Below are 54,208 nucleotides of genomic sequence, written 5' to 3' on the forward strand. Positions count from 1 at the left end.
TCGCTCCGATCGCCATGGAAACCGGTCTGCGCTTCGCTATCCGCGAAGGTGGCCGTACCGTCGGCTCCGGCGTGGTTGCTACCATCCTGGCCTAAGTCTTTTGCGTGACCAGTCTGGCTGCTGAATCATCGGTGGTCAGGCTTCACCAACCTCGCGGCAACCGGCCTTTGGTCGAGCCGCTCGTTCTTTGAAGGAATCGTCATGCAAAAGCAAAAGATCCGCATCCGCCTGAAGGCATTTGATTACAAGCTGATCGACCAATCGGCCGCGGAAATCGTTGAAACCGCCAAGCGCACCGGCGCGATCGTCAAGGGCCCCGTGCCCCTGCCGACCCGTATGCAGCGTTTCGACATTCTGCGTTCGCCGCACGTCAACAAGACCTCGCGCGACCAGTTCGAAATCCGTACCCACCAGCGTCTGATGGACATCGTTGACCCGACCGACAAGACGGTTGATGCCCTGATGAAGCTGGACCTGCCGGCCGGCGTGGACGTCGAAATCAAGTTGCAGTAAACGCAACACGATGAGGCCCTCGCACCGATTTCGTCGTTGAAAGAGTTCTCATCCGCTGACTGCTCGAAAGAGCCATAAGCGACAAGGGTAGCCGAAAGGTTGCCCTTTTTTCTTGCAGTCTCGGCTTGCGCTTGCGTAAAAGCCCTGGTGCACGCTATACTCGCAAGCTTTCCCGCGTTGGTCTATTCCAGTGCGGGATTTTTCGCATCGGTAAGAAGCTGAGGAGTCGGGTGCAGGCCTGGGTTCGAGGTGGAATTTCCGGTGTCGAGGTCGCCCCGGCCAATCGTTGTCGGGTGTTTGTAAATGGCTTCCAGGGAAATCCTGTGGGGCTGGAGAAAACCATGAGTCTAAGCAATCGTCTCGGATTGCTGGGTCGCAAGGTGGGCATGATGCGCATCTTCACGGACGACGGCGATGCCGTGCCTGTGACGGTGCTCGATGTGTCCGACAACCGCGTGTCCCAGATCAAGACCGTAGAAAACGACGGCTACACCGCCATTCAGGTGGTGTTCGGTTCGCGCAAAGCATCGCGCGTGACCAAGCCGGAAGCCGGCCACCTCGCCAAGGCAGGTGTTGAAGCCGGTCGTGTGATGAGCGAATTCCGCGTTGCCGCTGAAGTCGCCGCCGAATACAAGCTGGGCGCGCAAGTGCCGGTCTCGCTGTTTGCAGCGGGTCAGCTGGTGGATGTGCAGGGCACCTCCATCGGTAAGGGCTTCGAGGGCACCATCAAGCGTCATAACTTCGCGTCGCAGCGTGCGTCCCACGGTAACAGTCGTTCGCACAATGTGCCTGGTTCCATCTCGATGGCCCAGGATCCCGGTCGTGTGTTTCCTGGCAAGAAGATGTCGGGTCACCTGGGTGACGTGACTGTGAGCGTGCAGAACCTGGACATCGTGCGCGTTGACGAAGCTCGTCAGCTGCTGCTGGTTCGCGGTGCTGTTCCGGGCGCCAAGAACGGCCACGTGGTCGTGCGTCCCGCAGTCAAGGTCAAGGTCAAGAAGGGAGCCAACTGATGCAGCTCGAGCTCCTGAATGAGCAAGGTCAGGCCACTGCCAAGGTGGACGCTCCTGATACGCTGTTTGCTCGCGATTACAACGAAGCCCTGGTGCACCAGGTGGTCGTGGCCTTCCAGGCCAACGCCCGCCAAGGCACTCGCGCCCAGAAGGATCGCGAACAAGTCAAGCACTCGACCAAGAAGCCTTTCCGTCAAAAGGGAACGGGTCGTGCACGTGCCGGTATGACGTCTTCGCCGCTGTGGCGCGGGGGCGGTCGGATTTTCCCGAACATGCCGGATGAGAACTTCACGCACAAGCTGAACAAGAAGATGTATCGCGCCGGTATGGCCGCCATCTTGTCGCAGCTGGCTCGCGAAGGCCGCCTGGCCGTGGTGGATTCCATCTCTTTGGAAGCCCCCAAGACCAAGCTGCTGGCTGCCAAGTTCAAAGCCATGGGTCTGGAGTCGGTGATGTTGATCGCCGACCAAGTGGACGACAACCTGGCGCTGGCATCGCGCAATCTGGCCAATGTGCTGGTTTGCGAGCCGCGCTACGCTGATCCGCTGTCGCTGGTCTTCTACAAGAAGGTGCTGGTGACCAAGGCCGCAATGGAGCAACTCCAGGAGATGCTGGCATGAGCGCCCCTAAATATTCAGAAGGCCGTCTGGCCTCGGTGCTGTTGGCGCCTATCGTGTCCGAAAAGGCCACGGCAGTTGCCGAAAAGCACAACCAAGTGTTGTTCAAGGTCTTGCGCGACGCCACCAAGCCCGAAATCAAGGCCGCTGTTGAACTGATGTTCAAGGTCGAGGTTGAGGCTGTGAACGTTGTTCAGGTCAAGGGCAAGGTCAAGCGCTTTGGTCGTTCCTTCGGTCGTCGCGATCACGTCAAGAAGGCGTACGTGTCGCTGAAGGCGGGCCAAGAGCTCAACTTCTCCGGGGAGGCTGCGTAATGGCCGTCGTTAAAGTCAAGCCAACGTCACCCGGCCGTCGTGCCGTTGTGAAGGTGGTGCACTCGCATCTGCACAAGGGCGCGCCCCATGCAGCTTTGCTTGAGCCGCAAATCCAGAATTCTGGCCGTAACAACAACGGTCACATCACGATTCGCCACAAGGGCGGTGGTCACAAGCACCACTACCGTGTGGTCGACTTCAAGCGCAACAAGGACGGCATTCCCGCCAAGGTTGAGCGCATCGAGTACGACCCCAACCGTACGGCCCACATCGCTCTGGTGTGCTATGCCGACGGCGAGCGTCGCTACATCATCGCTCCGCGTGGTCTGGAAGTCGGTTCGACGATCTTGAGCGGTGCGGAAGCCCCGATCAAGGCCGGCAACACCTTGCCCATCCGCAACATTCCCGTGGGTTCGACGATCCATTGCGTGGAAATGCTGCCGGGTAAGGGTGCTCAGATCGCTCGTTCCGCTGGTGTGTCCGTGGTGCTGATGGCTCGTGAAGGCGTTTACGCTCAGCTGCGTCTGCGCTCGGGCGAAGTCCGTCGCATCCACATCGATTGCCGCGCCACGATTGGCGAAGTGTCGAACGAAGAGCATCAGCTGCGCCAGTACGGCAAGGCCGGTGCCATCCGTTGGAAGGGTATCCGCCCGACCGTTCGTGGTACCGCCATGAACCCGGTGGATCACCCGCACGGTGGTGGTGAAGGTCGTACCGGCGAGGGCCAGGCGCCTGTGTCGCCGTGGAACACCCTCACGAAGGGCTTCCGCACTCGTAACAACAAGCGCACGCAGACGTTCATCGTTTCGCGTCGCAAGAAGTAAAGGGTAGGCCATGACTCGTTCATTGAAGAAGGGCCCGTTCATTGACCATCACCTCTTGGCCAAGGTCGAGAAGGCAGTGGCCAACAAGGACAAAAAGCCTATCAAGACTTGGTCGCGTCGCTCGACGATCCTGCCCGAATTCATCGGCCTGACGATCGCGGTGCACAACGGCAAGCAACACGTGCCAGTTTATGTGTCGGACCAGATGGTCGGCCACAAGCTGGGTGAATTCGCACTGACCCGTACCTTCAAAGGCCATCCGGCCGACAAGAAGGCTGGGAAGAAGTAAGGATGCCAACGATGGAAACCAAAGCAATCGTTCGCGGTGTCCGCCTGTCGTGTGACAAGGGCCGCCTGGTGGCGGACCTGATCCGCGGCAAGAAGGTGGACCACGCGCTGAACATCCTGGAATTCACCCAGAAGAAGGCTGCCGTCATCATCAAGAAGGCGCTGGAAAGCGCCATCGCCAACGCCGAGCACAACGACGGCGCTGATATTGATGAACTGAAGGTCACCACTATTTATGTGGAACAAGGTGCCACGCTGAAGCGCTTCTCTGCCCGTGCTAAAGGCCGTGGCAACCGCATCAGCAAGCCCACGTGCCACATCTTCGTGTCGGTCGGCAACTGAAGGCTGAAGGAAGACTATGGGACAGAAAATCCATCCGACTGGCTTTCGCCTGCCAGTCACCCGTAACTGGGCTTCGCGTTGGTACGCGTCGAACAAGAACTTCGCCACCATGCTGGCCGAAGATCTGCAGGTTCGCGACTACCTGAAGACCAAGCTGAAGAATGCCGCCGTTTCGCGCATTCTGATCGAGCGTCCTGCCAAGAACGCTCGTATCACCATCTTCTCGGCACGTCCGGGCGTGGTGATCGGCAAGAAGGGCGAAGACATCGAAAACCTGAAGGCCGAGCTGACCAAGCGTCTGGGCGTGCCGGTGGCCGTGAACATCGAAGAAGTGCGTAAGCCCGAAATCGATGCTCAGCTGATCGCCGACTCGATCACCCAGCAGCTGGAAAAGCGCATCATGTTCCGTCGCGCCATGAAGCGTGCGATGCAGAACGCCATGCGCCTGGGTGCTCAGGGCATCAAGATCATGTCTTCGGGTCGTCTGAACGGTATCGAAATCGCTCGCTGCGAGTGGTACCGCGAAGGCCGTGTGCCCCTGCACACCCTGAAGGCTGACATCGACTACGGCTTCTCTGAAGCCAGCACGACCTACGGCATCATCGGTGTCAAGGTCTGGGTCTATCGCGGTGACCGTCTTGCCAATGGCGAGGCTCCCGTGATCAAGAGCGAAGCTGGTGAAGACGATCGTCGTCCGCGTCGCAACACCCGTCCTGGCGCACCGAGCGGCCGTGGCCGTCCCGGTGGTGATCGTGGCCCGCGTGGTGAAGGTGGCGACAAGCCGGCCTCCGCCGGTGACGCAGCTCAGCCCGCGCCCAAGCGAGTGGTCCGCAAGGCCGCTCCCGCTGGCGGCGAGGCCAAAGGAGAATAAACATGCTGCAACCAGCTCGTCGCAAATATCGCAAGGAGCAAAAGGGTCGTAACACGGGTGTTGCTACCCGTGGTGCTGCGGTGTCTTTTGGCGAATTCGGCCTGAAGGCAACCGAGCGCGGCCGTTTGACGGCTCGTCAGATCGAAGCTGCACGTCGTGCAATCTCGCGCCACATCAAGCGCGGTGGTCGTATCTTCATCCGCATCTTCCCGGACAAGCCGATCTCCCAAAAGCCCGCCGAAGTCCGTATGGGTAACGGCAAGGGCAACCCAGAGTACTACGTCGCTGAGATTCAGCCTGGCAAGGTGCTCTACGAGATCAACGGTGTGCCGGAAGCCCTGGCTCGCGAAGCGTTCACTCTGGCTGCTGCAAAGCTGCCGCTGAGCTGCACCTTCGTGACGCGCCAGGTCGGCACCTGAAGCGGAGAACACCATGAAAGCATCTGAACTGCGTGGCAAGGATGTCGCTGCCTTGGAAAAGGAAGTGACCGATCTGCTCAAGGCCCATTTCGGCCTGCGCATGCAAAAAGCCACTCAACAGTTGAGCAATCACACTGTTCTGGGCAACACGCGCCGTGACATCGCTCGCGTCAAGACCATCTTGAACGAGAAGAAGAAGGGAGCCGCGAAATGACGCAAGCTCAAGAAAAGAACACACGTACCTTGATCGGTCGTGTGGTCAGCGACAAGCGCGCCAAGACGGTGACCGTGCTGATCGAGCGTCGTGCCAAGCACGAGCTCTACGGCAAGATCGTGGCCCGTTCCCGCAAGTACCACGCCCATGACGAAAAGGGCGAGTACAAGATGGGTGATGTGGTCGAGATCGCCGAAGGCCGTCCTCTGTCCAAGACCAAGAGCTGGGTTGTGACCCGCCTGGTCGAGAAGGCTGAAGTCGTCTGATAAGCCTTTGAAGACGTTGGCTTTGTACGGTCTTGTACCGTACTCAGCATGAAACGGTCGGAACGCTGGAATACTGGCGTCCGGCCGTTTTTTTTACCTCCAAGAAACCGCAGCACGCTTCCGGGCTGTGGGCGCAAACCCAAGGATTCTTTATGTTGAAAGTTGGCGATCAGCTGCCTGGCGGCACGCTGTATGAATTCATCGAAGTCGAGGGCAATGGCTGCTCGCTGGGCCCGAATGCGGTCGATATCGCTGCCGCGGTGGCAGGCAAGAAGATCGCTGTTTTTGCCCTGCCTGGCGCCTTCACGCCGACTTGTTCGGCGCAGCACGTGCCCGGCTACAAGGCCCAGGCCGAAGCCTTGGCCGCGGCGGGCGTGGACGAGATCTGGTGTGTCTCCGTCAACGACGCATTCGTGATGGGCGCCTGGGCCCGCGAGCAGCAAACCGCCGGCAAGATCCGCATGCTGGCCGATGGTAGTGCCGAATTCACCAAGGCCACCGGCCTGACGCTGGACCTGGGTTCGCGTGGCATGGGTCTGCGCTCGCAGCGCTACTCGATGCTGCTGGTGAATGGCCAGGTCAAAACGTTGAATATCGAGGCTCCGGCCAAGTTCGAAGTCAGCGATGCGGCCACCATGCTGCAGCAAGCGCAAACCAATTGATGGCGTGAAGGCCTGGGGGCTTCGTGCATTGCCGCGGCGCCCCAAATACTTCAGCGAAAGTGCTTGACGCACGAGGTGCGTTCAGTGCACAATCTAAAGCTTCGCCGAACGCAACGCGCATCAAGTGGTGCGCCGTGGCCTCGGATCCGCCCTCAACTGCTGAGTGCAAGACCCTCACGGAAGTGAATTCTGGTCTTGTGTTTGGTCAACGGGCCCAAGACTGACCGATGACTTTGATGCGCTGATGTGCGTTGGATGATTTGGGAAAAGTTGGGGATAACATGATTCAAATGCAATCGCGACTCGACGTCGCGGACAACACTGGCGCCAAGTCCGTCATGTGTATCAAGGTGCTTGGTGGTTCCAAGCGTCGGTACGCAGGCATTGGCGACATCATCAAGGTCAGCATCAAAGAGGCTGCTCCTCGTGCCCGAGTGAAAAAGGGCGAGGTTTACAGCGCTGTGGTCGTTCGTACCGCCAAGGGTGTTCGTCGTCAAGACGGCTCGCTGGTGAAGTTCGACGGCAACGCCGCCGTGCTGCTGAATGCCAAGCTGGAGCCCATCGGTACCCGTATCTTCGGCCCCGTGACGCGTGAACTGCGTACCGAGCGCTTCATGAAGATCGTGTCGCTGGCGCCAGAGGTTCTCTGAGCTCGGTCACAGTCAAAGGTAAGCCATGAACAAGATTCGTACAGGCGACCAAGTCATTGTTTTGACCGGTCGCGACAAGGGCAAGCGCGGCGCCGTTGCGCAGCGCATTGATGCCGATCACATCGTTGTAGAAGGTGTGAATGTCGTCAAGAAGCACGTCAAGCCGAACCCCATGAAGGGTACGACTGGCGGCGTCGTCGACAAGACAATGCCTATTCATCAATCCAACGTGGCGATTTTTAACGCTGCATCCGGCAAGGCCGATCGCGTGGGCATCAAGCTCGCCGCCGATGGCAAGAAGGTGCGCGTCTACAAGTCGACCGGCGAAGAGATCAAGGCTTAAGGGGTTCGACATGGCTCGTTTGCAAGCGTTTTATCGCGAAAAAGTTGTGCCAAGCCTCACTGAGAAGTTTGGTTACACGTCGGTCATGGAAGTGCCTCGCATCACCAAGATCACTCTGAATATGGGTGTCAGCGAAGCAGTTGCCGACAAGAAGGTCATGGATCACGCCGTCGGCGATCTGACCAAGATTGCAGGTCAGAAGCCTGTTGTGACGAAGTCGAAGAAGGCGATTGCCGGCTTCAAGATTCGTGACGGCGTGCCCATCGGCTGCATGGTGACTCTGCGCGGTGTGCAGATGTACGAATTCCTGGATCGCTTTGTCACCATCGCCCTGCCGCGTGTGCGTGACTTCCGTGGTATCTCGGGTCGTTCGTTTGACGGCCGTGGTAACTACAACATTGGCGTCAAAGAACAGATCATCTTCCCTGAGATCGACTACGACAAGGTGGATGCGCTGCGTGGGCTGAACATCAGCATCACCACTTCCGCCAAGACGGATGACGAGTGCAAGGCCTTGCTGGCTGCATTCAAGTTTCCGTTCAAGAACTGAGGTGACCCGTGGCAAAAACATCACTGAAGCAACGTGAGCTCAAGCGCGACGCGCTGGTAGCCAAGTATGCAAAGAAGTATGCGGAACTGAAGGGCATCGCTAACGATGCCAAGAAGACTGACGAAGAGCGTTATGTTGCTCGTCTGGAGCTGCAAAAGCTGCCCCGCAATGCCTACCCGACCCGTCTGCGCAATCGTTGCGCATTGACTGGACGTCCTCGCGGTACCTTCCGCAAGTTCGGTTTGGGCCGTAACAAGATTCGCGAGCTGGCCTTCAAGGGCGACATCCCCGGTGTCGTCAAGGCCAGCTGGTAACGGCGAAGATTAGGAGATATCGCAAATGAGCATGAGTGATCCTATCGCCGACATGCTGACCCGTATTCGCAACGCCCAGAGCGTTGAGAAGGTCAGCGTCGTGATGCCGTCCTCGAAGTTGAAAGTGGCGATCGCCAAGGTCCTGAAGGACGAAGGCTATATCGACAGTTTCGCGGTGCGTGGCGAAGCCGCCCGCCCTGAGCTGGAGATTTCGCTGAAGTATTACGGCGGTAAGCCGGTGATCGAGCGCATTGAGCGCGTGAGCCGTCCCGGCCTGCGCATTTACAAGGGCCGCCACGACATTCCTCAGGTCATGAATGGCCTGGGTGTGGCGATTGTCACCACGCCGCAAGGTGTGATGACGGACCGCAAAGCACGTCAAGCCGGCATCGGCGGCGAAGTGCTCTGCTACGTCGCCTAAGCGCAAGGAGATATACAGATGTCCCGCGTTGGAAAAATGCCGGTCGCCATCCCGCAAGGTGTGGACGTTACCGTTACCGCTGAGCAAATCAGCGTCAAGGGCTCGCTCGGCACGCTGGTGCGTCCGATCAACAGCCTGGTGTCGATCAAGAACGAAGGCGGCAAGCTGAGCTTCGCTCCTAACGACGAGTCGGCAGCTGCCGGCGCCATGAGCGGCACCACCCGCGCTCTGGTTGCCAATATGGTCAGCGGCGTCAGCAAGGGTTTCGAGCGCAAGCTGAACCTGGTTGGTGTGGGCTTCCGTGCCCAGGCTCAAGGTCAGAAGCTCAATCTGCAGATCGGTTTCTCTCACCCCGTGGTGAAAGACATGCCGGCTGGCATCAAGGTTGAGTGCCCGACCCAGACCGAAATTCTGATCAAGGGCGCGGACGCCCAAGTGGTCGGCCAGGTTGCTGCCGAAGTGCGCGCCTTCCGTCCGCCCGAGCCTTATAAGGGCAAGGGCATCCGCTATTCCGACGAGAAGGTCTCTCTCAAAGAGACCAAGAAGAAGTAAGGAGCAGCGCAATGTTGACCAAAAAAGAACAGCGCATCCGTCGCTCGCGTCAGACCCGTGCTCGCATCGCCATCCAGCGCGTTGTGCGTTTGACGGTGTTCCGCTCCAACCTGCACATTTACGCCTCCGTCATTTCCGACGATGGCACCCGTGTGCTGGCCAGCGCTTCGACGGCCGAGAAGGCCGTCCGCGCCCAACTCGGTGGTTCGGGCAAGGGCGGCAACGTCGCTGCCGCTACCCTGATTGGCAAGCTGATCGCCGAGAAGGCCAAGGCTGTTGGCGTGGAAAAGGTTGCATTCGACCGCGCAGGCTTTGCTTACCACGGCCGTATCAAGGCCTTGGCCGAAGCAGCCCGTGAAGCCGGCCTGCAGTTCTGACGCAAAAAGGAATTCGAAATGGCAAAGTTTCAACCCCGCGTTCAGACCGAAGGCAATGACGACGGCCTGAAGGAAAAGATGATCGCGATCAACCGCGTCACCAAAGTTGTGAAGGGCGGCCGTACGCTGTCTTTCGCAGCTCTGACGGTGGTCGGTGATGGCGCTGGTCGTATCGGCATGGGCAAGGGCAAGGCGAAGGAAGTTCCCGTCGCCGTGCAAAAGGCGATGGAATCCGCTCGCCGTAATATGTTCAAGGTCGATCTGCGCAACGGTTCGATTCACCACAATGTGGTGGGCGAGCACGGCGCGTCCCGCGTGATGATGGTGCCCGCTTCGTCTGGTACCGGCGTCATCGCCGGTGGCCCGATGCGTGCGGTCTTCGAAGTGATGGGCGTGACCGACATCGTGACCAAGAGCCACGGTTCGACCAACCCGTACAACATGGTTCGTGCCACCCTGGATGCGCTGAAGCGTTCCACGACGGCGACGGAAGTCGCAGCCAAGCGCGGCAAGTCGGTCGAAGAAATTCTCGGCTGAATCGGCTGTACTGGAGAGACACATGTCTGACAAGAAAACTGTAACTGTCAAGCTGGTTCGCAGCCCCATCGGCACCCGTGCTTCGCACCGTGCCACCGTGGTTGGCCTTGGCTTGCGCAAGCTGAACAGCACCAGCGTGTTGGAAGACACGCCTGCGGTTCGCGGCATGATCAATAAGATCGCCTACCTCGTGCAGGTGCTCTAAGCGCCGTCACGAACTGAGGACAAGAAGATGCAACTCAATACCATTCAACCCGCAGCTGGCGCCAAGCATGCTAAGCGCCGCGTGGGCCGTGGCATCGGCTCCGGTCTGGGCAAGACCTGCGGCCGCGGTCACAAGGGTCAAAAGTCGCGTGCTGGCGGCTACCACAAGGTGGGCTTCGAAGGCGGTCAAATGCCTCTGCAGCGCCGTCTGCCCAAGCGCGGCTTCAAGTCGACCACGCTGAAGTTCAACGCCGAGATCAATCTCGACGACCTGCAAGCATTGGTGGCCGATGAGATCGACCTGCTGACGCTGAAGGCCGTGGGTCTGGTGCCTGAGCTGGCCCGCAATGCCAAGGTCATTCTGTCTGGCGCCATCAGCCGCAAGGTCACGCTGAAGGGCGTGTCCGCGACGGCCGGCGCCAAGGCTGCGATCGAAGCCGCTGGCGGCTCCATCATCTAAGTAGAACGGAACGGGGCACAGTGGCTACCAACGCAAACCAACTGGCCAAGAGCGGCAAGTTCGGCGACTTGCGTCGCCGCCTTGTGTTTCTTCTGCTGGCGCTCGTCGTTTACCGCATCGGGGCGCATATCCCCGTGCCCGGTATCGATCCTGGCCAGCTGAAGCAGTTCTTCAAGGGTCAGGAAGGTGGCATCCTGTCCCTGTTCAATATGTTTTCGGGCGGTGCGCTGTCGCGCTTTACCGTCTTCGCGCTGGGCATCACGCCCTATATCTCGGCTTCCATCGTCATTCAGTTGATGACGTATGTGGTGCCGGCTTTGGAAGCGCTGAAGAAGGAAGGCGAAGCAGGGCGTCGCAAGATTACGCAGTACACGCGCTACGGCACTTTGGGCCTGGCAATTTTCCAATCGCTGAGCATCGCTCTGGCGCTGGAAAGCTCGGCTGGTCTGGTGATCAGCCCCGGATTTGGATTCCGCCTTACCGCAGTCTCCAGTCTGGTTGCCGGCACGATGTTCCTGATGTGGCTGGGTGAGCAGATTACCGAGCGTGGCTTGGGCAACGGGATTTCGATCCTGATCTTTGGCGGCATCGCCGCAGGTTTGCCGGGCGCGATTGGTGGTTTGTTGGGCCTGGTGCAGACCGGCGCCATGGGTCCTGTGTCTTCGCTGTTCATTGTGGCTGTTGTGGTCGCGGTGACGTATCTGGTGGTGTTTGTCGAGCGCGGTCAGCGCAAGATCTTGGTGAATTACGCCAAGCGCCAGGTGGGGAACAAGGTCTACGGTGGTCAGAGCTCGCACCTGCCGCTGAAGCTGAACATGTCGGGCGTGATCCCGCCGATCTTCGCATCGTCGATCATCCTGCTGCCAACCACCATGGTGAGTTGGTTCGCAACCGGTGACAGCATGCGTTGGTTGAAGAACATCGCAGATATGTTGCATCCAGGCCAGCCCATTTATGTGCTCCTGTACGCTTCTGCCATCGTGTTCTTCTGCTTCTTCTACACGGCTCTGGTGTTCAACAGCCGCGAGACTGCAGACAACCTGAAGAAGAGTGGCGCGTTCATTCCAGGCATTCGCCCGGGTGAGCAAACTGCGAAGCATATTGACAAGATCCTGTCCCGTTTGACTCTGGCCGGCGCCATCTACATTACCGGTGTGTGCTTGTTGCCTGAGTTCTTGACCTTGAAGTACAACGTGCCTTTCTATTTCGGTGGCACCTCCTTGCTGATCATTGTTGTGGTCACCATGGACTTCTGGGCTCAAGTGCAGTCTTACGTGATGAGTCAGCAGTACGAATCTCTGCTGAAGAAGTCGAATTTCAAGGCCAGCTGAAAAGCTGAGTCAACGTTTAACCAAAATCCATCAGAACAGAAACGAAGGCATGGCGAAAGACGACGTCATTCAGATGCAAGGCGAGATTCTTGAGAATCTTCCTAATGCTACGTTTCGTGTGAAGCTGGAGAACGGGCATGTCGTTCTCGGCCACATCTCGGGCAAGATGCGTATGCATTACATCCGTATCCTGCCCGGTGACAAGGTCACCGTAGAACTAACCCCGTACGATTTGAGTCGTGCTCGCATCGTGTTCCGGGCGAAGTGAGCTTATCTTTTCCCCGGTTATGCGCTGTGAGCGCTTTTGAGTAGGTCAAGGAGCAGACCATGAAAGTTTCGGCATCCGTCAAGCAGATGTGCCGCAATTGCAAGATCATCCGTCGCAAGGGCGTGGTGCGTGTGATCTGTACCGATCCGCGCCACAAACAGCGTCAAGGCTGATTGCTGCACGACACGAGCGAATTAGAGGACGCAAATGGCACGTATTGCTGGTATTAATATTCCGCCGCAAAAGCACACTGAGATCGGTCTGACCTCGATCTACGGCATTGGCCGTACGACCGCCCAGAAGATCTGCACGACTTGCGGTATCCCGTTCGACAAGAAGGTCAAGGACCTCACCGACGCTGATCTGGAAAAGATCCGTGACGAAGTGGGCCGCATGACCATCGAAGGCGATCTGCGCCGCGAGATGTCGATCAACATCAAGCGCTTGATGGACCTCGGTTGCTACCGCGGCTTCCGTCATCGCCGCGGTCTGCCGATGCGCGGTCAGCGCACCCGCACGAACGCTCGCACTCGTAAGGGCCCGCGCAAGTCGGCCGCTACGGGCAAGAAGTGATCTGCGCTAAGCATTGAAAGAAGGTCAAGATGGCAAAAGCACCCAATAACTCGGCTGCGCAGCGCGTTCGCAAGAAGGTTCGCAAGAACGTCGCCGACGGCATTGCACACGTTCACGCGTCGTTCAATAACACGATCATCACGATCACCGATCGCCAAGGCGGCGCTCTGTCCTGGGCTTCCAGCGGCGGACAAGGCTTCAAGGGCTCGCGCAAGTCGACGCCTTTTGCTGCGCAGGTCGCTGCTGAAGTGGCCGGCCGTGCCGCTCAAGATCAGGGTATCAAGAACCTGGACGTCAAGATCAAGGGCCCCGGCCCGGGTCGTGAGTCCTCGGTCCGCGCCCTGGGCGCACTGGGCATCCGGATCAACTCGATCTCCGATGTGACGCCCGTGCCGCACAACGGCTGCCGTCCGCAAAAGCGTCGTCGTATCTAAGGGCCTTGTCCCTTTGATGCGAAAGATGCGATAATCGCTGTTTTTCCCGCGCCGGCGGGCACGCAAGTGCCGCGCCGGCCGTTTCGTTGAAGCTTTGTTGCTCTGTTTGAGCTGTGATCAGTTTTTTGGGGTCACGGATCCGCAGATCGCTGAGTTTTTAAGACCACCGTCCGAGCCGATAAAAACACAGGCCGGACTCGCGTATTTCTTGCCAGCTTTTCAAGGCCAGGCGGGAGTGCGTCAGATTGAACAAGGACACGCAAAGTGGCACGTTATCTCGGCCCCAAGGCCAAACTTTCCCGCCGTGAAGGCACCGATCTGTTCCTGAAGAGCGCTCGTCGCCCGATCAGCGACAAGGCCAAGTTCGACTCCAAGCCCGGCCAGCACGGCCGCACCTCGGGTCAGCGCACCTCCGACTTCGGTCTGCAACTGCGTGAAAAGCAGAAGGTCAAGCGCATGTACGGCGTGTTGGAGCGTCAGTTCCGTCGCTACTTCGCTGAAGCCGAGCGCCGCAAGGGCTCGACCGGCAGCAACTTGCTGTCGCTGCTGGAATCGCGTCTGGACAACGTCGTCTATCGCATGGGCTTCGGTTCGACCCGTGCTGAAGCACGCCAGCTCGTGTCGCACAAGGGCATCACCGTGAACGGTGAAGTCGTCAACATCGCTTCTTACTCGGTCAAGGCCGGCGACACCGTTGCCGTTCGTGAAAAGGCCAAGAAGCAGCTGCGCGTCACCGAAGCACTGAAGCTGGCCGAGTCTATCGGCCTGCCGGCTTGGGTTGCAGTTGACGCCACCAAGCTGGAAGGTGTGTTCAAGAAGGCACCCGACCGTGATGAGTTCGGTGCTGAGATCAACGAATCGCTGATCGTTGAGTTGTACTCGCGTTAATCGTTTCGCTGTTGCCGGCGGCGCCCAAAAACGAAAGTTCAAGGGCTCTGTCGGCGTTCCCTCGTCTGGGCTAGGCCACCCTGCGGCTCTGCCCGGTTGGTCCCTCAGCCTTATCGGTGTAACGAACCGAGGGTATTGAAAGAAAGACCTCATGCAAACCAATCTGCTCAAACCCAAATCCATCAATGTGGAGCCCCTCGGCGGTCATCGCGCGAAGGTAACGCTGGAACCGTTCGAACGCGGCTATGGTCACACGCTGGGCAATGCCCTGCGCCGTGTGCTGCTGTCTTCGATGGTGGGTTATGCGCCGACGGAAGTGACCATTGCCGGCGTCTTGCACGAGTACTCGGCCATCGATGGCGTGCAAGAAGACGTGGTTCACATCATGTTGAATCTCAAGGGCGTGGTGTTCCGTCTGCACAATCGTGAAGAAGTGACCCTGGTCCTGCGCAAGGAAGGTGAAGGCCCGGTGACGGCTGCCGACATCCAGACGCCGCATGACGTCGAGATCATCAACCCCGAGCACGTCATCGCCCATCTGTCGCAAGGCGGCAAGCTGGACATGCAGATCAAGGTTGAAAAGGGCCGTGGCTATGTGCCCGGCACGATGCGCCGCTACGGCGATGAGCCGACCAAGTCGATTGGCCGCATCGTTCTGGACGCCTCCTTCTCGCCCGTGCGTCGCGTCAGCTACGCCGTCGAGAACGCCCGCGTTGAGCAGCGTACCGATCTGGACAAGCTGGTCATGGAAATCGAAACCAACGGCGCTATTTCGCCCGAGGAAGCGATCCGTGCTTCGGCCAAGATCCTGGTTGAACAACTGGCCGTGTTTGCACAGCTGCAAGGTACCGACCTGGTCGATGCCTTCGACCAGCCCGCACAACGCTCTAGCAGCTTCGACCCGATCCTGCTGCGTCCTGTGGATGAGCTTGAGTTGACCGTTAGGTCGGCCAACTGCCTGAAGGCAGAGAACATCTATTACATCGGCGACCTGATCCAGCGTACCGAGACCGAGCTGCTGAAGACCCCGAATCTGGGTCGCAAGTCGCTCAATGAAATCAAGGAAGTGCTGGCTTCGCGCGGCCTGACTCTGGGCGCACGCCTGGAAAACTGGCCTCCGCAAGGTTTGGACAAGCGTTGATCGTTCAACGTCTGTTCCTGCATTGAATTTGTAGTGAAGAAGTAAGAGAAGAAAGTGGATCAGGCCCTGACAAGCCTGATCCGGTGCACCCGGCAGTACCTGATACGGCTGCTGGCGATTAATCAAGGAAAGGATAAGCACCATGCGTCACCGTAACGGCCTCCGTAAGCTCAACCGCACGAGCGAGCACCGCAAAGCAATGTTGCGCAATATGTGCAACTCGCTGCTGCAACACGAAGCCATCAAGACCACGCTGCCCAAGGCCAAGGAACTGCGCCGCGTTGTCGAGCCCCTGATCACCCTGGCCAAGGAACCCACGCTGGCAAACCGCCGCCTGGCTTTCGACCGTCTGCGCGATCGCGATATGGTCACCAAGCTCTTTAACGAGCTGGGCCCCCGTTTCAAGGCTCGTCCCGGCGGCTACACCCGCATCCTGAAGATGGGCTTCCGTGTTGGCGACAACGCGCCCATGGCCTATGTTGAACTGGTGGATCGCGCCGAAGGCGAGACCGAAGGCGTTGCCGCCGAATAAGAAATAGAACTCTGAGGTCGACAGCTCATGCTGCAGGCCGGATGGGTTGATATGAAAGGCCAGCGTTTCGCTGGCCTTTTTTTTTGCTCGCTTGGCTCTCGGTCCAATAATTTGGGCGAGCGGCGCAAGGGCGATAACTTTGTGCACGTCAAAACTGGGCGGAATCCGTTTAAGCTCTCGGCCCAAACCTCACGCCTATAGCTCCACGCCTGTTTCTAGCGCAGAGCCCGCTCCATGACTCTCCAATTTCACAAGTTCAAGACGCTGGCCCTGATGGGCATTTTGGGCCTTCTGCCCCTATTGGGTTTGGCCGGCTGGGCCCAGGCCGACGATTTCTTGGAGCCCGAGCAGGCCTTCAAGCTGAGCGTCAAGGCGCTGGACGGTCACAAGGTCGCCATCAATTTCGAGATTGCGCCTGGCTACTATATGTACCGCGAGCAGTTCAAGCTCGAGGCCACCGGCGCCACCATGGGGGAGCCTGCGCTGCCCGCGGGCAAGACCAAGTTCGACGAGACCTTTCAGAAGACCGTCGAGGTCTATCGTGAGGCTTTGAATGTGCCGGTACCGGTGACCCAGGCCAATGGCAAGTTCAAGCTGGCGGTGACGGGCCAGGGCTGTGCCGACAAGGGCTTGTGCTATCCGCCGATGACCGCGCATTTCGAACTCAGCCTGGCCGATTTTGGCGGCGATGGTCAGGTCAAGCGGATCGAGGGCGGTGATGCCATTACCGGCGCGTTGAGCTCAGCAGCGGAGCAAAGCACTCCCCCGGCAACGCCCGAGCCCGCTGCGAAGGCAGATGGCAATCAAACCCTGCCTGCATCCGAATCCAGTCGACTCGATGCAGCCCTGCAATCGGGCCGCTTCTGGACGGTTGTGGGGGTGTTCTTTGTCGCCGGCCTGCTGTTGTCGCTGACGCCTTGCGTGCTGCCCATGTTGCCCATTCTGTCCTCCATCATCGTGGGATCGGGGGGCAAGACGACGCGCAGCCGCGGGCTGCTCCTGGCCATCAGCTACTCCCTGGGCATGGCCCTGGTCTATACCGCCCTGGGCGTGGCGGCCGGCCTGGCCGGTGAAGGCCTGGCCGCCACGCTGCAAAAGCCTTGGGTGCTGGCCGCCTTCGCGGCGGCCTTGGTGCTGTTCTCCTTGTCCATGTTCGGCGCCTACGAGTTGCAACTTCCTGCCGGTCTGACGGGAGGCTTGTCGCAAGCCTCGCAGCGCCTGCCCGCCGGCCGATTCTTCGGCGTGTTTGTGATGGGCGGCGTGTCCGCCTTGATTGTCAGCCCTTGCGTGGCCGCGCCCCTGGCCGGCGCCCTGCTATACCTGAGCCAAACCCGCGATGTGCTGCTGGGCGGTAGTGCGCTGTTTGCCCTGGCTTGCGGTATGAGCGTGCCCTTACTTTTGCTGGGTGCCTCGGCGGGCAGCTTGCTGCCCCGTGCCGGCGCCTGGATGGACGGCGTCAAGCATTTCTTCGGCATGCTTTTGCTGGCCGTGGCCCTGTGGACCGTGCAGCCCGTGTTGGCACCCGCGTTGGCGCAAGCCCTGTGGGGGGCATTGCTGATCGGCAGCTCGGCCATGCTGGGCATCTTCCAGCCCGCCCATGCGGTCCATCGCCCGCGCACCTGGTTGCGCAAGACGGTGGCGGTGATCGCCATGGTTTACGGCCTGCTGCAGTTGGTGGGCGCCGCTGCGGGTGGCACTGATACCCTCAAGCCTCTGGCCGGCCTGGGCCGGGTGGAGGCCAAGACCTTGGCGGCAGGTGGCGAGTTGCGCTTCCAAAAGGTCCACAGCGTGGCCGAGCTGGACGAGGCCGTGGCCAAGGCCGGCCGTCCGGTGATGCTGGATTTTTATGCCGACTGGTGCGTGTCCTGCAAGGAGATGGAGCGCTTCACCTTCAGTGACCCGGCCGTGCGCCAGCGCCTGGCCGGCACCTTGCTGCTGAAGGCCGATGTGACGGCCAATAGTCCGGCCGACCGCGAGCTGCTCAAGCGTTTCAAGCTCTTCGGCCCGCCCGGCATCATTTTCTTTGACGCCCAGGGCCAGGAACAGGCGGGCGTGCGCGTGATTGGCTTCCAGAATGCCGAACACTTTCTTTCTTCACTAAATGCGGCCGGCATCTAATGCTTTGCATAAAAGTGCGCTATACTGCTAGCTTCAGTCGCGGGGTGGAGCAGTCTGGTAGCTCGTTGGGCTCATAACCCAAAGGTCGTAGGTTCAAATCCTGCCCCCGCAACCAAAATTCAATCAAGCCGATGGACCAGAAAGTCGGCTTGTGTCAACGATCAGTCGCGGGGTGGAGCAGTCTGGTAGCTCGTTGGGCTCATAACCCAAAGGTCGTAGGTTCAAATCCTGCCCCCGCAACCAAGCAATGTCCGCGCAAAACGCCAACCGTGAGGTTGGCGTTTTGCTTTGTGCGCTTTGAAAAGATCTAAAACCGGCGCGATTCAGTCAAGTGGAGCATTCACCTAATCTTTGCTCCGCTCGGCTTGCCCGCCCCGCGCCTTGTTGATAACGTCGAAGCTACACGCACTCGATGATCCTGTGATGTGTACCGAGCACCTCCCTCCTCGGGCTGCGGCCACATGATTTCGCTGTCTTTCGTTCGCATCTGGCATTGCTGTAGGAGTGCATGCTGTGGGAACTCCGGCAAGAAACGCGGTGAGCAAGACGTGGCTTCGCACGGTGTGGCCGCGGCGATTGCTGCTTGCCGGTTTGGGTCTGGCGCTCGCCTTGGGCCTGGTCTTGGGTTATTCGGCCTGGCGGAAGCCCTCGCCGGCGCTGCCCTTGGAGCGGCTCAGCATCGCGGTTCCGAACACGCCTCATGCGACGTTGCTTCATCTGGCCCGTGCCAGAGGCTTCTTCGCCGCTGCCGGACTGGAGATCCAAACGGTGCAGGTCACGCATGGCAAGCTGGCGCTTGAGCAACTGGTTCGAGGCGGGGTCGATCTGGCGGCGGCGGCCGAGCTGCCCTTTGTGATTCAGGTCATGAAGGGTCAGCCCCTGGCGATGCTGGCCGCCATCTCCAGCTCCAGCAACGATATGGCGGTGGTGGCCAGGCGTGACCGGCGTATCCAGGGGCCAGCCGATCTGGTCGGCAAGCGGATTGGGCTAACCCTGGGGACCAGCGGAGAGTATTTCCTGTCGGCCTTTCTGACCCGCTATCAGCTGGAGCCAGGCGCCATGCATCTGGTCGATCTGCCGCCCGACAGGCTTGTTCAAAACCTGGTCACGGGCGAACTCGATGCGATCGCTGCCTGGCAGCCGTCCCGCGCACTCGCTCAGCAAGCCTTGAACAGCAATGGTTTGAGCCTGCTGGAGCCCAATGCCTACACCTCGACCTATGTTTTGGCGGGCGGTAAGGCTTTGCTGCAGCAGCGGCCGCGGGCGATGGAAAAGCTGATGCGGGCGCTCTTGCTGGCCGAGGAGTTTTTGCGGGAGCAGCCTGCGCAAGCGCGGCTCTTGGTGGCGCAGCAACTAGGGGTCGAGCCCGCCACGCTGGAGCTGGGCTGGCGGGAGCAGGTGTTCCGTGTGGATCTCTTGCAGCCTCAGCTGATCACGCTGGAGGACGAGGCTCGCTGGGCGCAGGCCAAGGGCTATGCCGAGCCCCAGCCGCAGCCCAATTTCCTCGCCCACCTGTATCTCGATGCCTTGCTGGCCGTTGAGCCCGAGCGTGTCACCGTGGTCCATTGATCGCCTTGCCCGCTATGCAAATCAGCACCAAGGTCAAACTCGCCACCACGGTCGCGCTGCTGACCGTTGGGGCGATTGCCCTGATGATCTGGCGCGCGGACATCGAGGTTGACGAGGCGCAGGCGCAGCGGCACCAGGTCGGCGAGATCTCGCATGCGCTGAGCGATCTTCGCCTGGTGACCTTCGAATACATCTTGCATAGGCAGGAGCGCGCCCGCCAGCAAGAGGCCCAAGTCGCGCAAAGGCTGGCGCGCTCATTGGAGGTGGCGTCTTTTCCCTCCACCGAAGCTGCCGAATGCCTGGCCGCCTTGCGCAAGCGCAGCGAGACCACGCACCAGCTGTTTGCCGAGTTAGGCCCCGCGCGGCAGGATTTGCAGGATGGTTTGGTGGGCAGTGACTTGACCCGCCGCTTCGAGGCTCAGTTGGCCAGCCGCCTGCTGATCGGGCAGCAGGAGAGCGTGATGGACGCCATGCGCCTGGGCGACTTTGCCACCGAACGTATCAACCAGGCGCAGGAACGCGTTGTGCTGGTCATCGCCATCGGCCTCAGCCTGCTGGCCGGCCTGGCCCTGGCGGCGGCCTGGCTGATCAGCCGCGGCCTGCTGCTGCCCTTGAGCCAATTGGAGCAGGCCACACGCGAGGTGGCCGAAGGCAATTGGGACTACCAGTTGAAGATCTCCGCTCACAACGAAGTCGGTCGCATGGCGGCCTATTTCGATGCGATGACCCGGGCCTTGCGGGAGTCGTTTGGGCGGGTCGAACGCAGCAACCACGAGCTGGCCGCCTTGAACCGGGAGATGGAGGCCTTCAGCTATTCGGTCTCGCATGATTTGCGCGGGCCTTTGCGCAGCATGGACGGCTTCTCGCTGGCCCTACTGGAGGATTACGGCGAAAAATTTGACGCCGAGGGTCGCGACTATCTGCAGCGCATACGCGCGGCCAGCCAGCGCATGGGCCGTTTGATCGACGAACTGCTGGGCCTGTCGCGGGTGACGCGTGCCGAGTTGTCGCTGCGCAAGGTCAGCCTGAGCGAGATCGCGCAGGAGATCGCCGACTCGCTGAGTCAGCAGGAGCCGCAGCGTCAGGTGCGCTGGGAAATCGAAGACGGCATCTGCCTGCATGCCGACAGGGCCTTGATTCAGATCGCCATGCAGAACCTGCTGCAGAACGCCTGGAAGTTCACCGGCAAGGCCGCGCAAGCCCTCATCCGGGTGGGCGTGCGGCAGCAGGCCGAGGGCATGGTCTGCTATGTGGCCGACAACGGCGTGGGCTTCGACATGAATTATGCGGACCGGCTCTTTGGTGCCTTCCAGCGCCTGCATCACGAGAACGACTTTGCCGGCACCGGCATCGGGCTGGCCATCGTCCAGCGCATTTTTGCCCGCCATGGCGGCCGGATCTGGGCCCAGGCCCGTCCCGGGCTTGGCGCCACGTTCTTTTTCACCCTAACGACTGCCGTGGACGCACACAATGGACAAGAACATCTTGCTGGTTGAAGACAACCCCGATGACGTGGCCCTGACCCTGCGCGCTTTCAAGCGCAGCCATTTGTTCAATCCGGTGGTAGTGGCCCGCGATGGGGTGGAGGCCTTGGATTTTCTGCTTGCCCGGGGCGAGCATGCCGGCAGGGCCGAGGCGCCTCTACCCACCCTGGTCATCCTGGACCTTAAGCTGCCCAAGCTGGACGGGCTCGGTGTCTTGAAGGCGATCCGCGCGGACCCGCGCACCCAGCTGCTGCCGGTGGTGATTCTGACCTCGTCCAAGGAGGAGCAGGATCTGCTGTCCGGCTATTCCCTGGGGGCCAATAGTTATGTGCGCAAGCCGGTGGACTTCACCGAGTTTGTCGAGGCGGTCAAGGTCTTGGGCATTTACTGGATGGCGATCAACCAGCAGCCCGAACGAGGAGGACTGCTGTGAGCCGCGACCTCAAAATATTGCTGGTGGAGGACAGCGAGGACGATGCGCGCCTGTCCATCCTGGCCTTGCGCCGGGGCGGGTTTGCCCCGCGTTTTCGGCGTGTGCAAGATGCATCGGGCTTGCGTGCCGCCCTGGAACTGGAGCGCTGGGACGCCTTGCTGGCCGATTTCAGCATGCCGCATTTCAGCGGGATCGAAGCGCTGAATATTTTCCGCACCGCGGACCTGGACATCCCCTTCATCTTTGTTTCCGGCCTCATCGGTGAGGAAACCGCGGTCGCCGCGATGAAGGCAGGCGCGAGCGACTATGTGATGAAGCAGAACCTGACCCGCCTGGCGCCCGCCATGGAGCGCGAGCTCGAACAGGCCGCGATACGCGCCAAGCATCGCCAGGCCTTGAATGATCTCAAGCTGTCGCGCGACCGCTATATGGACCTCTATAACTTCGCGCCGGTTGGTTACCTAACGCTGGATCAAGACGGCTGCATTGCCCAGCTGAACCTGACCTGCGCCACCTTGCTGGGTAATCGGCGCGAACGCCTGAGAGGCGCGCAGTTTGCCGAATTTGTGGCGCCCGCCAGCCGGGCCCAATGGGCGACGCAGTTCGCGCAAGTGCTGGGGCGGGGCGAGCGCCTGCGGCTTGAGCTGCAGCTGCTGGTGGACGGCGGCAGCATGTTTTACGCGCAGTTGGACTGCGTGCATGTGACGGCGGCTCAGGGCAAATCCATGGTGCGGGCCGTCATGACCGATATCTCGGCGCGCAAGGAGACCGAGGCCGAGTTGCAGCGCTACGAACAGCAGCTGCGCCAGGTGCAGAAAATGGAATCCATAGGCACGCTTGCCGGTGGCATCGCGCACGACTTCAACAACATCCTGGGCTCCATGCTGGGCAATATCGAGCTGGCAAGGCTGGAGCTGGCGATGGAGCCGCCAACGTCGCCCCTGCCAAGCACCGCCGCACCGGAGCCGGCCTGGAACGGGCGCCGCAAGCAGTCCTTGCAGTATCTGGAGGAGATCCACAAGTCCGGGGTGCGGGCCCGTGATCTGGTGCGCCAGATCCTGACCTTCAGCCGGCACGAGCCCCAGCATCTGGCGACCCAGGCCCTGCACCTTGTGGTGGAAGAAACATACCGGATGCTGCGCGCCACCGTCCCGGCCGGGGTGGAGATCCATCTGGCACTCCAGGACCGCGCCCTGTTTGTGCACGCCGATGCCACCCAGCTGCAGCAGGTGCTGATGAATTTGTGCACCAATGCCTGGCACGCGCTGCGCGAGGGCAGTGGCTTGATCAAGATTGGCCTGGCGCGCGCCTTGCTCAGCGATGCCGATGCCAAACGCTTGAATCTCGCGGCGTCGGGGCCTTACGCCCATCTCTGGGTCGAGGACAACGGCCAAGGCATGGAGGCCGCTGTGCGGGAGCGAATCTTCGAGCCCTTCTTCACCACCAAACCGGTGGGCAAGGGGACGGGCTTGGGCCTGGCCGTCGCGCATGGCATCGCCATTGCGCACAAGGGGGCGATCACGGTGGACAGCGCACCGGGCCAGGGCAGCACCTTCCATCTCTATCTGCCTGGGGTTGAACAAAAGCTCAGCCTGCCCATCGCGGCCGAGGCGCCGGAGAGCTCGCGTGGCCATGGCGAGCATGTGATCTATGTCGATGACGACGAGACCATGATTCTGATGGTCGAGCGCATGCTGGAGCGCGCGGGTTTCCGCGTCAGTGTCTTTCAGGACGCCTTGCGAGCGATTGCCACCGTGCGTGAGCATCCCAACGACTTCGATTTCGTTGTCACCGACTTCAATATGCCCGATTGTTCCGGGCTGGATCTGGCCCAGGAAATGGCGCGCATCCGGCCCGATATGCCGGTGGTGATCAGCTCGGGCTTCATCACCGACGAACTGCGCCAGCATGCCAAGGACTCGGGCGTGCGCGAGCTGCTGGAAAAGCAAAACACCTCGCAGGAGCTGGGCAAGCTGGTCAGCAGCATCCTGTCCCGCGAGCCGGGCCGCAAGACCTGATGCGCCCCGGGCTGACTCAGTACTTGTCCCCGAAGGCGAAGATGGGCTTGCGGCTCTTCCACAGGCCTTCGGTGAAGTCGGGGAAGGGCAGGGTCTTGAAGCCCTCGGCGATGGACTGCTCCGACAGCGGCGTGATGGCGCTCCAGGCCACGGCGTCGTAGACGTCGATGGGCATGGGGGCCTCGGCCTTCAAGGCCTCGACAAAGGCGTGGATGACGAAATAGTCCATGCCGCCATGGCCGGCGCCCTCCGCTGCCGAGGCGTATTTCTTCCACAAGGGGTGGTCGAATTTGTCCTGATAGCGCTTGAAGTCCTCCCATTCGTGGGGCTTGCTGAGGCCCTCGATATGCACCGAGTGGTTCAGGTCCATCCACAGCCCGTCCGTGCCCTGCACCCGGAAGCCCAGGGAGTAAGGCCGGGGCAGCGAGGTGTCGTGCTGCAGCAGAATGGTCTCGCCGTTCTCGCAGGCCAGGGTGGTGGTGACCACATCGCCCAGCTTGTACTTCAGCTTGGCATTGGGGTGGTCCTTGGCGCTCATCTTCCTGCCCACATAGTCCTGCAGGCCGCGTGCCTTGCTGGCGAAGGCATTGATGTGGGTGAAGCGATTGCCGCGGTGGATATTGGTGAACATCGCGCAGGGGCCGATGCCATGGCTGGGGTAGAGCTCGCCATTGCGCTGCACCGAATGCTCGGTGCGCCAGCGGGCTTCCGACCAGGCCTTGTCGCCGATCTCCACGCCGCCGCCGTAAGGCTTGCTCGGATCGCCCGAGTTGAACTTCACCGCGCGCAGATCATGCTGGTAGCCGCCTTGCAGATGGACCAGCTCACCGAACAGGCCGGCCCGCACCATCTGCAGCACGGCCATCACATCGCGGCGGTAGCAGACGTTCTCCAGCAGCATATAAGGCGTGCCGCTGCGCTGCTGAGTGCGCAGCACATCCCAGTGGTCTTGCAGGGTGATGCCGGCCACCACCTCGCAGCCCACCGCCACCTTGGCATTCATCGCGTCGATCGCCATGGGCGCATGCAGCTCCCAGGGGGTGGCGATGATGACGCCGTCCAGGCCTTTTTGCTCCAGCAGCTTGCGGTAGGCCAGCTTGTCGCCGGACTGGCCATAGCTTTGCGGCCTGGGCTTGTCGGCTTTTTCGGTCATGGCCAGGGCCCGGCCCAGCATGATGGGCTCGATATCGCACAGGGCCACCACCTCGACGTCCTCGCGGCGCAGCAGCTCGCGTAGCAAGACCTGACCCCGCATGCCCGTGCCTATCAGGCCCAGGCGCAGGCGGTCGCGGCCGGCCGCGAGGGCGGGGCGGCTCAGGCCCCCGGCCGTCAGCGATGCAAGCGTGCCCAGCGCGGCACCGGAGGAAAGAAAGCTTCTACGTTTCATCATCTCGATTCAAAAGTACAAGTCCGGTGGACTTGGGTTGGCGTCTGGCGAACGCGGGGGCTGAGCCGCCGAGGGCGGACGCAAGCAGGAGCTGGCCTTGCGTCCGGCCCTGGATTCTCAGCCCTGGACTGCGCCCGCGAAAGAGCATTCGCCCACGAGCGTGCGCGCTCAGTCCTTGCGTGCCTGGCGTTGCTGCAAGCCCAGGAGCAGCAACAGGCCCAGGCCCATCAAACCGTAGCTGGCGGGCTCGGGCACGGCGGCGGCATAGTCCAGGTGGAGATGGCCGGACTTCCAGATGCCGTCGGGGGTCAGGCCGTCCGCGGCGGCCTCGCTGAACTCCAGGCGCAGCACGCCGTCGGTGCCGACCCTGAAGTCCAGGCCCTGCGCCGTCCAACTGGACTGCCCGCTGAACTGCGCGCTTCCCGATTGATCGCTGCCCAGGCCGGGTGTGAAGAGCACGCCGGGGCCGGACGCGTCCGAGCCCGAGAAGCTCAGCTGCATCTCGGACAGCCAGCTCGGGGCCAGCGCCTGCAGCGTCACATCCCAGCTCAGGCCCGTCACATGGCTGCCGGCGCCGATATTGAAGCTCAGCACGGTGTTGGCGCTGGAGCCCAGCAGGTCCCGGCTGGCGATGCCCGTGACGTCGACCACCAGGCTGTCGGCCCGGGCGCTGGCGCTGGCCATGGCCAGGAGTAAGGCCAGGCCGCCAAGCAGTGCGCCGGTGCGTGTGTTCGGAATAGCTTTCATATTGACCTCAGAAAAGCAGGAGTTGTGTGGGGCCGGCTCAGGGCAGGGTGTTCAGATCCAGCGCGGGCCTGCGGCCGGTCAGTGGGCGTATGAAGTTCTGGCGCGCGGGCACGGTTTCGTTGAAGAAGCCACCCATGCGCAAGAAGAACTGCCCGCTGCCAGCATCCAGGCCGCCGGCAAAGTCCAGGCGTTGCTTGTTGTCGCCGGTGGGGTCGGTGTCGTACCAGGCCTTGTTGAGCTCGGTCCAGACGCCGCTGCTGCTGACCGCCCATTGCTGGCCAAACAGCGCGCGGCGGCCCAGATAGCCCTTGTCCACATTGAAGTTCTCCACAAAGGAGTAGACGCCCTTCATCCAGGTCGTGGTGTTCTCCCGGTGCCAGGTGGCGATGAAGTGCCAGCGGCCGTCTTCCGGCGCGAAGAACCAGGCGGAGTAGTTGGTGGCGCCCAGGCCATCGGGCCGCACGCGGGTGATGAATTTATAGGTATTGCCCGCCACCCAGGGGTAGACCAGATGGGACTGCCCGCCCGTGCCTTCCCCGCCAAAATTGTTGACGATGACATTGGGGCCCTTGCTGAGCAGACGGGTGGCACCGGTGGCAGGATCCCAGACCGAGAACAGCACCCAGCGCTCATCCGGCGCAACGACCTGGATGCCCATATAGCTTTCGGAGTTGCCATTGCTCATGAAGTAGGAGCCCAGCGCATCCTCGCCCTGCGGCACGGTCAGCTCGCTGTAGAAGTACTCGGTATTGGCCGGCACATTGAAGCCCAGATGCACCGAAGGCCCGCGCCGCGACCAGTAGAAATTGCTGGGGTCATTGGCGAAGACCAGGCCCGGCGTGGCCGTGCCGTTCAAGACGATGTCGCTCAGGGTGCCGAACTGCGGGCCGGTCCGGTTGATGCCTTGCACATCGATGCGTACATAGCCCGGGGCGGCGACGTCCACCGTGGCCAGGCTGCTGAACTGTTTGGCGCCCGAGTTCATCCGGATCGTGAAGCTCTTGCCCAATGCCGTGACCTTCACATCGCTGATGCTGCCCGGAGGCGGGCTGCCGCGCAGCGTGATATTGAACTTGCCGGCTTGAGCCACGCGCACATAGCTGCTGATGACGGTCTGCGGGTCGCTCCAGTCCATCAAGCCCCGGGCATCGTCAATCCACTCCGGTGCGTCGGCCCCGGCGCGGGTGATGAAGGCATTGCCCGAGAGGGCGACGACGGGCGCAGTGGCCTTGGTCACTGCTGCTGCTGCTGCAGGTGCAGCTTGTGCACCGCTGATGCTCAAAAGGCATAACGAACCGCTTAGGGTCAAGCCCCAGGCAAGGCGTTTGAGCTGGAGTCGAAATTGAAAATCATGCATGACTATCTCCTTCCTTTTCCTTGACAAGCCTCGGGCAACCCCGGCGGGCATGAGGCGATGAGGGCTTGGGGAAACCGGGCCCCGGTACAGATTCAGAGCAGTTGTTGGGCATTGGCGCAAATCGAGGAGTCGCATGACGCTGTTGGTGCTTGTGACACCGGAGCTTGTGCTTGAACTTGACCAGGGTCTGGACTGCAGTTTGAAACTGCGAGCACGGCCAGATTCAGACGAACGAAAGGTTTTGCAGGAGGGGGCTTGAAAGCGCCCCTCATGCGCTGGATACAAGAGGCTTGTGGCTTACCAGAACTTGTAGCTTGCCGACAAGCTGTAGCTGCGGCCGAACAGGTTCTGGCTGTGGTCATAGCCCTCCCAGCCGTTCGGGTCGTAGTAGGGCTTGCGGTTGAGCAGGTTTTTGATGTTCAGGCCCAGGTCGAGGTGCTTCATCGGCTTCCAGTTGAAGCCGAGGTTGACCGTGTAGTAGGCCGGCACGCCGCCGCACAGATTGGCCGGCAAGGCCACATCGGCCGCCGTGCAGGTCTCGGGGTTGTTGTTTTCCTCGTCGGCCTTGTCATTCGCCCATTTGGTCTTGCCGGTGTAGTTGACGAACAGATTGCTGACAAGATTGCCGTAGCTCCAGTCGGCATTCAGCGTTGCGCGCAGCTTGGGCGAGCCGTGATAGCCCACATAGTTGTGGGTGAAGCCCTCGCCGTCCTCGTAGTTGTAGATCTCCCGCTTGCGGATGGACAGGGTGGCGCCCAGGCCCAGCTTGCCCCACTCGCCCAGCGAATGCTTGCTGCGCGCGTCGATGTCGAAGCCATCGACCAGGGTGCGGCCGCGGTTGAGGTAGCTGGTCCGCAGGCCGGCGATATTGCCCACCGAATAGCCCGGTAGCACGGCCGGGCAGATGCCGGCATTGGCCGGGTTGGCGCACATCGCGGCCAGTGCGGCGAGGTTGCCGCGGTCGCTGTCGGAGACGGGGAAGCGCGTGACCTGGGCGGCACCGCTCAGCGTCGGGCCGTAGATTTCCGCCAGCTTGCGCAGCAGCTCGCTGGGGTCCTGGCGGATGATCTCGTCGCGGCGGTAGATGAACCAGTAGTCCAGCGACAGGCTCACGTCCTTCCAGGGTTCGAACACCAGGCCCAGGGTGGAGATCTTGGCCGTCTCGGGTGTGAGCTTGGGGTTGGGGGGCGTCAGGCCGCCGATGGTGCGGTTGCAGTCGGAGTTGCTCAGGGTCTTGCCGAGGTCCACATCGGTAGCCGTCTTGGATCGCTTGAGCAGGTCTGCGATGGCATTGGTTTCGTCGCAGCGCAGCTTGTCCTGGATGCCGCCGAACTGGGCGTAGATGCCGCCCTGGCCGGCCTCCGCCAAGCTGGGCGCACGGAAGCCCTCGGAGTAGGTGCCGCGCAGCAGCAGCTCGGGGAGGGCGCGCCACTTCAGGCCGAGCTTGGGCGCCAGATTGGCCTTGAAGTCGGGGTATTTGTCCAGGCGTGCGGCGGCGTTCAGTTCCAGCGTCCTGGTGATGGGCACGATGGTTTCGCCGAACAGGGCGGCCACGGTGCGTTTGCCGTCAAACCAGGAGCCGCCCTGCTGGGTGATGAGTCCGTTGGCAGCGTCGGCATTGCCCGGCGTGTAAAAGCTCTCGTGCTGCAGGTTCACACCGAAGGCGGCGCGCACCTCGCCGCCGGGCAGCCGGCCCAGTGCGCCCTCGACCTTGGCGTCCCAGCTGACGAGCTGGGTCCAGGACTGGATGTCGAAAGTCGGGTAGGCCTCGCGGATCAGGGCCGCATTGGCCTCGTTGATGACGCCGAACTGGTAGGCCGGCTTGTCGGCGATATAGCTGCGGCCCGTGACCGGGTCCTTGGTGAAGGGGCCGAAGGCCTTCTCGAAGCCCTTCAGATTGACATTGATGGTCTGGTACAGCGTGGAGTGGCTGCCGGCCACGCTGAGTGCGCTCTCGAAGTCCCAGTCGCCGAAGAGGCTGCCACGCACGCCGGCCAGGGCGCGGTAGTTGTCATCGGTATTGCGCTGGCCGAAGTGGTCGCCGGCGTCCTGCAGCAGATAGCTCAGGCCGGCCGCACCGCCCATTTGGGCGGCCATGTCGGCGTCCAGATTCGCCTTCACATAGACGTTGTTGGGCCCGAGGAAGGGAATCTTGAAGGTGTTCAGCGTCGCGCCGGTGTTGCGCGAGTACCAGCTCGACGGGTTGCCGGTGGTGGAGCTGAAACTGCGCGGGCCGTTCTTGCCGCGCATATCGATATGGGTGTAGGTGAGCTCGGCAAAGCCCTCCCAGTCGCCGCCCAGTTTCAGGCGGCCATTCAGATAACCGGTGCTGCGCGTGGAGCTGGGGCCGGTGTCCAGCGCATAAGGCAGGGTGTTCCAGACGCAGCTCGTGCCGCCCGAGGTGGGGATGGCGCTGGTGCAGCCGGCCACGGCGCGGCGCGTGATCGCATTCTTGTTGGCCGCGTCGATGACGAACAGCGTGCCCGGGTTCAGCACGGCCGGCTCGCTGCCGACGCCGATGCGCATATTGGTGATGTAGTTCGGGTTGTTGGCGTAAAACTGCTCGGGCCGCTTGTCATAGGTGTCGGCCAGGGAGATGCGGTCGCGCTTGTAGTGGTTGAGCGAGCCGTAGACGCTCCAGCCATCGCGCGCCAGATCACCCTTGCCGAACAGCAGGCTGGCCTGGTGTTCGCCGTAGGACTTCAGCTGGGACGAGCGGTCTGTGCTGGCGCGCAGCTCCAGGCCCTCGTAGCCCTTTTTGGTGATGACGTTGATGACGCCGGCCACCGCGTCCGAGCCATAGACGGCCGAGGCGCCGTCGGTCAGCACCTCCATGCGCTCGATGGCGGCGGTCGGAATGGCGTCGATGTTGACGAACATGGTCTGGAAGCCCATGGGCGCGCCATAGTAGGACAGGCGGCGGCCGTTCAGCAGCACCAGCGTGCCCTGTGCACCCAGGCCGCGCAGATTGGCCGAGGAGGCGCCGTCGGAGCCGGTGAACATGGAGCGGAAGTCCTGCTGCTGGGCCGGGCGGGCCGCGGGCAGGTTGTCCAGCACCTGCAGCAGGGTGCGCGCGCCCATGTTCTCGATCTGCTTGGCGTCAATGATCTGCACCGGCGAGGCCGTCTCCGCATTGATGCGCTTGATGCTGGAGCCGGTGACTTCCACCCGGTCCAGCTTCTCGGCCTCGGCCGCATGGATGCCGCTGCTCAGGCCCGCCAGCGTCAGCAGGGTGGCCAGCTTGTTCAGTTTTCTTTTCATCGCGTTGATCTCCTGTTGGGGGAAGTTTTTTGGGGGACTTAGCGTTGGCGGCTGGGACTCAGGCGAGCACCCATAGCGCCCAGCAGCGAGGCATTGGCCCAGTTGCCGCAGGCAGCGCTGGCCCGGCCGGGGCCGGCACCCAGGCTGCGCAGCTCCAGCAATTGCAGGCCGCGCACATCGAGCTCGGGTTTGACGACGGCCGGGGCTTGCACCAGGCCGCTGCTGTAGAGCAGGCGGCCATCGCCCCAGACCTGGAACTCCATGCCGCGCTTGTCGCCGCGGCAGCTGTCGTCGATGCCCACATCGGCGCGGAAGCGGCTCCAGCCACCGCTCAGCTGCAGCATTAGCTTGGCGCCGGGCTTGCTGCCCAGGCCTTTGCGGAACTGCAGGCCGTTCATGCGCATTTCGGCTTGGGATCCGGGGCCGGCGCTGGCCGGCCTGTCCTTGGCAAAGCCGGCGGGCAGGGCGGGCAGGTCGGAGAGGTAGTGCTGCTGCTCTTCGGCCTGGGCCGGCTGGCGCTGCTCCAGCACGCGGAACTCGCTCAGCACGATGGGCGGCACCTCGGCCGGTGTGAAGGCGTTGAAGGCCTTGGCCACCGGGGCCTCATCGCCCTTCTCGCCCTTTTGATTGGCCGTGACCATGGGGTCTTGCGCCGCTGCGTCAGCTTCTTCGTCGGGCTTGTGCACACTCAGCACGCGGAAGCGCAGCAGGCGGCCGGCCGCGGCCTTGAAGGCGATCTGCTGCAAGCCCTGCTGCAGCTTGAGTTGGCCGCGATGCACGGGCGCGCCCCAGTCGCCCATATTGTCGGCAAGAAAGATCTCGTAATCGCGGATCTGGCCGTGCTTCCAGTGCTGGTCATTGCGCGGCGCCAGCTCGATGCCATCGATCATGCGGCGCTCGCCCAGGCCCAGCACCCATTCATGCGGCCCGGTCTTCTGGGCCTGGTTGCGGCTGCTGCGGAACCAGGTGTCGGGCTTGCCGTCGAAGGCGTTCTCCAGCGGATGGCCGGGCTCTTCTGCCGGGCGGGCAACAACCAGCAGGCTGTCCGCCGCCACCTCGCGGCCCAGCAGCGGCGCGGCCGGGAAGCCCGCGCCCTCGGCCAGCACCGCGTCGGCCGCGATGCGGATCACAAAAGACAGGGCTTGGCGGATGTCCTGCTTGGCGATCTTCACCTGCACCGTGCCGTAGCGGTCCGCCGCATCAAAGAACCAGCCGCTCTCGGCCGCGGCGAAAGCCGCTGAATCTTTCAGTTCTGACAGGACCTGGCCCCCCAACTCCACCGCCTGCGGCCGCGTACGGGCATGCACTTGCAGGGCATAGCTGCGCCTGGTCTCCTGGCCGGCATAACTTCCATTCACGGCAGCAATCTCCACCCGCACATCGCCCGCGCCCTGGGCGGGCGCCTGCATGCGGATCTCCTGCTGGCTGAATTCCCCCTCCTTGTAGCGGCGGCTGCTGCCGTCGTCCTCGTAAAGCGTGTACTGCGATATGCCGCTGGGGTAGAGGTCCAGGGTCAGCGTGTCCTTGGGCTTCTCGCCGTCGTACAGCACCTCGGGGTACAGGGGCAGGATGGCGCCGGCGCGCACAAACACCGGCAGCTTGTCCAGCGTCACCTGCAGATCCAGGCGCTGGCCGTCCTTGCCGGCGCGCAGCTGGCGGCCGTCCCAGTAGTCGAACCACAGGCCCTCGGGCAGATGGATGTCCTTGCGCCAGCCCTGGCTGGCCGCCTGGCTGCGGTAGACCGGGGCCACCAGCAGATCGCGGCCCAGCAGGAACTGGTATTTGTGCGCCTCGCTCAGGGCGCTGGCGTCGCCGGCGTGGTCCCACATCAGGCCGCGCACCAGGGGCGCGCCGCTTTGCTCGGCCTCGCGTGCCAGTCCGTACATATACGGTGTCAGGCGCAGCTTCAGCTTCAGGTATTTGCGGTTGATGCTGCGATAGGGCTCCTCATAAGCCCAGGGGTGTTTGCGCGCCTGCGCCGCCCAGCCGGACATGCCCATCAGCACGGGGGTGAACGTCTTCCACTGCAGATCGCGGGTGAAGGTCTCGGGGCTGCCGCCGAAGATGGCGTCCACATCGCCGGTGGCATAGGCCTGGCCCGACAGGCCCGAACCTATCAGGGTGGGGATGTGCCAGCGGATGTAGTCCCAGCTGCTGCTCTGGTCGCCCGTCCAGGTCACGGCATAGCGCTGGGTGCCGGCCCAGCCCATCACGGTCCACAAAAAGGGGCGGGCGTCGGAGTTGTCCAGAATGCCCTGGTAGGCGGCCTGGTTGGCGTCCAGCGAGTGCTGGTAGCCCGCGCCCGTCCAGGCCACGTCCAGCTTTTGCGCGCGGCTGCCGGCCGTGCCGACCTCCCACTTGATCTTGTCGACGCCGTTCTCGGTCCACAGCCCGGTCTTGAAGCCGTACTTGGCCAGGCCTTGCACCACCTCGGGCAGATTCGTGTAGCCGCAGCCATAGCCGTCATTGGGCAGGATCCAGCCGCCGGGCATATCGTGCTCGCGGTACTTCTTGGCCACGGACTCGATCACATCGGGCGTCTTGCCCGTCGGGCCGTCGCTCCAGTCCGGCGGCACGGTGCCGGGCTTCTTGGCGTTATCGCCATCGTTGTAGCAGTCGGCGTCGCCGTACTCATAGGCCCAGCGCGGCAGCAGGCGGGCGCGGCCGGTCAGCAAGGTGTAGCCGGCCAGCACCTCGCGTATCGTGGGGCCCACAAAGTAGTAGGCGTCGAAGCGGCCCTCCTGGTGGGCCAGGGTGATCTGGCGCTCGTCGCGCAAGTCGTAGCTGCCGTCGGCCCAGCTATTGCGCAAGACGCCCCAGCCGCGCGAGCTCATCAAAAAGGGCGCGGGGCTGGGCCGGTCGCCTTCCTCCCAGCCGCCGGAGTAGGACACCTCCAGCTGCTTGCCCTTGAACTCGAAGGCACCGTTCTGCTGGCCGCCGCCGAAGAAGCGCTCGGCCTTGTCGCTGGCCAGGGTCTGCACGCTGAGCTTGGCCGTCAGGTCCAGGCCCTGGGTCTCTTGCCACAGGGGCTGGCGGTTGTCGGCCCTGTAAAGCTCGAAGCGCAGCGGCTTTTTGTAGATGCGCAGGGCGAATTCCTCGGTGCGCAGCAGGTGGTGGTCGCCCGCATCGCTCATCTGGTGATCCACCCAGCCGCTGGGCTCCTGCTCCACGATGGCGGCGGCCTTGTTGCCGGGCTCGCTGAGCTTGCCCTTGGCGCCGGCCCAGATGCGGAACATGGACTTGTTCAGCAAGCGGATGCGTATCAGGGTCTGCGCATCGCTGCGCAGCTCCCACTGGGGCGAGGCCGCCGGCTTGCCCGGGCTGGCCGCCTCGCCCACGGCCTTGAGTTCGCGCAGATTGCCCACGGCCGCCGCCTGGGCCGTGCCGCCGCTCAGGGCCAGGCTGCCCGCCAGGAGCAGCAGGCTCCCCAAACCCAGCGGCCGGCCTTGCTTGCGTTTCTTGCTCATGTCTTGAAGTCCTCTCCAGTCCGGGCCGGACGCATGGCGCGCGCCGGCCCTGCTTGTCTGGGTTTGTGTCGCCGGAATTTCTTTCGTTTCTCGGCGATTACAGAAAATATCTTTCGATTTAGCCGATTTACGAGCGAAATCAAGGAGATTCATGCTTGTTTTACGAAAATTCATTGTGCATACGAAACAAAGAAAAAAGTATTTAGTGAAAACACTGAGAGAAAAAATCAAAAGAATGGAAAACGAAAGTTCGCTTGTCTTTCGTTGCCTTGTGTTGTTAGACTTGCCCTCGCTGAAGTCATTTCATTTCCCGAGAGCAAGCCCTGGCTGTGCTTTTGAACCGAATGCGCGAGCTAAAAACACCCAAGAGGAGACATGCGATGCGGCGCTTTTTCATCAAGACAGCGGTTTCGGCTTCCCTGGCGGCCGGCCTGGGCGCTTGGCTGGGCCTGGCGGCCACGCCGGCCTGGGCGGCCCCCGAGATCAAGATCGGCTTTGTGATCAAGCAGGCGGAGGAGGCCTGGTTCCAGGACGAGTGGCGCTTTGCCGAGGCCGCTGCCAAAGAGCATGGCTTCAAGCTGATCAAGATCGCCGCGCCCGATGGCGACCGCCTGCTGGCCGCCATCGACAATCTGGCCGCTCAGCGCGCCCAGGGCCTGGTGGTCTGCGTGCCCGATGTGAAGCTGGGCCCGGCCCTGGTGGCGCGGGCCCGCCAGGCGGGGCTCAAGCTGCTGACGGTGGACGACCGCCTCGTCAACGGCGCCGGCCAGGTGATGGAACAAGTGCCTTATGTGGGCGTGTCGGCCCGCGCCATCGGCGAGCAGGTCGGCCAGGCCTTGCTGGCCGAGATCAAGAAGCGCGGCTGGGCGCTGAAGGATGTGGCCGCCCTGCGCGTCAGCTACGACCAACTCGCCACCGCCAAGGAACGCACCGATGGCGCCAGCGCCGTGCTGAGCCAGGCCGGCCTGCCGGCCGCGCAGATCTTCAGCGCGCCCGCGCCCAAGGCCGATGTGGAGAACGCCTTCAACGCCAGCGCCATCGTGTTGACGCAAAAGCCCCAGTTCAAGCACTGGATCGCCTTTGGCCCTAACGACGAGTTGGTGCTGGGGGCGGTGCGGGCCGCCGAGGGCAAGGGCTTGCGTGCCGCCAATTTTGTCGGCGTTGGCATCGGCGGCAGCACGGCGGCGGCGAATGAGTTCGCCAAGGCCGAGCCCACCGGCTTCGTCGCCACCGTGATGCTGAGCCCGCGCCGCCATGGCTATGACACGGCCCTGGCCATGTACCGCTGGATCAAGGACGGCCAGGCCCCCGCGCCGCTGACGCTGACCAGCGGCGAGGTGGCGGAGCGCAGCAATCTGCAGCAGGTGCGCGCCCGCCTGGGCCTTTGACTATGGGCATCCAAAGCCCCTGGCGGCGCCCGGCGTTCGCGGAGAAGCATGGAATTCAATTTCAACCACAGAGACACAGAGACACAGAGGTCATTCAATTGAGTTCCTTGCATTCCTCTGTGTTTTTCTCTGTGTCTCCGTGTCTCTGTGGTCGTCTTTCGGAGTTTTGTTTCTCATGAGCGCTTTGCTGGAGTTCCGCGGCATCAGCAAGTCCTTCCCCGGCGTGCGCGCGCTGGCGGGGGTGGACTTGCAGCTGCGCCCCGGCCGCGTCCACGCCTTGATGGGCGAGAACGGTGCGGGCAAGAGCACCTTGCTGAAAATCCTCAGCGGCGATCTGGCGCCCGATGGCGGCGAGCTGCGGCTAGGGGGCCAGGTCTTGCGCCTGGGTAGCGCGGCCGACGCGCTGGAACGCGGCATCGCCGTGATCCACCAGGAGCTGCAATACGTGCCCGAGATGTCGGTGCTGGAAAACCTCTTGCTGGGCCGCATGCCCAGCCGCTGGGGTTTTGTGCAGCCCGCTCGGGCGGCGGCCGAGCTGAGTCAACGCCTGCAGGCCATGGGCATCACGCTGGACCTGAATGCCAAGCTGCGCGACTTGTCCACCGGCCAGCGCCAGATGGTGGAGATCTGCAAGGCCTTGCTGCGCGAGGCGCAGGTGATCGCGCTGGACGAGCCCACCAGCTCGCTCTCGCACCGCGAGGCCGACCAGCTATTCCGCCTGGTGTGTGAGCTGCGTGAGGCGGGCAAGGTGCTGATCTATGTCTCGCACCGCATGGACGAGATCTTCAGCCTCTGCGACAGCGCCAGCGTCCTGCGCGATGGCCGGGTGGTGGCCGAGTTTGAGCGCCTGGCGCAAGTGAGTCGGGCCGACCTGGTGCACGCCATGGTGGGGCGCGAGATCGATGACGTCTACGGCTGGCGGCCGCGCGCGATCGGCGCTGTTCGCCTGGAGGTACAGGGCTTGTGCAGCGCGCGGCTGCCGCAGCCCGCCACATTTGCCCTGCGGCGCGGCGAGATCCTGGGCTTTTTCGGCCTGGTGGGCGCTGGCCGCAGCGAGCTGATGCGGGCCATCTTCGGTGCCGATGCCGCCACGGCCGGCAGCCTGCGCCTGGACGGCCAGGCCTTGCGGCCCGAGATCGGCGCCTGCATCCGGGCGGGTTTGATGTTATGCCCCGAGGACCGCAAGGAGGACGGCATCATCACCGGCCGCTCGGTGGAAGAGAACATCAATATCAGCTGCCGCCGCCAAGGTGGCTGGCTGGGCGGCTTCATCACCGCGCCTTCGCAGGAGCGCGCCCTGGCCCAGGGCTTCATCCAGCGGCTGGCCATACGCACGACCGGGCCGCAGCAAGAGGTGCAGCGCCTCTCGGGCGGCAATCAGCAAAAAGTGATTCTGGCGCGCTGGCTGGCCGAGCGGGACTTGCGGGTGCTCATCATCGACGAGCCCACCCGCGGCATCGATGTGGGCGCCAAGCGCGAGATCTACGAGCTGCTGCAGGAGTTGGCCGAGAGCGGCGTCGGCATCATCATGGTTTCCAGCGAACTCAGCGAGGTGCTGGGCCTGGCGGACCGGGTGCTGGTGATGCGCGAGGGCGCCATCGTCGGCGAGCTGGCCCGTGCCGAAGCCAGCGAGACGGCGGTGCTGCAGCTGGCCTTTCCAGATGCCCAGGCGGCATAACAATAAATATCAACAGACAAGCATGGCGAACTCGCAAACCTCTAGGCTCCACCTCCTGCTGCAGGAGCACAGCCTGACCCTGGTCTTTCTGGCCCTGTTCACCGCCCTGAGCCTGAGCGTGGACTACTTCCTCAGCGTGCCGAACATGATTGGCCTGGCGCTCTCGGTCTCGCAGATCGGCATGGTGGCCTGCGCCATGACTTTCTGTCTGGCCTCGCGTGATTTCGACCTCTCCATCGGCTCCACCGTGGCCCTGGCCGGCGTGCTCTGCGCCGTGGTCATCAACAGCACGAACAGCATCGCCCTGGGCGTGGCGGCGGCGCTGGGCGTGGGTGCGTTGATCGGTCTGGCCAACGGCTTGCTGATCGCCAAGCTGCGCATCAATGCCTTGATCGCCACGCTGGCCAGCATGGAGATCGTGCGCGGCCTGGCCTTCATCACATCGGGCGGCCAGGCCGTGGGCATAGGCCGCGACGACTTCTTTGTGCTGGGCAGCGAGTTCCTGCTCGGCGTGCCCCTGCCGGTGTGGATCATGGGCGCCTGCGTTGTGGTCTTCGGCCTGCTGCTCAATCGCACGAGCTATGGCCGCAACACCCTGGCCATAGGCGGCAACCCCGAGGCCGCGCGCCTGGCCGGCATTCCGGTGGCGCGGCTGCGCATCACCATCTTTCTGGTGCAAGGCCTGCTGGCGGCCGCGGCCGGCATCATCCTGGCCTCGCGCATCACCAGCGGCCAGCCCAATGCGGCCCAGGGCTTCGAGCTCAACGTCATCTCGGCCTGCGTGCTGGGCGGCGTCTCGCTGATGGGCGGGCGCGCCTCCATCTTCGGCATGCTGATCGGCGTGCTCATCATGGGCACGGTGCAGAACGCGATGAATCTGCTCAATATCGATGCCTTCTACCAATACGTGGTGCGCGGCGGCATCTTGCTGATCGCCGTCGCGCTCGACCAACTCAAGCAAGGCCAGGGCCAGCACTGAAGCAGCCCGGCCCGCCCTCCGCATGCCTTCTTCCTCGATTTCTTTTTCTTCTGACCCCATCATGAGCCTCCCTCTCCTGACCCGCAGCCCCGCGCAATGGCAGGCCCTCAGCGGCCTGCACACCGCCGCGGAGATCGTCCAGCAGCCGCGCATCTGGCGCGAGCTGGCCGCGAGCCTGGCCGCGCAGCAGGGCGAGATCGGCCGCTGCCTGCAGCATTGGCTGCATGCGGCGGACAGCCTCGTCATCTTCACCGGCGCGGGCAGCTCGGCCTTCATCGGCGAGGTGCTGGCGGACGAGGTCAATCACCAGTGGCCTTGCGAGGTGCGCGCCATCGCCACCACCAGCTTGCTGAGCCATCCCAGGCTTTATCTGCGGCGCGAGCGGCCCACGCTGCTGGTGTCCTTCGCGCGCAGCGGCAACAGCCCCGAGAGCCTGGCCGCCGTGCAGCTGCTGCGCGAGCAGGTCAGCGGCTGCGGTTTTCTCAACATCACCTGCAATGAGCAGGGCGCGCTCTACCGCGAAGGCCGGGAACAGGCCGACACGCTGAACCTGCTGATGCCCGTGGGCAGCTGCGATCAAGGCTTCGCCATGACCAGCAGCTTCAGCGCCATGCTGCTGGCCGCCTTGACCGTGTTTGCTAGCGAGCCCTGGCCGCAGCGCGAGCAGCGCCTGCTGGCGCTGGCCGAGCAAGGCGAGCAAGTGCTGCAGGCCACGGCCGAGCGCCTGGCGGGCCTGGCTTTGGCGGAACGGCCGCGGGTGGTCTTCCTGGGTGACGGCCCCATGGCCGCCATCGCCAAGGAAAGCGCGCTCAAGCTGCTGGAGCTGACGGCCGGCCGCGTCGTCGCCTTTGCCGACAGCTCGCTGGGCTTCCGCCATGGCCCCAAGTCCCTGCTCAATGCCGACACCCTGGTGTTGCTCTACGCCAGCAGCGACGCGCATGCTCGCCGTTATCAGCAGGATCTGCTGGACGAGTTGCGGCGCGACGGCGTGGCCGGCGAGGTGCTGGCCCTGGGCCCGGCGCTGCCGCCTTTTGGCGAGCCTGATATCGGCCTGCCCGCGCAAGCCGGCGGCGATGCCTGGCAGGGCTTGCTGGGCCTGCTGCTGGCCCAGCAATATGCGCTGCAGCGCGCCGTCGCCCTGGGCGGCACGCCGGACAATCCCTTCCCTGGCGGCACCGTCAACCGGGTCGTGCAGGGCGTGAGCATCTACCCCTTCAAGAGCGCTTGAGATGAGCCAGGAAACCCTGCTGGGCATCGACGTCGGCGGCAGCAAGATCGAGCTGGTGGCCTACCGCTTGGCGGCGTCCGCGCCGCAGGCGATGGAGGCCGTGTTCCGCAAGCGCGTGGCCACGCCCACCCAGCAGCTGCCGGCCTTTGTGCAGGCGCTGGCCGAGCTGGTGCAGGAGGCCGAGGACGCGCTGGGCCTGCAGGCCTGCCCCCTCGGCATCGGCCTGCCCGGCCTGCGCGACGGCCAGACCGGCTTGCAGATCAGCAGCAATGTGCCCTGCCTGCACAAGCAGCCGGTGGTCGAGCTGCTGGAAAAGCGCCTGGGCCGAGGCGGGCGCCGGCTGGCCTTTGGCAATGACTGCCAGTGCTTCGCCTTGTCCGAGGCCTATGGCGGCGCGGCGGCGCAGGCGCGCAGCATGTTCGGCGCCATCCTGGGCACCGGCGCGGGCGGCGGCTTCTGTGCCGACGGGCGCCTGCTGCGCGGCGCCCAGGGCCTGGCGGGCGAGTGGGGCCATATGGCCGTGCCGGCCCGCCTGGCCCTGCACTACCAGCTGCCCCTGGTGGCCTGCGGCTGCGGCCTGCAAGGCTGCTTGGAAACCTATGTCTCGGGCAGCGGCATGCGGCGCCTGCATCAGTTCTTCAGCGGCCGGGTCAGCGAGCCCGCGGCCATTGCCGCCGCGGCCGAGGCCGGCGACGCCGCCGCCCGCCATACCCTGGACTGCTACTTCGACCTGCTGGGCTATGGCCTGGCCCAGCTGGTGCTGCTGCTGGACCCCGAGGTCCTGGTGCTGGGCGGCGGGCTCTCGCAGATGCCGCTGATGTACCAGCGCCTGCCGGCCGCCATGCGGCCGCATCTGTTTGCCCAGGTCCGGCCGCCGCGGGTGCTGCCGCCGCGCTTCGGCGATGCCGGCGGCAGCCGCGGCGCGGCCCTGCTGGCCCTGCCTTCCTAACCTTCCAAAGACCCTCACCGCCATGTCCTGGATCCTGCAACAACTCGCCGCTCACCGTGCCGGCCAAGCCCTGGGTATTTACAGCGTCTGCTCGGCCAATGAGCAGGTCTTGCTGGCCGCGCTCAAGCACGCGCAGCGCCGGGCCGGCCATGTGCTGATCGAAGCCACCTCCAACCAGGTCGATCAGTTCGGCGGCTATACCGGCATGCGGCCGCCGCAGTTCCGCGCCCATGTGCTGGCGCTGGCGGCCTCGGTGGGGCTGGCGCCCGAGCAAGTCGTCCTGGGCGGCGACCATCTGGGCCCGAACGCCTGGCAGCATCTGCCCGCCGACCAAGCCATGGGCCATGCGCGCGAGCTGATCGCGGCCTATGTGGACGCCGGCTTCGAGAAGATCCATCTGGACTGCAGCATGCGCTGCGCCGACGACCCCGCCGTTCTGTCGGACGAGCTGATCGCCGCCCGCTCGGCCGAGCTCTGCGAGGTGGCCGAGCAAGCTCATGCTCGCCGCAAGCAGGCTGGCCCCGCGCCCGTCTACGTCATCGGCACCGAGGTGCCGGTGCCCGGCGGCGAGCTGGGCGAACCCGATGTGATCGCCGTCACCCGCGCGGCCGCGGCCCGGCGCACGGTGGCCGTGCACCGCGAGGCTTTCGAGGCCCGAGCCTTGAGCAAGACCTGGCCCCGCGTCATCGCCCTGGTGGTGCAGCCGGGGGTGGACTTTGACCACAGCCGCATCTTCCATTACCAGCCCGAGGCCGCCCGCGAGCTGGCCGGTCTGGCGGAGCAGGGCCTGGGCGGCCTGCTGTTCGAAGCCCATTCCACCGACTACCAGACCGAGGCCGCGCTGAGCCAGCTGGTGCGCGACCATTTCGCCATCCTCAAGGTCGGGCCGGCCCTGAGCTTTGCGCTGCGCGAGGCCTTGTTCGCCCTGTCCGCCATCGAGCGCGAGCTGCTGCCGCCCGAGTGTTGCGCCGACCTGCCCGGCGTGCTCGAACGCTGCATGCTGGCCAAGCCCAGGCATTGGCAGAAGTACTACACGGGGCAGCCGGCCCAGCAGGCCTTGCTGCGCCGCTACTCGCTCAGCGACCGTTGTCGCTACTACTGGGGCCTGCCCGAGTTGCTGGCCGCCCAGGCCGCGCTGCTGGCCAATCTGGATGCCTGCGGCATCCCGCTGCCGCTGCTCAGCCAGCACATGCCGGTGCAGTACGAGGCCGTGCTGCAAGGCGCGCTGCCCCTGCAGGCGCAGGCCCTGCTGCTGCATCCGGTGGAGCGGCTCATCGCCCGCTACGCCAGCGCTTGCGGAGAGCGAAAACCATGAGCGCCCAGCCGCCGAAAGCCGGGGGAATCGGGGCTACAGTGCAGGCTCAGGTCGTCAACCAGAGCAGCATGAGGAATACCAATCAACGCAGGGAACAATTGCTCAAACTCCTGATGGAGCAAGGCAGCGTGCAGGTCTCGGACCTGGTGCCGCTATTGGGCGTCTCGGCCGTGACCATCCGTCACGACCTCGACCATTTTGAGCAACAGGGTTTGCTAACGCGTAATTACGGCGGTGCATTTTTCAACCCGCGCGGCACGCCCGAGCAGGACATCCGCGAAAAAGACCATCTCAATCCCACGCTGAAGGAGCGCATCGGCGTGCGCGCGGCCGAGATGGTCTCGGCCGGCGAGAACATCCTGATCGACTCCGGCACCACCACCCACAAGCTGGCGCGTTATCTGCGCACGGCCCAGGACCTGACGGTGATGAGCAACGGGCTCAATATCGTGGAGGAGCTGGCGCAGGCGGAGGGCGTGCAGGTGATGAGCACCGGCGGCGTGCTGCGCCGCGCCTCGCAGTCCTTCCAGGGCGTGCAGGCAGAGGCCAGCCTGGCCACCTATAACTTCGACAAATTATTCCTGGGGGTGGACGGCTTCGATCTGCACTTCGGCATCACCACCCATAGCGAGCGCGAGGCCAGCCTGAACCGCAAGATGGTGGAGCGTTCGCGCCGCACCATTGTGCTGACCGACTCCAGCAAGTTCGGCCGCGTCAGCCTGCATCGCATCATCGGCCTGGAGCGGGTGCAGACACTCATCACCGACGCCGGCATCAGCGCCGAGTACCGCGACGGCCTGCAGCGCCTGGGTATCGAGCTGATCGTGGTCGACTGATGAACATCCCAGGCCCCTGGCGGCGCCCTGCGTTCGCGGAGAAACATGGAATTCAATTTCAACCACAGAGACACAGAGTTCATTCAATTGAGTTCCTGGTATTCCTCTGTGTTTTTCTCTGTGTCTCCGTGTCTCTGTGGTCGTCTTTTGGAGTTTTGTTTCTCATGAATCAGACCCAGGTATTGCAAGGCCGCATCCTGACGGCCGCTGGCTGGCTGCGCGGGCGGCTGTACGTCGAGCACGGCCGCATCCAGCGCCTGCAAGAAGACGCGAGCGTGGCCGCCGACACGCTCATCCTGCCCGGCTTCATCGATCTGCATGTGCATGGCGGCGAGGGCGTGGACATCATGCGTGGCGGCGACGCGGCCCAGCATGTGGCGCGCGCCCATGCCCGCCACGGCACGACCGCCATGCTGGGCACGACCATGACGGCCCATGCACCCGAGATCGAGCGCGCTCTGCAGGGTCTGGCCGGCGCCATTGCCCGGCGCGACCCGGCCGGCGCGCGGGTGCTGGGCGTGCATCTGGAAGGGCCTTTTTTGAACCATCGCCGCCTGGGTGCGCAGCCGCCCCTGGTCGTGGAGGCCACGCTGGCAGGCGTGCAGCGCCTGCATGCCATCGCCCCCATCAAGGTGCTGACCCTGGCGCCCGAGGTCGGCGGCCATCTGGCCCTGATCCCCGCGCTGTGCGAGCTGGGCATACGGGTGCAACTGGGCCATAGCGCGGGCACCTATGAAGACGGCCTGGCCGCGCTGCAGGCCGGTGCGGCGGGCTTCACGCATTTGTTCAACGGCATGACGCCGCTCAATCACCGCGACCCCGGCATGGTGGGCGCGGCCCTGGCCCATGCGGAGTTTGCCGAGCTGATCCCCGATCTGCACCATGTGCATGCCGGGGCCTTGCGGGCGGCTTTTCGCAGCATCCCAAAAGCCTACGGCGTGAGCGATGCAACGGCCGCCACCGGCATGCCCGATGGCGAATACGCCCTGGGTTCGCAGCGGGTGATGAAGTGCTTTGGCTGCGTGCGCCTGGTGCTGGGTGACTCCTTGGCCGGCAGCGCCCTCACCATGGACCAGGCCTTGCGCAATCTGGTCAGCATCGGCCTGGACCTGGCCGACGCCTCGCGTCGTTTGTCCCAGTATCCGGCGGAGTATCTGGGTATTCAAGCGGAGCGCGGCGTGCTGCAGGCCGGCGCTTGGGCTGACCTGGTGGTGATGGATGCTGAGTTGCTAGTGCGACAGGTTTTTGTCGAAGGGGCTGAGGTTGACTTGGCCGGGTAAGGCGGGCCCTGGGTGCGTGCTCCGAGTTGCTTTGCTTAAGCTGCAATGCCAGCTCGCCAAAGTGACTGTGACAGCCGTGGAACCTCTCCAGCTTCAACGGCTGGGTTCACTCCCACGGCAACAGGTTGGTCTTTAGTCGTCAGTGAAGTTGGTTGAACTTTGGCAACAGGCTGAAAGGAAACGTTTTGTAGTGGGCACAATGTGCGCGCCGACTTGAGCCTGCTACGCGCGTCCCAGGGCGTAGGTAGCGGCAGTACGTCGCCCGCACTTAGCCAACATCTGACTCAGAAGCATGGAATCCGTCCGCACCGTTGCCAAGTACCACGCCGACCGCATACGCAACACCATCAAGGGCTCTGATCCACGTAATCACCGGTATGAATACGGCGGTATCGACGATCCGCAAGCAACAAAGCTGATGCTCGCGCTTGAGGTCCGTCGATTGGCTGAGTTGCTTGTCGTGGCAGATGCCTGGGAGAAGTTATACGACGGTGACGAGAAAAAGTTTATCAATGTTGGCATGAACGACCTCCTCGATGTCATGGGCCGAGCAAAGCGGTGGGGCATGAAACTGGACGACATTGAAGGAGGCGGTGGGTTGCTCGCCAAGATTCCACAGGGACGTTTCAAACTGAGGTACATGACGGCCGGCGGTAAGACGAACGAGCAATTGCGGCGTAATGCTGACAGCGTGTTTCAGTTCATCTTCGCGATGTCAAGTAAGGTCCTGCATGCAGATGAATATAGCGTGCAGAACCACTGCACTGATGATCCGCATGCTTGGACAAGTCTTGTCATGGTTGCGGACCTAGTTCTTGGCAGGTACGACGACTGGGTGACCACTCACCAGCCGTCAGAATCGGCCTCTGCCCATTGCGCCGGCAGCGGCTCCGTCAGTAATTGAAGTTCGGAAGGCGCGGGTAAACTTGGCGAACCACTGACCGGTCGTTCACCACGGTTGGGTCATGGTCGTCAGCAGCCTCAAAACATGCACATCATCCAGGCAGACAACCAACGCAACCCTTACGCGAACCCCAGCTGGGATCAACCTCTGCGGCTGTACTACGATGAGACCAATAACATCAGGCGGCTCACGCTGTCGGAGGTCGGGTTGAACAATGACCCGAACAGGATGTTCGCGCTTGCTGGAATCGCGTTGAAGCCTGGTAAAGAGATCGTTGGCTGGGATGCGTTGCGCAAGGAGATGGGAATCCAGGTCAGCGCAACCGAGATCAAGTACAAGCATGTGGCACCGCCGGAGTACGAGGGTGCGCTGGCCTCAGAGAGGTTGACGTCGTTCCTTGAGTGGCTGACCGAGTCGGAGACGCTCATCCACTACTCCGTTCTCGATGTGCTGTTCTGGTCGGTACTGGACATTATCGAGTCCTTGATGAATGACGAACGCGTCAACATCAACGAAGTGCACATGGAGCTTAAGAACGAACTCGTCTTCGCCGTCAAGGTCGCCCCCAGCGCTTTCATGACCCTGCTTCATGGATTCGGATATCCGAACCTCAAGCGCGCAGACGTCCCAGCGTTTCTGAAGTGCGTCTTGGCATTTGTCGAACGAAGGCTCCCGAAAAACCGCAACTTTGCCACTCAAGCGCTCAAGAAGCTGCTGCGTAATGCTGCAAAGTTGCCGCGACTAGAGCTGATCGTTCTCCACGACAACGAGCCCGGCGAGCTGATCGGCGACTTCTCTACGCATTTCACGCATGTGCTGTGCATGTTCAAGCAAGCGTCTCACGTCTTGGATCGTGAAACGAACATTGAGCGGATCTTGCAAAGGGTTGAGATCAGGAATGGGGAACGCCGCCTTGACTATCGCTTTTCTGATTCGAAGAGCGAGATCGGCATTCAAGCCTCCGATGTGATTGCGGGGTTGATCGGGCGGCACTTCACATACGTTCTTGGCCACTCGCTGCCGGAACTTCAGCAAGCTCTTGATCGATTCTCCGCGCGCCAGCACAAGAATCTCAGCCTGTTGCGCGGACTAATCGACGCCTCTGATGCATACAGCAACGGCCTTCTACACGCTGTTCAGCCATTGGACACCTGGTTGAAGAACGGCATGTTTCTGTATGGCCGGCCGGCCCCTGATTTTCTGCGCTGATAGCGGCGCCGTGGCGGACTCGCTGGTGGCGGAAGGTCCGTAGCCGCTGCAGAACCACCCTTGATCCGCGACATGGCCCTCCTATTACGCGGGAAGCCTTCGTAGAACTGTTGCGCGAGGCGCACTTGACCCTGCGCCTCACACCGATCTCGATCCGCCTTACGGCCTTTGCAACCGGGTCACAACAAACACGCCCTCAATGCGAGCCGCATCAAAGCGAATCTTGTCGCCCACCTTGAGCGCGTTCAGCTGCGCCTCGTCCTTCAGCACAAACACCATGGTCATGCCGGGCATGGCCAGGCTTTTGATGGGGCCGTGCTTGATGGTGATTTTTTTGTTCTCCACATCGATGCGGCGGATCTCGCCCTCGGCCAGCTCGGGCGCTTGTGCTTGCGCTTCGCTGGCTGCCGCTGCGGCGGCAGGCTGAGGTGTGGGCATGGTCGCGTGGGCCGCGCCCACCAGAGACAAGAGAAGGCTCAGGGCCAGGGCATGCTTGTTCATGGGATCAGTCCTTTTCGATTTCAAGGGTAGCTTTGGTAGACGCTGCTGCTGCCATTCTTGGCCAGCAAGAGCACCTCATAAGGATCTTTTCGCGTGCCGTATTCGGGGCCGTCCATGCCGGGCGAGCCGATAGGCATGGCGGGCACGGCCAGGCCTATGGCCTTGGGGCGCTCTTTCAGCAGGCGATGGATCTCGCGCGCCGGCACATGGCCCTCGATGGCATAACCCCCTACCAGGCCGGTGTGGCAGGAGCCGTATTGCAGGCTCACGCCCAGGCGGGCGCGGGCATCGGTATTGCCGTCGTCGTGGCTCTGCACCCGGAAGCCGTTCGCTTCCAGATGTTTGATCCAGTCATTGCAGCAGCCGCAGCTGGGGCCTTTCCAGACCTGGATCAGCGGGGCCGGGGCTTTTTTTTCCTTTGAATCGCTGGCCAGGGCTGGTGCGGCGAGCAAAAAGGCGCTGCCGGCCAGCAGCAGGCGGCGCCGGGTGGGTGGGCGTTTGAACATGGTTTTTCCTTTCGCTTGCTGATGTGGCAAGGCATCAATGGCTGTGTTTTTTGGTCTGGGCTTTGACGATCACCTTGCCCACCATGCCCGCCTGGTAGTGGCCGGCGATCAGGCAGGCGAAGTCGAACTCGCCGGCGCGGTTGAAGGTCCAGACGATCTCGCCCGTGTGGCCCGGCGCCACATGGGCCATATAGGGCTCATCGTGGGCCATGCCGGGGTGCTTGAGCATCATGGCCGCGTGCGCGTCCAGCTGGGCCTTGTTGCCCAGCACGAACTCGTGCATCACCGCGCCCTCGTTCCTGATGCGCAGGCGCAGGGTCTCGCCCTGCTTGACCTCGACTTTTTGCGGGCTGAAGCGCATCTGGTCGTTCATGCTGAAGTTCAGCGTGCGGGTGGCGGCCTGGGCCGGGGCGGCAATGCCCCAGGCCGTCTGCTCCGGGCGCAGGGGCTGGTCTTGCGGGTGTGCGTCGCCATGGGCTTGCGCGAGCGAGCTCATGCTCAGCAGGGCGATCGCCGCCAGGCGCTTGATTCCGAAGATGGGTTTCATGGTCGGCTCCTTTGCATCAAATCAATGGTGGTCGTGGCCGCCGGGCTTGCGCACCTTCAACTCGGTGCTGCTGGCCGGCGGGTTCTGCTGGGGCATGGATTGCCTGGACTGGCTCTTGGCGCCGCCACGGCTGGCCTCGGGCAGGGCGCCGCTCCATTCATAAGCCACCTCGCCCTTGGGGTGACGGTACCAGCCGGGGTCGCTGTAGTCGCCGGGCTTTTGCTCCTTGCGCACCTTGAGCACCGAGAACATGCCGCCCATCTCCACCCCGCCAAACGGGCCCTGGCCCGTCATCATCGGCAGGGTGTTGTCGGGCAGGGGCATGCTCATCTCGCCCATATCGGCCATGCCGCGCTCGCCCATCACCATATAGTCGGGCACCAGCTTGCTGATCTTCTGGGCCAGGCCGCTGTGGTCCACGCCAATCATGGTGGGCAGGCCGTGGCCCATGGCATTCATGGTGTGGTGGCTTTTGTGGCAGTGCAGGGCCCAGTCGCCCGGCTCGTCGGCCACAAAATCCAGCTGCCGCATCTGGCCCACCGCCACATCGGTCGTCACCTCGGGCCAGCGCGCGCTGCGAGGCACGGGGCCGCCGTCGGTGCCGGTGACCATGAACTCGTGGCCGTGCAGATGGATGGGGTGGTTGGTCATGGTCAGATTGCCCACGCGCAGCCTCACCTTGTCGCCCAGGCGCACATGGAGCGAGTCAATGCCGGGGAAGACGCGGCTGTTCCAGGTCCAGAGATTGAAGTCCGTCATCGTCGAGATCCTGGGCGTGGCCGCACCCGGCTCGACGTCGTAGGCGCTGAGCAGAAAGCAGAAGTCGCGGTCCACCGCGTCGATCAGCGGATGGCGGCTCTTGGGGTGGGTGACCCAGAAGCCCATCATGCCCATAGCCATCTGCGTCATCTCGTCCGCATGTGGGTGGTACATAAATGTGCCGGGCCGGCGCGCCGTGAACTCGTAGACAAAGGTCTTGCCCGGCTGGATGGAAGGCTGGGTCAGGCCCGAGACCCCGTCCATGCCATTGGGCAGGCGCTGGCCATGCCAGTGCACGCTGGTGTGCTCGGGCAGCTTGTTGGTGACGAAGATGCGCAGCCGGTCTCCCTCCACCACCTCGATGGTGGGCCCGGGAGATTGGCCGTTATAGCCCCAGAGATGGGCCTTCATGCCCGGTGCCAGCTCGCGCACAACGGGCTCGGCCACCAGATGGAACTCCTTCACGCCCTGGTTCATGCGCCAGGGCAGGGTCCAGCCGTTCAGCGTCACCACCGGGTTGTAGGGCCGGCCATTGGGCGGCAGCAGGGGAGGCTGGGTGTCGGGCGAGCTTTGCAGCACCGGCTCGGGCAGGGCGGCCAGGGCCACGGTGGAGACGGCCGTGGCCGACACGGCCGCGCCTTTCAAAAGATTGCGTCGGTTCAACATCGCGGATTCCTAACTATTTTTCTCAGTGGCCCGCGGGCGCGGCGGCAGGGGCCGTGCCCGCTGCTTCGCCGGGGCCGCTCAGGCTGGGCTTGCCGATCAAGGCCATGTCCAGATCGGCGCGCGCCGTCCAGAAATCGCGCTGGGCGGCGATGGCGCCCATCACGCTGGCCATCTGGCTGCGCGAGTCGGCCAGCAGCTCGAACACGCTGATGAACATGCCGTTGTAGCGCAGCAGGTATTCTTCCGAGATGCGCTTGGCCGTGGGCACGATGTCGTCGCGGTAATGGCGGGCGATGTCGTAGCTGCTGCGCAGGCCCAGATAGGCTTCGCGCACCTCGGAGCGCGCCGCGATGGCCACCTCGGCCGCCTGGTGCAGGCTTTGCATATACAGGCGCTCGGCCCGCGCGACGCGGGCATCGCCCCAGTCGAACAGGGGCAGCTCTATGCTCAGCTCGTAGCCGGTCTGCTTGGGTGCATCGTTAGAGCTGTTGTTGATCAGGCCCAGCTCCAGCACATTGACGAAGCGGGTGATCTTGTTCAGCCCCAGATTGCGCGCCATCTGCTCGCTCTGCAGCTTGGCGGCCTGCACGTCCAGGCGCTGGGCAAAAGCCTGCTGCTCGATCTCCGGTTGCTCCTGGATCTCGCTCGGCAGCTCGGGCAGGCGCTCGGGCAGCTTGAGCGCCTGGGCCTGCGCACCCCACAGGCCCAGCAGGCGGATCAGGCGTTCGCGCGCCGCGACCTCGGCTTGCTGGCCGCGCGCCAAATTCAGCACCGCCTCGGCGTAGAAGCCGTGCTCGCGCGCCTGCTCCAGCTTGTTGAGATTGCCGGCCCGGGCCAGGCGCCGGGCCATCTCGGCGCCGGCATCGGCGGCCTCCTTGACCTGCTCCAGATAACGCAAGGTCTGCGCGGCAGCCACCGAGCGGTAGAAGGCCTTGCGGGTCTCGGCCGCCAAGGCCAGCATCTGCTGCGAGGTCTGCAGCTGCTGGGCGGCAAAACGGCGCTGCTCCAACTGCCGGTTCAGCGGCAGCGTGATCAGATGGCCGAGGTCGAAGGACAGCGAGCGCTCGATCTCGCGCTCATCCCCCTTCTTGCTGCGGCCAAACGAGAAGCCCGGATTGGGCAGGCGGCTGGCCTGCACCAGTTCCGCCTCGGCCAGGCCCAGGGCCTGGAACCTGGCTTGCAGGCCGGGGTTGTTGAGCAGGGCGATCTGCAGGGCGCTGTCGGCCGTCAGCGGCTGTTCCAGCAACTCGGCCACGCGCTGGGCGACGCCGTCCTGGGCGAGGGGCAGCTCCTGGCCCAGATGCTGGCGGGCGGCTTGCTGCACCGGGCCCATGCCGCGGTCTGGGCTGAGGCTGGCGCAGGCGCCCAGCAGCAGGGGCAGGGCGGCGATCAGCAGCAGGCGGGGCGCACGGCGCAGGGGCTTGATGTGGGTGCTGAGGCGCATGGGGGCGGGGCTCCTCATGGCTGCACCTGCGCGGCAGGCAGGGGCTGATGGTGCTGATGGTGCTGATGGTGCTGATGGTGCGCCTGGCCAGGCGCCACGTCGCCCTGGCCGGCATAGGCCCGCCAGCCACCGGCGCGCCTCACCTCCTCGTTGACGAGGGGCCAGGCGGCGAGGCTTTGCTCACGGTGGGGGCGGTAGGCCTTGAAGGCCGAGCGGTAATGCAGGGCCGGCACGGCGGCCTGCGGGTTCAGGGCTTGAAGCTGTGGCGGGGCGCTAGGCGGGCAGGCGCTGGCCAGCGCCGGGCTCGCCAGGGTGGCGGCGACGACGCAAAGCACAGCTAGCAGCGCCCGGCCCGGATGCTCCAGGATGGCGGATGACATGGCAAGACTCGCAAAAAAGAGTGGCAAGGCCGCGCAGCTCGAGATTCGGTTGCGTGGCAGGGCTTCAGAGCGAGCCGGGCTCGCTCAGAGGCGAGCCAGCCGGGGCGGTCGTTCGATGCCGCCTGTCATCACCCGCTCCAGGCCGCGCAAAGGGCTGGAGCTGAGGGCTTGGTCCAAGGGCGGAGCCGCCAGCTCGGGCTGCTCCGTCGTCAGAGCGGCCGCGCTGCAGCAGGAGGCGCAGGCACTGCATTTGCCGTGGGCCTTGTCCGAGGATTGCTGTGCATCACCCGGCTGCGCGTGATGCGCCTCGGCCGCTTGCGCGTGGTGCTCGTGCGAGCCTGCCTGGGTGTGCGAAACCGGAGCGCAGAAAAGCATGGCTTGCGCCGCGAATCCCTGCACGGGAAGCGCCAGCGCCAACAAGCAGGCCAAGGCAAATTGCACGAATCGGTTCGTCATGACGGGCAAAGTGTACGTCAGAAGACCTTGGCCCAGCCGGGCCTGCCGGTCTTGCGCTTACACTGCCGGCCATGCGCCGCCTGCTGCTCATTCTGTTGATGCTGATCATGACCACCCAATGGACTTGGGCGGCCGTGGCGAGCGCCTGCCAGCATGAGTCCGGCCAGGCCTCGCGCCATATCGGCCATCACGAGCACAAGCACGAAGGGGCCGCCAGCGGCCTGCTTGAGCTGGGCGATGCCGACGCCGATCCCTCCCTGCCCGATGCCCAAAGCCTTTTTGTGCTCGACGCCGACTGCGCCACCTGCCATGTCGGTGCTTTGGCCTTGCTGGCGCCGGGCGATGCGCTGGCGCCGGGGCAGATGCAGGACGCGGCCCTGACGCCTTATCTGCGCTCCATCACCCACGGCGTGCCCGAACGCCTGATACGCCCCCCGCACCTCCAACTCCGCTGAAGCGGCGAGTTTGAACTCGCCTTCGCTGGCCGGCTCATGCCTTGAGCCGGCCGTGCCGGACCTCGTCAGCAGGTCCGCTGCAAGCCGGAGTTTTTTGGATGTTCACGACGAATTTGAAATCCCGCTGGGCGCGCTGGCGCCCCGGGAGGCAGGCGCTTGCCTGCGGCACGCTGCTGATGCTGGCCATCAGCCCGAGTCATGCCGAACCCCAGCCCATAGGCCTGGCCCAGCTCTTCGAGCAGGCCTGGGCCTTGCAAGCCGAGGCCGCCGCCGCACCCGCCCGGCAGCAGGCCGTGGCGGCCCGCCGCCAGCAGGCACAGGCCTGGACGGCCGACGCCCTCAGCCTGGAGCTGGCGGCCAAGACCGACCGCTTCGGAGGCCAGAACCAAGGCAGCCGCGAGTACGAGCTGGGCCTGCAGATCCCGCTGTGGCTGCCGGGTGAACGCGGCCGCAGCCAGGCCCTGGCCGAGGCCGAGCAGGGCGCGCTCGACAGCCGCCTGGCGGCGGCGCGCTGGCGCCTGGCCGCCCAGGTGCGCGAGGCCTGGTGGCAGTGGCAGCTGCAGCAGCAAGACCTGGCCCTGGCGGCCGAGCGCCTGCAGGCCGCCACGCAGCTGAGCCGCGACGTGGCCCGCCGCGTCGCGGCCGGCGAGCTGGCCCGGGCCGATCAGCACCAGGCCGAGTCGACCCGCCTGGCCGCCGAGCTGGAGTCGCAGCAAGCGCAGCTCGCTTCGCAACAGGCGCGGCAGAAACTGCTGGCCCTGGGCCTGCAGCCGGCGCAGCGCCTGGCGGAGCAGGGCGAGGCGCTGCCCGAGCCGAGGCCGGATGAGGCCGTCCCGCCCGAGCACCCGGCCCTGCAGGAGTTGCGCGACAGGCTGGGCCTGAGCGAGCGCGCCCACGCCCTGCTGCAAACCCAGGACCGCGCCAACCCGGCCCTGCGCCTGAGCAGCAGCCGCGAGCGTGGCGGCTTTGGCGAGCCCTTCACGCAGACGCTGACGCTGGGCCTGAGCATCCCGCTGGGCGCGGCGCCGGCCCAGCGCTCGCGCCTGGCCAATGCCCAGGCCGAGCAGCTGGAGGCACGCGCCCTGCTGCAGCAGCAGGAGCTGCAGCTGCGCGGCGAGATCGCGCAGGCCCGCCTGGCCCTGCAAAGCGCTCAGAGCCAGGCCGAGCTGGCAGCGCACAGAGCCGCGCTGGCCCAGCAGACGCGCGGCTTCTTCGCCAAGTCCTTCGCCCTGGGCCAGAGCGATCTGCCCCAGCTGCTGCGGGTGGAGCAAGACGCCTTCGAGGCTCAGCGCCAGAGCCAGCGCGCGGGCCTGCGCCTGCAGCAGGCGCGGTCGGAGCTGCGCCAGGCCCTGGGCCTGCTGCCGATTTGATCGGCCCACAGCCAGCCCCCCATATTTTGAAAGTGATGCCATGAAGTTTTATTCATCTCTTGTTTGCTCGGCGCCGCAGCAGCTGCTGCTATGCCTGAGCCTGTTGCTGCCCGCCGCCGCGGCCTGGGCCCACGAAGGCCATGAGGCCGCGCCCAAGCCGGTGGCGGCTGGCCCCGCGGACCAAGGCGCGCCGCAGCGCTTTGCCCTCAGCTCCGCCAACTACGAGCTGGTGGGCGTCCTGAAGGGTCAGGAACTGAGGCTTTATCTGGACCACGCCGCCGACAACCGCCCGGTGCAGGACGCCCAGCTGAGCCTGGAGTTAGGCGGGCAGCAGCTCAAGCCCGAGCCGCATGGCGAGGCCGGTGAGTTCGAGCTGGCGCTGGCCGCGCCACCCAAGCCCGGCATTTGGCCTATCCAGGCCCTGGTGCAAAGCCAGGGTCGGAGCGAGCTCCTCAAGGGCAAGCTGGAAATCACCTCGCCCAGCCCGGCCGCCGCGCCCGCTGGCCACAAATTCGGCCCCGGCCTGGCCGCGGCCCTGCTGGGCGCCATCGCCCTGGCCGCCCTGGCCTGGCGCGGCAGCCGCCGCCTGGTGGCACGCAAGAACGGAGTTAGCGCATGAAGCCCCTGATCGAATTGCATCCCCGCCTGCGGGCCTTGGCCGCCCTCTTGCTGCTGAGCGGCCTGGCCTGGCCGCTGGCGTCCGCCTTGGCGGGGCCGGGCCATGACCACGAGGAACCCGCCGCCAGCCTGCCCGGCCAGGGGCCGCAGCGCCAGGCCGATGGCGCCGTCTTTCTGCCCAAGCCGGCCCAGCGCCAGATGGGCTTGCGCACCCAGCCGGTCCATATGGCCGCGCTGCCGCGCAGCGTGGAGTTGAATGCCCGCGTCGTGCTGGACCCCAATGCCGGCGGCCGGGTGCAAGCCATGGCGGCGGGCCGGCTGGTGGCGGGGCCGCAGGGCTTGCCCAGCCTGGGCCAGGCGGTGCAGAAAGGCCAGATCCTGGCCTGGCTGGAACCGGCCACCGGGGCGCTGGAGCGCGCCAGCCAGGCCGCCCAGCTGGCCGAGCTGAAGGCCGCGGCCGAGCTGGCGCAAAAGCGCCTGAAGCGCCTGCGCGAGCTGGCCGACACCGTGCCGCGCAAGGAGATCGAGGCCCTGGAGGCTGAAGCGCAAAGCCTGCAATCGCGCGGCCTCGCCCTCAGCGGCGGCCTGCAGGCGCGCGAGGCCTTGCGGGCGCCGGCCAGCGGCGTGATCGCCTCCGCCAATGCCTACGCCGGCCAGGTGGTGGAGGCACGCGAGCTGCTGTTCGAGGTGCTGGACCCGCAGCGCCTGCGCATCGAGGCCCTGGCCTTTGACGCGGCCCTGGCCGCCGATGTGGCCGGCGCCACCCTGGCCCTGGGCGGTCAGCGCCTGGCGCTGGACTTCGTCGGCGCGGGCCTGAGCCTGCGCGAGCAGGCCCTGCCCCTGGTCTTCAAACCCCGTGCGGGCGAGTCGGCCCCGCCCCTGCTGCTGGGCCAGACGCTCAAGCTCTGGGTGCAGACGCGCAGCCAGGTCCAGGGCCTGGCCCTGCCCGCGGCCGCCTTGCTGCGCAACCCGGCCAACCAG

Annotated in this window: 62 protein-coding genes, 2 tRNA genes and 1 pseudogene (1 of these 65 cut by a window edge); 53 read left to right on the plus strand and 12 right to left on the minus strand. The window is 63.8% G+C overall.

Features of this window, described 5'->3' with window-relative positions:
• The 38 genes and pseudogenes from HNP55_RS14705 to HNP55_RS14890 form a co-directional block, all read left to right on the plus strand.
• Positions 1–95: pseudogene (locus HNP55_RS14705) on the plus strand (elongation factor Tu); the annotation flags it as partial.
• A 106-nt stretch (positions 96–201) separates the two neighbouring features.
• Positions 202–513 carry a 30S ribosomal protein S10 gene (gene rpsJ, locus HNP55_RS14710; RefSeq protein ID WP_058721902.1) on the plus strand — a complete coding sequence of 104 codons (312 nt, stop codon included), beginning with the start codon at positions 202–204 and terminating at the stop codon, positions 511–513.
• A 341-nt stretch (positions 514–854) separates the two neighbouring features.
• On the plus strand, positions 855–1,526 hold the full coding sequence (gene rplC, locus HNP55_RS14715; protein WP_184300817.1) for a 50S ribosomal protein L3: 672 nt from the start codon (positions 855–857) through the stop codon (positions 1,524–1,526).
• On the plus strand, positions 1,526–2,146 hold the full coding sequence (gene rplD / locus HNP55_RS14720; protein ID WP_124448810.1) for a 50S ribosomal protein L4: 621 nt from the start codon (positions 1,526–1,528) through the stop codon (positions 2,144–2,146). Before rplC ends, rplD begins: the two co-directional genes overlap by 1 nt.
• Positions 2,143–2,457: a 50S ribosomal protein L23 gene (gene rplW / locus HNP55_RS14725; RefSeq protein WP_184300820.1), complete on the plus strand. Its 315-nt coding sequence runs from the start codon at positions 2,143–2,145 to the stop codon at positions 2,455–2,457. The genes rplD and rplW overlap by 4 nt, the downstream gene beginning before the upstream one ends.
• A complete protein-coding gene (rplB, locus tag HNP55_RS14730; protein ID WP_184300823.1) occupies positions 2,457–3,281 on the plus strand; it encodes a 50S ribosomal protein L2 in 825 nt (274 codons plus the stop codon). The genes rplW and rplB overlap by 1 nt, the downstream gene beginning before the upstream one ends.
• Positions 3,282–3,291: 10 nt before the next feature.
• A complete protein-coding gene (gene rpsS, locus HNP55_RS14735) occupies positions 3,292–3,570 on the plus strand; it encodes a 30S ribosomal protein S19 (protein WP_058721907.1) in 279 nt (92 codons plus the stop codon).
• 11 nt (positions 3,571–3,581) lie between these two features.
• The gene (gene rplV, locus HNP55_RS14740) at positions 3,582–3,911 is read left to right on the plus strand and encodes a 50S ribosomal protein L22 (protein ID WP_058721908.1); all 330 of its coding nucleotides are present in this window, start codon (positions 3,582–3,584) and stop codon (positions 3,909–3,911) included.
• A gap of 16 nt (positions 3,912–3,927) precedes the next feature.
• On the plus strand, positions 3,928–4,782 hold the full coding sequence (rpsC, locus tag HNP55_RS14745) for a 30S ribosomal protein S3 (RefSeq protein WP_184300826.1): 855 nt from the start codon (positions 3,928–3,930) through the stop codon (positions 4,780–4,782).
• 2 nt (positions 4,783–4,784) lie between these two features.
• Positions 4,785–5,201, plus strand: coding sequence for a 50S ribosomal protein L16 (rplP, locus tag HNP55_RS14750; RefSeq protein ID WP_124448802.1), 417 nt, complete (start codon positions 4,785–4,787; stop codon positions 5,199–5,201).
• 13 nt (positions 5,202–5,214) lie between these two features.
• Positions 5,215–5,415, plus strand: coding sequence for a 50S ribosomal protein L29 (gene rpmC / locus HNP55_RS14755; protein ID WP_058721911.1), 201 nt, complete (start codon positions 5,215–5,217; stop codon positions 5,413–5,415).
• Complete coding sequence (gene rpsQ / locus HNP55_RS14760) at positions 5,412–5,681, plus strand: 30S ribosomal protein S17 (protein WP_124448800.1); 270 nt, start codon at positions 5,412–5,414, stop codon at positions 5,679–5,681. Before rpmC ends, rpsQ begins: the two co-directional genes overlap by 4 nt.
• 152 nt (positions 5,682–5,833) lie before the next feature.
• Positions 5,834–6,343 (plus strand): peroxiredoxin, encoded by a 510-nt coding sequence (locus HNP55_RS14765; protein WP_184300829.1) that lies wholly within the window; start codon positions 5,834–5,836, stop codon positions 6,341–6,343.
• A 281-nt stretch (positions 6,344–6,624) separates the two neighbouring features.
• A complete protein-coding gene (gene rplN / locus HNP55_RS14770; RefSeq protein ID WP_058721914.1) occupies positions 6,625–6,993 on the plus strand; it encodes a 50S ribosomal protein L14 in 369 nt (122 codons plus the stop codon).
• Positions 6,994–7,018: 25 nt separating this feature from the next.
• The gene (rplX, locus tag HNP55_RS14775; protein WP_184300832.1) at positions 7,019–7,336 is read left to right on the plus strand and encodes a 50S ribosomal protein L24; all 318 of its coding nucleotides are present in this window, start codon (positions 7,019–7,021) and stop codon (positions 7,334–7,336) included.
• 10 nt (positions 7,337–7,346) lie between these two features.
• On the plus strand, positions 7,347–7,886 hold the full coding sequence (rplE, locus tag HNP55_RS14780; protein WP_124448794.1) for a 50S ribosomal protein L5: 540 nt from the start codon (positions 7,347–7,349) through the stop codon (positions 7,884–7,886).
• Between the two features lie 8 nt (positions 7,887–7,894).
• On the plus strand, positions 7,895–8,200 hold the full coding sequence (gene rpsN, locus HNP55_RS14785) for a 30S ribosomal protein S14 (protein ID WP_184300835.1): 306 nt from the start codon (positions 7,895–7,897) through the stop codon (positions 8,198–8,200).
• Between the two features lie 25 nt (positions 8,201–8,225).
• The gene (gene rpsH / locus HNP55_RS14790) at positions 8,226–8,621 is read left to right on the plus strand and encodes a 30S ribosomal protein S8 (RefSeq protein ID WP_058721918.1); all 396 of its coding nucleotides are present in this window, start codon (positions 8,226–8,228) and stop codon (positions 8,619–8,621) included.
• Between the two features lie 18 nt (positions 8,622–8,639).
• Positions 8,640–9,173, plus strand: coding sequence for a 50S ribosomal protein L6 (rplF, locus tag HNP55_RS14795; protein ID WP_184300838.1), 534 nt, complete (start codon positions 8,640–8,642; stop codon positions 9,171–9,173).
• 11 nt (positions 9,174–9,184) lie between these two features.
• The gene (gene rplR, locus HNP55_RS14800; protein ID WP_184300841.1) at positions 9,185–9,550 is read left to right on the plus strand and encodes a 50S ribosomal protein L18; all 366 of its coding nucleotides are present in this window, start codon (positions 9,185–9,187) and stop codon (positions 9,548–9,550) included.
• Positions 9,551–9,568: 18 nt separating this feature from the next.
• The gene (gene rpsE, locus HNP55_RS14805; RefSeq protein WP_184300844.1) at positions 9,569–10,087 is read left to right on the plus strand and encodes a 30S ribosomal protein S5; all 519 of its coding nucleotides are present in this window, start codon (positions 9,569–9,571) and stop codon (positions 10,085–10,087) included.
• A gap of 22 nt (positions 10,088–10,109) precedes the next feature.
• Positions 10,110–10,292 carry a 50S ribosomal protein L30 gene (gene rpmD, locus HNP55_RS14810; RefSeq protein ID WP_102766033.1) on the plus strand — a complete coding sequence of 61 codons (183 nt, stop codon included), beginning with the start codon at positions 10,110–10,112 and terminating at the stop codon, positions 10,290–10,292.
• A 27-nt stretch (positions 10,293–10,319) separates the two neighbouring features.
• Positions 10,320–10,751, plus strand: coding sequence for a 50S ribosomal protein L15 (rplO, locus tag HNP55_RS14815; protein WP_184300847.1), 432 nt, complete (start codon positions 10,320–10,322; stop codon positions 10,749–10,751).
• A gap of 20 nt (positions 10,752–10,771) precedes the next feature.
• Entirely contained in the window at positions 10,772–12,082 is a 1,311-nt protein-coding gene (gene secY / locus HNP55_RS14820; RefSeq protein WP_058721924.1) for a preprotein translocase subunit SecY, read from the plus strand.
• A 49-nt stretch (positions 12,083–12,131) separates the two neighbouring features.
• On the plus strand, positions 12,132–12,350 hold the full coding sequence (infA, locus tag HNP55_RS14825; RefSeq protein ID WP_009855680.1) for a translation initiation factor IF-1: 219 nt from the start codon (positions 12,132–12,134) through the stop codon (positions 12,348–12,350).
• A gap of 59 nt (positions 12,351–12,409) precedes the next feature.
• The gene (rpmJ, locus tag HNP55_RS14830) at positions 12,410–12,523 is read left to right on the plus strand and encodes a 50S ribosomal protein L36 (protein ID WP_056194202.1); all 114 of its coding nucleotides are present in this window, start codon (positions 12,410–12,412) and stop codon (positions 12,521–12,523) included.
• Between the two features lie 34 nt (positions 12,524–12,557).
• Positions 12,558–12,923 (plus strand): 30S ribosomal protein S13, encoded by a 366-nt coding sequence (gene rpsM, locus HNP55_RS14835; RefSeq protein WP_124448784.1) that lies wholly within the window; start codon positions 12,558–12,560, stop codon positions 12,921–12,923.
• A 29-nt stretch (positions 12,924–12,952) separates the two neighbouring features.
• Complete coding sequence (rpsK, locus tag HNP55_RS14840; RefSeq protein WP_058721926.1) at positions 12,953–13,357, plus strand: 30S ribosomal protein S11; 405 nt, start codon at positions 12,953–12,955, stop codon at positions 13,355–13,357.
• 264 nt (positions 13,358–13,621) lie between these two features.
• Positions 13,622–14,245, plus strand: a complete 624-nt coding sequence (rpsD, locus tag HNP55_RS14845) for a 30S ribosomal protein S4 (protein ID WP_184300850.1) — start codon at positions 13,622–13,624, stop codon at positions 14,243–14,245.
• A 151-nt stretch (positions 14,246–14,396) separates the two neighbouring features.
• The gene (locus HNP55_RS14850) at positions 14,397–15,386 is read left to right on the plus strand and encodes a DNA-directed RNA polymerase subunit alpha (RefSeq protein WP_124448780.1); all 990 of its coding nucleotides are present in this window, start codon (positions 14,397–14,399) and stop codon (positions 15,384–15,386) included.
• A 142-nt stretch (positions 15,387–15,528) separates the two neighbouring features.
• Positions 15,529–15,918 carry a 50S ribosomal protein L17 gene (gene rplQ, locus HNP55_RS14855; RefSeq protein ID WP_184300853.1) on the plus strand — a complete coding sequence of 130 codons (390 nt, stop codon included), beginning with the start codon at positions 15,529–15,531 and terminating at the stop codon, positions 15,916–15,918.
• Between the two features lie 234 nt (positions 15,919–16,152).
• The gene (dsbD, locus tag HNP55_RS14860; RefSeq protein WP_184300856.1) at positions 16,153–18,036 is read left to right on the plus strand and encodes a protein-disulfide reductase DsbD; all 1,884 of its coding nucleotides are present in this window, start codon (positions 16,153–16,155) and stop codon (positions 18,034–18,036) included.
• A gap of 38 nt (positions 18,037–18,074) precedes the next feature.
• Positions 18,075–18,151, plus strand: a tRNA-Met gene (locus HNP55_RS14865).
• A gap of 51 nt (positions 18,152–18,202) precedes the next feature.
• Positions 18,203–18,279: transfer RNA gene (locus HNP55_RS14870), tRNA-Met, on the plus strand.
• A 294-nt stretch (positions 18,280–18,573) separates the two neighbouring features.
• A complete protein-coding gene (locus tag HNP55_RS14875) occupies positions 18,574–19,605 on the plus strand; it encodes an ABC transporter substrate-binding protein (protein ID WP_184300859.1) in 1,032 nt (343 codons plus the stop codon).
• A 14-nt stretch (positions 19,606–19,619) separates the two neighbouring features.
• Positions 19,620–21,101: a sensor histidine kinase gene (locus tag HNP55_RS14880; protein WP_184300862.1), complete on the plus strand. Its 1,482-nt coding sequence runs from the start codon at positions 19,620–19,622 to the stop codon at positions 21,099–21,101.
• Positions 21,076–21,522: a response regulator gene (locus tag HNP55_RS14885; protein WP_184300865.1), complete on the plus strand. Its 447-nt coding sequence runs from the start codon at positions 21,076–21,078 to the stop codon at positions 21,520–21,522. Before HNP55_RS14880 ends, HNP55_RS14885 begins: the two co-directional genes overlap by 26 nt.
• Entirely contained in the window at positions 21,519–23,540 is a 2,022-nt protein-coding gene (locus HNP55_RS14890) for a response regulator (RefSeq protein ID WP_184300868.1), read from the plus strand. The genes HNP55_RS14885 and HNP55_RS14890 overlap by 4 nt, the downstream gene beginning before the upstream one ends.
• A 16-nt stretch (positions 23,541–23,556) precedes the next feature.
• On the opposite strand, the gene HNP55_RS14895 is transcribed toward HNP55_RS14890, so the two are convergent.
• From HNP55_RS14895 to HNP55_RS14915, 5 genes are all read right to left on the minus strand, one after another.
• Positions 23,557–24,927, minus strand: coding sequence for a Gfo/Idh/MocA family protein (locus tag HNP55_RS14895; protein WP_184300871.1), 1,371 nt, complete (start codon positions 24,925–24,927; stop codon positions 23,557–23,559).
• Positions 24,928–25,095: 168 nt separating this feature from the next.
• Positions 25,096–25,674 (minus strand): PEP-CTERM sorting domain-containing protein, encoded by a 579-nt coding sequence (locus HNP55_RS14900; protein ID WP_184300874.1) that lies wholly within the window; start codon positions 25,672–25,674, stop codon positions 25,096–25,098.
• A gap of 37 nt (positions 25,675–25,711) precedes the next feature.
• The gene (locus HNP55_RS14905; protein ID WP_348648711.1) at positions 25,712–26,911 is read right to left on the minus strand and encodes a DUF3472 domain-containing protein; all 1,200 of its coding nucleotides are present in this window, start codon (positions 26,909–26,911) and stop codon (positions 25,712–25,714) included.
• Between the two features lie 417 nt (positions 26,912–27,328).
• Entirely contained in the window at positions 27,329–30,292 is a 2,964-nt protein-coding gene (locus HNP55_RS14910) for a TonB-dependent receptor plug domain-containing protein (protein WP_184300880.1), read from the minus strand.
• A 38-nt stretch (positions 30,293–30,330) separates the two neighbouring features.
• The gene (locus HNP55_RS14915) at positions 30,331–33,759 is read right to left on the minus strand and encodes a TIM-barrel domain-containing protein (RefSeq protein ID WP_184300883.1); all 3,429 of its coding nucleotides are present in this window, start codon (positions 33,757–33,759) and stop codon (positions 30,331–30,333) included.
• 3 nt (positions 33,760–33,762) lie between these two features.
• On the opposite strand from HNP55_RS14915, the gene HNP55_RS14920 reads away from it, so the two are divergent.
• The 11 genes from HNP55_RS14920 to HNP55_RS14970 all read left to right on the plus strand — a co-directional run bounded on the left by HNP55_RS14920 (position 33,763) and on the right by HNP55_RS14970 (position 45,525).
• Positions 33,763–34,098, plus strand: coding sequence for a hypothetical protein (locus HNP55_RS14920; protein ID WP_184300886.1), 336 nt, complete (start codon positions 33,763–33,765; stop codon positions 34,096–34,098).
• 41 nt (positions 34,099–34,139) lie between these two features.
• Positions 34,140–35,147, plus strand: coding sequence for a substrate-binding domain-containing protein (locus tag HNP55_RS14925; protein WP_184300889.1), 1,008 nt, complete (start codon positions 34,140–34,142; stop codon positions 35,145–35,147).
• 175 nt (positions 35,148–35,322) lie between these two features.
• Positions 35,323–36,825 carry an L-arabinose ABC transporter ATP-binding protein AraG gene (gene araG, locus HNP55_RS14930; protein ID WP_184300892.1) on the plus strand — a complete coding sequence of 501 codons (1,503 nt, stop codon included), beginning with the start codon at positions 35,323–35,325 and terminating at the stop codon, positions 36,823–36,825.
• Positions 36,826–36,847: 22 nt separating this feature from the next.
• Entirely contained in the window at positions 36,848–37,804 is a 957-nt protein-coding gene (gene araH, locus HNP55_RS14935) for an L-arabinose ABC transporter permease AraH (protein ID WP_184300894.1), read from the plus strand.
• 61 nt (positions 37,805–37,865) lie between these two features.
• Entirely contained in the window at positions 37,866–39,032 is a 1,167-nt protein-coding gene (locus HNP55_RS14940) for an SIS domain-containing protein (RefSeq protein WP_184300897.1), read from the plus strand.
• Between the two features lies 1 nt (position 39,033).
• The gene (locus HNP55_RS14945) at positions 39,034–39,981 is read left to right on the plus strand and encodes an ROK family protein (RefSeq protein WP_184300901.1); all 948 of its coding nucleotides are present in this window, start codon (positions 39,034–39,036) and stop codon (positions 39,979–39,981) included.
• 22 nt (positions 39,982–40,003) lie between these two features.
• Positions 40,004–41,296, plus strand: coding sequence for a D-tagatose-bisphosphate aldolase, class II, non-catalytic subunit (locus HNP55_RS14950; protein ID WP_184300904.1), 1,293 nt, complete (start codon positions 40,004–40,006; stop codon positions 41,294–41,296).
• 68 nt (positions 41,297–41,364) lie between these two features.
• The gene (gene agaR, locus HNP55_RS14955; protein ID WP_184300907.1) at positions 41,365–42,132 is read left to right on the plus strand and encodes a transcriptional repressor AgaR; all 768 of its coding nucleotides are present in this window, start codon (positions 41,365–41,367) and stop codon (positions 42,130–42,132) included.
• A 164-nt stretch (positions 42,133–42,296) separates the two neighbouring features.
• Positions 42,297–43,412, plus strand: a complete 1,116-nt coding sequence (locus HNP55_RS14960) for an N-acetylglucosamine-6-phosphate deacetylase (protein WP_184300910.1) — start codon at positions 42,297–42,299, stop codon at positions 43,410–43,412.
• Positions 43,413–43,704: 292 nt separating this feature from the next.
• Positions 43,705–44,316, plus strand: a complete 612-nt coding sequence (locus HNP55_RS14965; RefSeq protein WP_184300913.1) for a hypothetical protein — start codon at positions 43,705–43,707, stop codon at positions 44,314–44,316.
• Between the two features lie 84 nt (positions 44,317–44,400).
• Positions 44,401–45,525, plus strand: a complete 1,125-nt coding sequence (locus HNP55_RS14970; protein ID WP_184300916.1) for a DUF3800 domain-containing protein — start codon at positions 44,401–44,403, stop codon at positions 45,523–45,525.
• A 159-nt stretch (positions 45,526–45,684) separates the two neighbouring features.
• On the opposite strand, the gene HNP55_RS14975 is transcribed toward HNP55_RS14970, so the two are convergent.
• The 7 genes from HNP55_RS14975 to HNP55_RS15005 form a co-directional block, all read right to left on the minus strand.
• Positions 45,685–46,026 (minus strand): copper-binding protein, encoded by a 342-nt coding sequence (locus tag HNP55_RS14975; protein WP_184300919.1) that lies wholly within the window; start codon positions 46,024–46,026, stop codon positions 45,685–45,687.
• A gap of 20 nt (positions 46,027–46,046) precedes the next feature.
• Entirely contained in the window at positions 46,047–46,532 is a 486-nt protein-coding gene (locus HNP55_RS14980) for a DUF411 domain-containing protein (RefSeq protein WP_184300922.1), read from the minus strand.
• Positions 46,533–46,566: 34 nt separating this feature from the next.
• On the minus strand, positions 46,567–47,079 hold the full coding sequence (locus tag HNP55_RS14985) for a cupredoxin domain-containing protein (protein WP_184300925.1): 513 nt from the start codon (positions 47,077–47,079) through the stop codon (positions 46,567–46,569).
• A gap of 21 nt (positions 47,080–47,100) precedes the next feature.
• On the minus strand, positions 47,101–48,504 hold the full coding sequence (locus HNP55_RS14990) for a copper oxidase (RefSeq protein WP_184300928.1): 1,404 nt from the start codon (positions 48,502–48,504) through the stop codon (positions 47,101–47,103).
• Positions 48,505–48,526: 22 nt separating this feature from the next.
• Positions 48,527–49,966, minus strand: coding sequence for a TolC family protein (locus HNP55_RS14995; RefSeq protein ID WP_246448437.1), 1,440 nt, complete (start codon positions 49,964–49,966; stop codon positions 48,527–48,529).
• Positions 49,963–50,328, minus strand: a complete 366-nt coding sequence (locus tag HNP55_RS15000) for a hypothetical protein (RefSeq protein ID WP_184300931.1) — start codon at positions 50,326–50,328, stop codon at positions 49,963–49,965. The genes HNP55_RS14995 and HNP55_RS15000 overlap by 4 nt, the downstream gene beginning before the upstream one ends.
• Before the next feature lie 84 nt (positions 50,329–50,412).
• Positions 50,413–50,703: a hypothetical protein gene (locus tag HNP55_RS15005; RefSeq protein ID WP_221439620.1), complete on the minus strand. Its 291-nt coding sequence runs from the start codon at positions 50,701–50,703 to the stop codon at positions 50,413–50,415.
• A 152-nt stretch (positions 50,704–50,855) separates the two neighbouring features.
• Here HNP55_RS15005 and HNP55_RS15010 point away from each other — a divergent pair, with 152 nt between their 5' ends.
• The 4 genes from HNP55_RS15010 to HNP55_RS15025 all read left to right on the plus strand — a co-directional run.
• Positions 50,856–51,239 (plus strand): hypothetical protein, encoded by a 384-nt coding sequence (locus HNP55_RS15010; RefSeq protein WP_184300937.1) that lies wholly within the window; start codon positions 50,856–50,858, stop codon positions 51,237–51,239.
• Between the two features lie 98 nt (positions 51,240–51,337).
• Positions 51,338–52,609: a TolC family protein gene (locus HNP55_RS15015; protein ID WP_246448438.1), complete on the plus strand. Its 1,272-nt coding sequence runs from the start codon at positions 51,338–51,340 to the stop codon at positions 52,607–52,609.
• Between the two features lie 40 nt (positions 52,610–52,649).
• On the plus strand, positions 52,650–53,228 hold the full coding sequence (locus HNP55_RS15020) for a hypothetical protein (RefSeq protein ID WP_184300940.1): 579 nt from the start codon (positions 52,650–52,652) through the stop codon (positions 53,226–53,228).
• Positions 53,225–54,208 carry the 5' portion of an efflux RND transporter periplasmic adaptor subunit gene (locus tag HNP55_RS15025; protein ID WP_184300942.1) on the plus strand. It continues 156 nt past the right edge of the window, so only the first 984 of its 1,140 coding nucleotides appear in the window; it begins with the start codon at positions 53,225–53,227; its stop codon lies off the right edge, out of view. Before HNP55_RS15020 ends, HNP55_RS15025 begins: the two co-directional genes overlap by 4 nt.

The organism is Roseateles oligotrophus (assembly GCF_014204525.1).
Lineage (GTDB): Bacteria > Pseudomonadota > Gammaproteobacteria > Burkholderiales > Burkholderiaceae_C > Paucibacter_A > Paucibacter_A oligotrophus_A.

Excerpts from the sequence above, each read along its gene's own strand:
- HNP55_RS14885 (WP_184300865.1), top strand. The coding sequence starts at position 21,076 with ATGGACAAGAACATCTTGCTGGTTGAAGACAACCCCGATGACGTGGCC.
- rplX (WP_184300832.1), top strand. The coding sequence starts at position 7,019 with ATGAACAAGATTCGTACAGGCGACCAAGTCATTGTTTTGACCGGTCGC.
- HNP55_RS15005 (WP_221439620.1), bottom strand. The coding sequence starts at position 50,703 with ATGCTTTTCTGCGCTCCGGTTTCGCACACCCAGGCAGGCTCGCACGAG.
- HNP55_RS14960 (WP_184300910.1), top strand. The coding sequence starts at position 42,297 with ATGAATCAGACCCAGGTATTGCAAGGCCGCATCCTGACGGCCGCTGGC.
- dsbD (WP_184300856.1), top strand. The coding sequence starts at position 16,153 with ATGACTCTCCAATTTCACAAGTTCAAGACGCTGGCCCTGATGGGCATT.
- HNP55_RS14895 (WP_184300871.1), bottom strand. The coding sequence starts at position 24,927 with ATGAAACGTAGAAGCTTTCTTTCCTCCGGTGCCGCGCTGGGCACGCTT.
- infA (WP_009855680.1), top strand. The coding sequence starts at position 12,132 with ATGGCGAAAGACGACGTCATTCAGATGCAAGGCGAGATTCTTGAGAAT.
- HNP55_RS14850 (WP_124448780.1), top strand. The coding sequence starts at position 14,397 with ATGCAAACCAATCTGCTCAAACCCAAATCCATCAATGTGGAGCCCCTC.
- rpsM (WP_124448784.1), top strand. The coding sequence starts at position 12,558 with ATGGCACGTATTGCTGGTATTAATATTCCGCCGCAAAAGCACACTGAG.
- araG (WP_184300892.1), top strand. The coding sequence starts at position 35,323 with ATGAGCGCTTTGCTGGAGTTCCGCGGCATCAGCAAGTCCTTCCCCGGC.
- rplB (WP_184300823.1), top strand. The coding sequence starts at position 2,457 with ATGGCCGTCGTTAAAGTCAAGCCAACGTCACCCGGCCGTCGTGCCGTT.
- rpsJ (WP_058721902.1), top strand. The coding sequence starts at position 202 with ATGCAAAAGCAAAAGATCCGCATCCGCCTGAAGGCATTTGATTACAAG.
- rpmD (WP_102766033.1), top strand. The coding sequence starts at position 10,110 with ATGTCTGACAAGAAAACTGTAACTGTCAAGCTGGTTCGCAGCCCCATC.
- rplC (WP_184300817.1), top strand. The coding sequence starts at position 855 with ATGAGTCTAAGCAATCGTCTCGGATTGCTGGGTCGCAAGGTGGGCATG.
- rplQ (WP_184300853.1), top strand. The coding sequence starts at position 15,529 with ATGCGTCACCGTAACGGCCTCCGTAAGCTCAACCGCACGAGCGAGCAC.
- rpsS (WP_058721907.1), top strand. The coding sequence starts at position 3,292 with ATGACTCGTTCATTGAAGAAGGGCCCGTTCATTGACCATCACCTCTTG.
- rpmJ (WP_056194202.1), top strand. The coding sequence starts at position 12,410 with ATGAAAGTTTCGGCATCCGTCAAGCAGATGTGCCGCAATTGCAAGATC.
- rpsH (WP_058721918.1), top strand. The coding sequence starts at position 8,226 with ATGAGCATGAGTGATCCTATCGCCGACATGCTGACCCGTATTCGCAAC.
- rplD (WP_124448810.1), top strand. The coding sequence starts at position 1,526 with ATGCAGCTCGAGCTCCTGAATGAGCAAGGTCAGGCCACTGCCAAGGTG.
- HNP55_RS14980 (WP_184300922.1), bottom strand. The coding sequence starts at position 46,532 with ATGTTCAAACGCCCACCCACCCGGCGCCGCCTGCTGCTGGCCGGCAGC.
- rplN (WP_058721914.1), top strand. The coding sequence starts at position 6,625 with ATGATTCAAATGCAATCGCGACTCGACGTCGCGGACAACACTGGCGCC.
- HNP55_RS14990 (WP_184300928.1), bottom strand. The coding sequence starts at position 48,504 with ATGTTGAACCGACGCAATCTTTTGAAAGGCGCGGCCGTGTCGGCCACG.
- rplE (WP_124448794.1), top strand. The coding sequence starts at position 7,347 with ATGGCTCGTTTGCAAGCGTTTTATCGCGAAAAAGTTGTGCCAAGCCTC.
- HNP55_RS14975 (WP_184300919.1), bottom strand. The coding sequence starts at position 46,026 with ATGAACAAGCATGCCCTGGCCCTGAGCCTTCTCTTGTCTCTGGTGGGC.
- HNP55_RS14940 (WP_184300897.1), top strand. The coding sequence starts at position 37,866 with ATGAGCCTCCCTCTCCTGACCCGCAGCCCCGCGCAATGGCAGGCCCTC.
- HNP55_RS15020 (WP_184300940.1), top strand. The coding sequence starts at position 52,650 with ATGAAGTTTTATTCATCTCTTGTTTGCTCGGCGCCGCAGCAGCTGCTG.
- rpsE (WP_184300844.1), top strand. The coding sequence starts at position 9,569 with ATGGCAAAGTTTCAACCCCGCGTTCAGACCGAAGGCAATGACGACGGC.
- HNP55_RS14945 (WP_184300901.1), top strand. The coding sequence starts at position 39,034 with ATGAGCCAGGAAACCCTGCTGGGCATCGACGTCGGCGGCAGCAAGATC.
- HNP55_RS14915 (WP_184300883.1), bottom strand. The coding sequence starts at position 33,759 with ATGAGCAAGAAACGCAAGCAAGGCCGGCCGCTGGGTTTGGGGAGCCTG.
- rpsQ (WP_124448800.1), top strand. The coding sequence starts at position 5,412 with ATGACGCAAGCTCAAGAAAAGAACACACGTACCTTGATCGGTCGTGTG.
- rpmC (WP_058721911.1), top strand. The coding sequence starts at position 5,215 with ATGAAAGCATCTGAACTGCGTGGCAAGGATGTCGCTGCCTTGGAAAAG.
- HNP55_RS14970 (WP_184300916.1), top strand. The coding sequence starts at position 44,401 with ATGCACATCATCCAGGCAGACAACCAACGCAACCCTTACGCGAACCCC.
- araH (WP_184300894.1), top strand. The coding sequence starts at position 36,848 with ATGGCGAACTCGCAAACCTCTAGGCTCCACCTCCTGCTGCAGGAGCAC.
- HNP55_RS14900 (WP_184300874.1), bottom strand. The coding sequence starts at position 25,674 with ATGAAAGCTATTCCGAACACACGCACCGGCGCACTGCTTGGCGGCCTG.
- rpsC (WP_184300826.1), top strand. The coding sequence starts at position 3,928 with ATGGGACAGAAAATCCATCCGACTGGCTTTCGCCTGCCAGTCACCCGT.
- HNP55_RS14950 (WP_184300904.1), top strand. The coding sequence starts at position 40,004 with ATGTCCTGGATCCTGCAACAACTCGCCGCTCACCGTGCCGGCCAAGCC.
- HNP55_RS15000 (WP_184300931.1), bottom strand. The coding sequence starts at position 50,328 with ATGTCATCCGCCATCCTGGAGCATCCGGGCCGGGCGCTGCTAGCTGTG.
- rplF (WP_184300838.1), top strand. The coding sequence starts at position 8,640 with ATGTCCCGCGTTGGAAAAATGCCGGTCGCCATCCCGCAAGGTGTGGAC.
- HNP55_RS14965 (WP_184300913.1), top strand. The coding sequence starts at position 43,705 with ATGGAATCCGTCCGCACCGTTGCCAAGTACCACGCCGACCGCATACGC.
- agaR (WP_184300907.1), top strand. The coding sequence starts at position 41,365 with ATGAGGAATACCAATCAACGCAGGGAACAATTGCTCAAACTCCTGATG.
- HNP55_RS15010 (WP_184300937.1), top strand. The coding sequence starts at position 50,856 with ATGCGCCGCCTGCTGCTCATTCTGTTGATGCTGATCATGACCACCCAA.
- rplP (WP_124448802.1), top strand. The coding sequence starts at position 4,785 with ATGCTGCAACCAGCTCGTCGCAAATATCGCAAGGAGCAAAAGGGTCGT.
- rplW (WP_184300820.1), top strand. The coding sequence starts at position 2,143 with ATGAGCGCCCCTAAATATTCAGAAGGCCGTCTGGCCTCGGTGCTGTTG.
- HNP55_RS14880 (WP_184300862.1), top strand. The coding sequence starts at position 19,620 with ATGCAAATCAGCACCAAGGTCAAACTCGCCACCACGGTCGCGCTGCTG.
- HNP55_RS15015 (WP_246448438.1), top strand. The coding sequence starts at position 51,338 with ATGTTCACGACGAATTTGAAATCCCGCTGGGCGCGCTGGCGCCCCGGG.
- rpsK (WP_058721926.1), top strand. The coding sequence starts at position 12,953 with ATGGCAAAAGCACCCAATAACTCGGCTGCGCAGCGCGTTCGCAAGAAG.
- HNP55_RS14995 (WP_246448437.1), bottom strand. The coding sequence starts at position 49,966 with ATGAGGAGCCCCGCCCCCATGCGCCTCAGCACCCACATCAAGCCCCTG.
- HNP55_RS14765 (WP_184300829.1), top strand. The coding sequence starts at position 5,834 with ATGTTGAAAGTTGGCGATCAGCTGCCTGGCGGCACGCTGTATGAATTC.
- HNP55_RS14925 (WP_184300889.1), top strand. The coding sequence starts at position 34,140 with ATGCGGCGCTTTTTCATCAAGACAGCGGTTTCGGCTTCCCTGGCGGCC.
- rplV (WP_058721908.1), top strand. The coding sequence starts at position 3,582 with ATGGAAACCAAAGCAATCGTTCGCGGTGTCCGCCTGTCGTGTGACAAG.
- rplR (WP_184300841.1), top strand. The coding sequence starts at position 9,185 with ATGTTGACCAAAAAAGAACAGCGCATCCGTCGCTCGCGTCAGACCCGT.
- HNP55_RS14910 (WP_184300880.1), bottom strand. The coding sequence starts at position 30,292 with ATGAAAAGAAAACTGAACAAGCTGGCCACCCTGCTGACGCTGGCGGGC.
- HNP55_RS14985 (WP_184300925.1), bottom strand. The coding sequence starts at position 47,079 with ATGAAACCCATCTTCGGAATCAAGCGCCTGGCGGCGATCGCCCTGCTG.
- rplO (WP_184300847.1), top strand. The coding sequence starts at position 10,320 with ATGCAACTCAATACCATTCAACCCGCAGCTGGCGCCAAGCATGCTAAG.